Origin of the sequence: Chitinophaga silvatica (assembly GCF_003419895.1) — a bacterium.
Lineage (GTDB): Bacteria > Bacteroidota > Bacteroidia > Chitinophagales > Chitinophagaceae > Chitinophaga > Chitinophaga silvatica.
Genome location: NZ_QPMM01000008.1, coordinates 115,344 through 169,703 on the forward strand (window position 1 = coordinate 115,344; position 54,360 = coordinate 169,703).

A 54,360-nucleotide genomic window follows, 5' to 3' on the forward strand; every position below is an offset into this window, starting at 1 on the left:
CCCCCTGAAAACTTGCGGCTGGCAGGTTGTTGAAGCATTAAGGCAGCATCAGCCAATGGACAATTCTGCTGCACGAAGGAAAGTTGAGCTACTTTTCGAACAGGTTAAACTTCCAGATCCTCCATCTATTTTCAAAAGATATCCACATGAATTATCGGGTGGCCAAAAGCAAAGGGTAATGATTGCGATGGCAATTGCCTGTAATCCGAGCCTTTTAATAGCAGATGAACCAACTACCGCCCTGGATGTAACTGTTCAGAAAACAGTACTGAATCTCCTGAAGGAGTTACAGCAGCAAATGGATATGAGCGTGATGTTTATAACCCACGATTTAGGCGTAGTAGCGGAAATAGCGGATAAAGTGGTGGTAATGTATAAGGGAGATATTGTGGAAGCAGGAACAGCTCGGGAAGTATTGTTAAATCCCAGGCATCCTTATACTAAAGGCCTGCTGGCGTGCAGGCCACCGGTAGACAGGCGGTTATTCCGTCTTCCGGTTACTGCCGATTTTATGGAGATCGACCAGCAGAACAGAATACTCGAAAAAAAGAACAAGATCAATGATTTAGTTGATACCTTAACAATACCCCTTTCTACCCTCGAGAATCGGCGGCAACAATTGATTGATACCCCACCAATTTTACAGGTAGAAGGACTGCAAACCTGGTTTCCGGTGGAGAAATCATTTACCGGTAAGGTAAAAAGATGGATGAAAGCGGTAGATGGAGTGAGTTTTAATATTGCTGCAGGAGAAACAATGGGATTAGTTGGCGAGTCGGGATGTGGAAAAACTACCTTAGGCCGCTCAATCTTGCGACTTGTAGAACCAACGGGGGGAAGTATTGTTTATAAAGGACAAGATATTCGAAGCCTTTCGGCAATAGGAATGCGACATTTGAGAAAGGATATGCAGCTGATATTTCAGGACCCATATGCATCATTGAACCCAAGGCAGGTGGTAGGAGCGGCTATTCTTGAGCCCATGCAGGTACACGGGCTTTATGGGAACGAAAAGTCTCAGAAGGAGAGGGTAGAGATGCTTTTGGAGAAAGTAAGTTTACCAACGTCGTTTTACCAACGTTATCCGCATGAATTATCGGGAGGGCAGCGTCAAAGGATTGTAATAGCCAGGGCTTTGGCAGTTTCTCCTTCCTTTATAGTGTGTGATGAGTCGGTTGCTGCATTGGATGTGAGTGTACAGGCACAGGTATTAAACCTGCTGATTGGATTGAGGGAGGAATTTGGGTTTACCTGTATTTTTATTTCTCATGATTTATCGGTTGTTAGGTTTATTAGTGACAGGATGATGGTAATGCAAAAGGGGAAGATTGTGGAACAGGGGTGGGCAGATGACGTTTATAATCACCCCAGAGAGACATACACACAACAGTTGATTTCGGCTATTCCTACAATTTTTTAATTTATAAATTATTGATTAATAATATTTTTATATCATATTTTGATGGTATGAATATTAATTGGTAATTTTGCACACTCTAAAAATTTCTTATTCATACCGTAATATGAAACTATCACAGTTCAAATTCGATCTTCCTTTAAATCTGATCGCGCAGCACCCTTCTAAGACAAGAGATGAATCACGCTTAATGGTGGTAAATCGCACTACTGGAAAAATTGAACACAAAGTATTTAAAGATATCCTGGGTTATTTCAACGACAAGGATGTAATGATTGTGAACAATACCAAAGTATTTCCAGCAAGGTTGTATGGCCGCAAGGAGAAAACAGGAGCAAAAATTGAAGTATTCCTGCTGCGTGAGCTTAACAAGCAAAACCGCCTGTGGGATGTAATTGTTGACCCAGCCCGTAAAATCCGCGTGGGTAACAAATTATACTTTGGAGATGATGAAACACTTGTAGCTGAAGTTATCGATAATACTACCTCCAGAGGTCGTACTATCCGTTTCCTTTTTGAAGGAAATGATGATGAGTTCAAACAAGTATTGGATCAACTGGGAGAAACTCCTTTGCCAAAGTATATCAAGCGTAAGCCTGAAGAAGAGGATAAGGAGCGTTATCAGACTGTTTACGCAAAGTATGAAGGAGCAGTTGCTGCACCTACAGCAGGTTTACACTTTAGCCGGGAGCTGATCAAAAGATTAGAAATCAAGGGTGTAAGATTTGCCGAAGTTACTTTGCATACTGGTTTGGGTACATTCCGTCCTATTGAAGTGGAAGATCTGAGCAAACATAAAATGGATGCTGAGTATTTCCACATCGAGGAACACGCTGTTAAGATTGTAAATAAGGCGAAAGAAGAAAACCGCCGTATTTGCGCTATCGGTACTACTTCTGTAAGAGCAGTTGAATCTTCTGTTACAGCACAGAATCATTTAAAGGCAGCTGAAGGATGGACTAATATGTTCATTCACCCGCCATATGATTTTGCTATTCCTAATTCACTGGTAACTAACTTCCACTTGCCAAAAACAAGCTTGCTGATTATGACTTGCGCTTTTGCTGGTTATGATCTGATCATGGAAGCATACCAACAAGCTATCAAAGAAAAATATCGCTTCTTCAGCTATGGCGATGCTATGCTGATTATCTGATAAGAATTAGTTAGTTGTTTGAATACGGATTTGAGGGCTGAAATTTCTACCCGCAAATCCGTATTTTTTTTAAAAATATGGAATACAGAAAAGTAGCCATTATTGTTGCTGGCGGATCTGGTACCCGCATGCAGAGTACAGTTCCTAAACAATTTTTAGAACTCGCCGGCAAGCCTGTTTTATTGCATACTATTAATGCATTTGCAGCGGCATACCACGACATGGAGATAGTTTTGGTAGTACCTACTGCCCACTTTACCTATGTAAATACACTCCTGAAAGATTTTCCTTCCTTATCCAAAATAACTATAGTTGGCGGAGGAGAAACTCGTTTTCACTCAGTAAAGAATGGCTTACAGCATGCACAGAATGCAGTAGTATTTGTTCATGATGGAGTAAGACCGCTGGTTTCCGTTTCGTTGATCCGTCGCTGTTATGAAGCTACTCTCCTGCATGGTAGCGCTATTCCTGTGATTGATATGAAAGACAGCCTTCGGGAAGTTGCTGGCGATACCAATAAGGCAGTAGACAGAGATAAGTATAAGATTATACAAACCCCTCAAACCTTTTTATCCGACCTTCTGATACAAGCATTCGAACTTCCCTACGATCCATTATTCACAGATGAAGCCACAGTAGTAGAACGACTGGGTAATCCGGTTCATTTGGTACAGGGCGAGGAGTCTAATATCAAAATAACCAAGCCGCTGGACCTTACAATTGCAGCAGCTTTGTTGCAGGAACAATAAGGTTTTGATGCATCCGTTTTAAATTAGCCGTTTCCGTTCAAAAATATATTGTAAACCCGATTGAATTGATTTTGCTGTATAGGTTAGTGATATGAAAAGATCACTGTTACATTATATAGCTGGTTTAATTGAATCATTCAGATAAATTACTAATGATATTGTAAGCCTGCCTGAACTGCTTTAGCTGTATCGGCAAATGGAACCAGTGCATATGCTCTTCTGCCGGTAAGTGTATCGCAGTTGTTGGAATTGAGGATGGTATGTGAAATGGTATCTCCGGAAATTCCGGCTGTTTCAAATTGTATTTTGTTTGCGACCAGCCAGTAGCGGATAGTTGAAGAGGTAGTGGTATCTGCCTTACCCCAGGGATTATCACATAATTTTTCCTGACGGAACATATAGGCAGCAGTGGAAGGAGGATCTTTAAAACATGACGATAAAAAAATAACCGTTGCAAGCACTAAAAAACAATATTTCATAGAATGAATTTTTGTTTTAAACGAACTGACAACGGTTTATGTTACAACGCTTCCTATTTATTGGCAGCGGTTTCCAGTAATCCTTTATTGATTTTGGCCAGAATCTGATGTGCTACATCCATTGCCTGTAAACCATCAATTGCATTAACTGCAACAGGTTTATTCAGGAGGATACTATCACGGAAAAGTTCAAGTTCCATTCTGATGGCATTAGACTGTTTGATTTCCGGATTGGCAATTGCAATTGTCTTTTTACCACTATTGGTATCAATATCCAGCGAAAACAATCCTTCGTCTGCTTCCGTTTTAAGTTTAATAATTTCAGTCTTTTTATCGAGGAAATCGATGCCTATGTATGCGTCTTTCTGGAATAAACGCATCTTACGCATTTTCTTAAGAGAGATACGACTTGAAGTTAAATTAGCTACACAGCCATTATGGAATTCGATCCGTACATTGGCAATATCCGGGGTATCGCTCATAACAGCTACACCACTGGCCGAAATTCGGTTTACAGTAGATTTTACAATGCTCAGCACAATATCAATATCATGGATCATCAGATCCAGGATAACGCTTACATCTGTGCCTCGTGGATTGAACTCTGCTAACCTGTGTACTTCTATGAACATTGGTTTCAAATCATACCCTTGTAGCGCTAAATAAGCAGGATTGAAACGCTCTACGTGACCTACCTGGAATTTGATATTTGCTTCATCCACTAGTTTCACCAGTGTTTTAGCTTCATCCATAGTATTGGTCATTGGCTTCTCTACGAAAATATGCTTGCCATTTCTGATGGCCAGTTCGCAGAGTTTAAAGTGTTGAGTGGTAGGAGCTACTATATCAACCGCATCTACCACCTGAATCAGCTCTTCCGGAGAGTTATATCTTGGAATATTATATTGAGCAATACTGGCAGCATTGGCTTCGCCTGGATCAAAGAAGCCAACTACTTCAACATCTTTCATAGTAGCCAGCTGGGAGAGGTGTATCTTACCTAAATGTCCTACGCCGAAGAGTCCTATTTTGAGCATACGTATTTGAATAATTATCTGCGAAAGTAAATAGAAATACGGATTTTAGGATTACGTATTTAAGTATTTGTTCATTCAAGTATTTGCATAATCTCCTATCTTATAAAATTATAACATACCTTCTTCAGCAAGACTTAAATAGCCAGTTTCTCCTACAATTATGTGATCTATTAATAGAATATCGAATATTTGCCCCATTTCTTTCATCCGACGTGTTACCAGGATATCGGACTGGCTGGGTTTCAGGTTGCCTGAAGGATGGTTATGGCAAAGTAGAATTTTTGTTGCATTATTGATGATAGCCTCTTTAAAAATTAGTCTTCCATCTACAACTGTACTGCTTATACCTCCATTACTGACTCTTTTATGAGCCAGAACTTTGTTGGCATGATTTAGAAACAGAACATAAAAGATTTCATAGGGGTAATCTGCAAGGATAGGCTTTAAAAACAATGCGGCAGCTGCCCCGCTGCTGATCACAGTTTTCTTGTGGATATATCCTGCCTGCCTCCTTCTGGCCAATTCCATGGCGGCTAATATAGTTATAGCTTTGGCTTCTCCAATTCCTCTAAGCGAGCTTAACTGGCTGGCACTGATTTTTCCCAATTCAGAGAGGTTATTATGAGCGAGCTGAAGAATTTCTTTGGCCAAATCTAAGGCTGTTTTTTGCTTATGGCCGGTTTGAATTAAAATTGCTAATAATTCGGCATCACTTAGCGATGATGCGCCAATATTGATTAATTTTTCTCTTGGCTTATCATCTTCTGCCCAGGAGGAAATGGGCAAATGAGAGGTTGGGTATACGTTAACAAACATGGCAATCTATTTAACCAAATTTATTAAATTTATTATGAATTGTGTACAGCCTCCGCTGAATTTTTCTCTCATTAACATTTATATAACATAATGATTATAAGTATTATATAGATGTGGTTTATATATTATATTTTTTTAGTTATAAAAAAATCAGGCTGGTACACCCAAAAATCATAGTTTTGCAACCTCTTTTCCACTAGTATCTAGTATGCAACCTTCAGTAAAAATTTTTACAGGCAACAGTAATCCGGCACTAGCCGAAAAAATTGCCAAAAAGTACGGTAAAGGGCTTCAGGGAGGCCTTGGTAAAGTTAAAATCCAAAAATTCAGTGACGGTGAGATCCAACCAGTTTTCCTGGAAAGTATCCGTGGTGATTATGTTTTCCTGATCCAGGGAACCAGTGCACCTTCTGACAATTTATTGGAGTTGCTTCTGATGATTGATGCTGCTAAAAGGGCTTCAGCCGGTTATATTACCGCGGTAATTCCTTATTTCGGCTATGCTCGTCAGGATAGAAAAGACAAGCCTCGTGTGGCCATTGGATCTAAGCTGGTAGCAAATCTGCTGACCTCGGCAGGTGCTAACAGGGTAATTACAATGGATTTACACGCCCCTCAGATTCAGGGCTTCTTCGATATCCCGGTAGATCACCTGGATAGCTCAGCTATTTTTATTCCTTATATAGAGAATTTAAAGCTGGAAAATCTTACCTTTGCATCCCCCGACGTTGGAAGTACAAACCGGGTAAGGGAAGTGGCTTCCTACTTCAATGCCGAAATGGTAATCTGCGATAAGCACCGTAAACGTGCCAATGAAATTGCATCCATGGTGGTAATTGGAGATGTAAAGGACAGGGATATTGTGCTCATTGACGATATATGCGATACTGCCGGTACTTTATCAAAAGCAGCAAATCTTTTGAAAGAAAAAGGCGCCAGAAGTGTCAGAGCTTTTTGTACGCACCCCGTTTTCAGCGGTAATGCCTACGAAAATATCAATAACTCAGTTTTAGAAGAAATCGTGGTTTGTGATACCATTCCACTGAAGCCTGGAGCTCCTTCTAAAATTAAAGTGATTACTGTAGCCGAATTATTCGCAGTAGCCATTCGCAATATGCACGAGAATAAGTCTATCACGAATCTGTTTATTCACAGCCATCGCAGACAAGACTAAAGAACGTATTTTTTTAATCAATATAAATTGTCTAAACAATGAAAACAATAACCATCGAAGGACAACTCAGGAGCGAATTCGGTAAAAAAGCCACCCGCCAGCTTCGTTCTGAGGAACAAGTGCCTTGCGTTATTTACGGGGGTGCAGAAACTGTAAATTTTTCAGCTCCTGCTAAAGCATTCAAATCCCTGGTTTACACTGCCGATTTCCAAATCGCTGAAATTAAACTGGGTAACAAAACTTACAGAGGCGTATTGAAAGACCTGCAATTCGACGTAGTAACAGATGAGCTGTCTCACGTTGATTTCATGGAACTGGTAGAGGACAAAACAGTTAACGTTACTTTGCCAATTAAACTGGTTGGTCAATCCGTTGGTGTTAAAGCTGGTGGTAAACTGGTTAGCAAACTGAAAGCTTTGAAAGTGAAAGCTTTACCTAAAGACCTGGTTGAGAATATCGAAGTAAACATCGAAAACCTGGAACTGAACAGTAACATCCGCGTTGAAGACGTGAAGATCGCTGGTATCGAAATCACCAACTCTCCACGTATTCCTATCGCTTCTGTTGTAATGACTCGTCAATTACGTCAGGAAGAAGCTACCGCTGAAAAAGACGCTAAAAAGAAATAATTTTTAGAAATATTTTTCCAGAAAGCCTCTCTATTTTTAGAGAGGCTTTTTAATTTTGATACATCGCGTTACAATGCGCTATTATTGCATTTTTATATAATCAGATAACATGAAATACCTGATAGCCGGCCTGGGAAATATCGGAGAAGAATATAAGCATACAAGACACAATATCGGATTTGATGTAGTAGATGCTTTTGCTGCCAGGCATAATGCAGTGTTTCAGAACGATAGACTGGCCGATGTAGCTGAGTGCAAATGGAAAGGCAAAACGTTTATAATTATTAAGCCTACCACTTTCATGAACTTAAGTGGCAGAGCAATCAAATATTGGATGGATAAAGAAAAGATCACAATAGAAAACCTATTGGTGATCCTGGACGATCTGGCTTTACCCCTCGATGTGCTGCGTTTAAGACCCGGAGGTAGCGATGCTGGTCATAATGGCCTGAAAAGTATTCAGGAATCTCTTGGCAGCAATCAATATCCCCGCCTGAGATTCGGCGTTGGAAATCAATATCCGAAAGGCCGGCAGGTAGACTTTGTACTCGGAAAATGGAAAAATACTGAAGAACCTGTGGTTCAGGAAAAAATTGAAAAAAGTGCAGATATCATAGAAAGTTTCGCTACTATTGGAATCGCCAGAACCATGAATGAATACAACAAACTTACTTTTCCCGGTAAATAAGGAGCTATTACTTTTTCAACTTTAAAATAACACTTTATGAAAATTATTTGTGTAGGAAGGAACTATGCCGATCATGCCAAAGAATTGAAGAACGAGGTACCTACCGAACCTGTATTATTCATGAAACCCAAAAATGCCCTTCTGCAAAATGGTCATCCATTTTTTTATCCTGAATTCACCAATAATTTGCACTATGAGTGCGAATTGGTGTTGAAAGTGAGCAAAAATGGTAAACATATCCAGGAGAAATTCGCCGATAAATATTACGATCAGATCTCTGTAGGAATAGATTTTACAGCGCGCGATCTTCAGGATAAACAAAAAGCCAAAGGCCTCCCCTGGGAAATTGCGAAAGCATTCGATAACTCTGCAGTCGTAGGCAAATTCATTCCTATCACTCCGGAAATGGATAAAAACGATATCAATTTTTGTCTCTATAAAAACAAAGCCATCGCTCAGGCAGGAAATACCAAAGATCTCCTGTTCTCATTCGATTTTCTGGTTTCCTATATCTCAAGATTCTTTACCCTGAACATAGGCGACCTCATCTTTACCGGTACTCCCGCCGGTGTAGGCCCTGCCGAAATAAATGATAGCTTTGAAGCCTTTATCGAAGACGACAGCCTGCTCGAATTCAGCGTAAAATAAATGTAATTCAATAGCAGCGAAGAGATTCGCTGCTATTGAATTAAGGAATATTATTATAGATAGTATCCAGAATTCTTGTTAACTCTTCATAATCTTTTTCCGAAAGGTGTTTCCAGCCCACCTTACGCATATCATATACCACCGCTTTCACATCTTTATACTTTTCCACACCCTCAGGTGTTAATTGTAAATAAACCTTCCTGCGGTCCAGGGAATCCACTTCTCTTCTTACCAGCCCCTTCTTTACCAATAATTCAATAATCCGGGAAATAGTAGTGATATCTTTTGAGGTATTACGGGCAAGCTCGTTATGGGTAGTTTTTTTATGCTTGTATAAATTCTCAATAAGTAGCCATTGATCCACTGTAATGTCCTTCTGTTGGGCATCGAAGGTCTTTTGCCAATAGTTGCGAAGTTTTTTTAGCGTAGCATCCAACTTAAAAAAAGAGGGATTACTGACGAAAGTATCAGTCATATTAATTAATTTGCATTAGCAACTGTTGCTATGGCAACTATTGTTTTTAATCACCATCATCACCAAAACAGTCTTATTGTGTTTAAAGATAACACAAGCGTTTCAACTTTAAAAACGCTATCCACCAATCCTGTAGGAGATAGTAAGGAGTTGGCAGATTTACTAACAGCCTGGAAACTGATGTGTGAGGCAGGACATATGGCTGCAACCTACGAAGCCAACCGCACTATTTGCCGGTATGTACACTCTACCTCCCGGGGGCATGAAGCTATTCAGATAGCTACAGGCCTTCAATTAAAACCCTGGGATTACGTTTCTCCCTACTATCGCGACGATGCCATGCTTCTCGCAATGGGCTTTACCCCTTACGAGCTAATGCTGCAGCTTCTCGCAAAAGCAGATGATCCGTTTTCGGGTGGAAGATCCTATTACTGCCATCCAAACAATCAAAGACCGGATCGGCCACAAATTCCACATCAAAGCAGTGCTACAGGTATGCAGGTGATTCCTGCTACCGGAATGGCTCAGGGGCTCCAATATCTGGAAAACACGAAATCTCCTCACCTTAAAACAGGCCCTAACGGAGAACTACCTGTTGTTGTTTGTGTTTTGGGAGATGCCAGCGTTACGGAAGGAGAAGTAAGTGAAGCCTTACAGTTTGCAGTGCTTAAGCATTTACCAATTATTTATCTGGTTGAAGATAATAACTGGGGAATTTCTGCTACTGCAGAAGAAGTACGGGCGATGGACGCATATGAATATGCCGCAGGCTTTAAAGGGCTCGAACGAATGAGAGTAGATGGCAGCGATTTCACGGCCAGCTATGCTGCCATGGAAACAGCTATCGGTTATGTGAGGCAGGAAAGAAAACCAATTCTGGTGCAGGCAAATGTTCCGCTACTGGGCCACCATACTTCTGGTGTGCGTAAAGAATGGTATAGAACAGAAGACGACTTAAACAAACATATAGCAGAAGACCCCTTACCAAAATTAAGATCTCTGCTCATGAAACATGGTATTGCTGATGCAATACTTGAAGAACTGGATATCATCGCAGCAAATGATGTACTCCATGCCTTCGAACATGCTGTTGAAGCACCCGATCCAACTCGTGAATCTTTTATGGATCATGTTTTTGCACCTACTACAATAACTGAAGAAAGAGGAGAACGTACTCCGGCCGGAAAACAGAAAGTGGTAATGGTAGATGCCGCATTACATGCTGTAGAAGATATCTTACAGAATTATCCTGAAGCTATATTTTTCGGCCAGGATGTTGGTCGTCGTTTAGGCGGTGTTTTCAGGGAAGCAGCAACGCTGGGAGAGAAGTTTGGAGATCACAGGGTATATAATACTGCTATACAGGAAGCCTATATCATTGGTGCTACCACCGGCTTATCGGCGGTAGGAGTAAAGCCAATTGTAGAAATTCAGTTTGCGGATTACATCTACCCGGGCTTTAACCAGCTGGTTACGGAAGTAGCTAAATCCTGCTATCTCAGTAATGGTAAATTTCCTGTTCAGGCATTGATCAGAGTTCCTATAGGTGCGTATGGAGGAGGTGGTCCGTATCACTCTGGTAGTATAGAATCTACTTTATTAAGCATAAAAGGAATCAAAGTCGTATATCCTTCAAATGCTGCAGATATGAAAGGGTTGATGAAAGCGGCATTCCTTGATCCTAACCCGGTAATTATGCTGGAACATAAAGGACTTTACTGGAGCAAGGTGCCTGGCACTTTAGAGGCTATGACAATAGAACCAGGTGCCGATTACATACTACCATTAGGAAAAGGAACTATTGTACAATCCGCACATCCCCGCGATATTAAACAGGGTAATACTATGTGCATTATTACCTATGGAATGGGTGTGTATTGGGCCAAAGCTGCCGCAAAGGCATTTCCTGGTCAGATAACCGTGGTAGATTTACGAACCCTTTATCCGCTGGATGAAGAACTTATATACAGTCAGGTGAAGTTACATGGTAAATGTTTGGTGCTTACTGAAGAACAGTTGAATTCATCTTTCATACAATCCCTGGCGGGTAAAATTCAGGGTGAGTGTTTCAGGTATCTCGATGCACCTGTTGCAATGATTGGGGCGGCCGATTTACCGGCGGTGCCACTGAATACAGGGTTGGAGGCGGAGATGCTTCCAAGCGCAGAGAAGGTAATTAAAGCAGTGAAAGAGCTATTGGAGTATTAAAATAAAACACGGATAGAATTGTAGTGCTGCACTTAGCTTAATCAATAATTCCTCTATAAGTTACCTTAATAAAAATGGGCTGTCTCGATATCGAGACAGCCCATTTTTAATTATTATTTGTTCTTATCACTCAAAACCTGGGTTTTGTTTCAGGTTTGGATTAATACTTAATTGTCTGAATGGAATAGCAAACAACTTGTATTTATCAGCAGTTGGTTTGTGATCCCACCAGGTAGCAGTGGTGAATTTTCCGAAACGGATCATGTCTTCACGACGTTTTCCTTCGAAGATAAATTCACGACCTCTTTCTGCTAACAACTCATCCATAGTCAGGGTAGTAGTTGTATATGCTTCTGTAGTCCAATCTGCAGCTTTGAAAGCACGTTTTTTGCAGGTATTGATCAGATCTACTGCTTCCTGAGTAGCCATTTTACCGTTCTTTCTCATTAAAGCTTCAGCTTTATTGTAGTAGATTTCAGTTAAACGATACAACATGAAGTCATTACCCCAGTAATTAGGGTCATCGGTTTTACCAGGAAGATATTTAGCGAATCTTGCACCGCTGTTTTCTTCACCGCGGGTCATTCCACCTTCTCCGGTTTCACCTTCAGAGTTACGACGGATTTCTTTTACAAAAACCAGTGGTTTATCACTGTATTCTTCAGTACCTAATACAAGGCTATCAGCTTCAGAAGTGCGTAAAGCCGGATCTTTCTTCATAGATCCGATCAGCATCCACTGTTGTTTACGAAGGTCTTTATCTTTAAACGCGTCGAAAGCTGTTGGAATTACAACGATACCGTTGTTACCATCGCGATCTGCGTTATAGATCTGACGTTGACGATAGTGCCAGAAATCTCCGTTCCATCCAAAGCGGAAGTTTCCACTACGGAAATCGTATGCGATTTGGAACAGACCTTCAGGGGAATTACTGTTAGTATTGGCAAATGCATTGGTAATATTTGGTTCAAGAGCAGGAATGCTACCAGCAAGAGAACCACCGTCACCAGCAATGATTTTATTACAGTAAGTAATACAATCATCCCAACGAGGGGTACCAGTCCACTCTTCAGCATTGAGGTATAGTTCTACCAGCATTGCATATGCACCTGCTTTGGTAACACGACCTACCAGTTGCGGAGATAATGGTTGTAATTGTTCAGCATTATCTCTGATTTCCTTTTCGATGAACTCGAATACTTCTTTACGAGGCTTTGTAGCAGGAGACTCAGGAACACCTACTTGAGTAACAACCGGAATATTACCGTAAAGATCCATCAGTTTCAGATAATGCCAGGCGCGAAGAACTTTGGTTTCTGCGATAATGCTTGTTTTATCTGCTTCGGTCATCCCGATTTTGGTAAAATCCAATGATGATAAATCTCTGATGGTTGCATTACAGAATCCCATACCCCAGAACATCAGGTTCCATGGGTTCCATACGTTATCATCGTTTGCGATCCATTGGTGATTGTGTAAGCGGATCCAGTTACCACCGTCATAACCGTGACGGCCTTTTTGTGGCCATGCCAACTGATCTGCAGAGAGTTCAGATACTCTCCAGTAACCAAGCTGGCCGGTAGGAGCAGCCCATGCATTTGCGTGAGTGAATGGGCGTAAAACTGCCGACATTACCTCTTCTCTGTTACGATAGAAATTGTCTACAGTGATTTCACTATATGGTTTTTCGTCGAGCTTCGTACATGCACCTAAACCAAGTGCCATGAAGGCTGCGCCGAGAATTATATTACTTTTTTTCATTTTTTAAGTTTTTGCTGCTTTTAGAATCCGATGTTCAGACCGATGGTGTAAGAACGGGTACGTGGATAAAATCCTCTTGAGTCGATACCGGAATCAAGAGCAGTATCTTGCAGTTCTGGGTCTAAGCCACTGTATTTGGTAATAGTAGCGATATTACGTCCGGCTGCGTATAAACGAAGGTTACGGATGTATTTTGTTTTCAGTTGGAAGTTGTAACCTAAAGTAAGGTTATCCAATTTTACAAAATCGCCTTTCTCCAGGTAGTAGTCAGAGTATGCAGGATTATCATTAAGCTTAGCATTTTTACCAAGTACATAATCCAGCATGTTGTTAGGAGCCCATTTTTTGTTACCGAAGTACATATCCTGCAGATTCAGGATTTGGAATCCGAATTTACCACGGAAGAATACTGTCAGATCCCAGTTTTTGTAGCGGAAAGTATTGCTCCAGGAAGCCATGTATTTAGGAATACCAGTACCAATAACTGCTTTGTCGTCTTCATTTACTTCACTAGCCAATGCTTTAGAACCATCTTTTTTGTACAGTAACCATTGTCCGGCATCATTGAATCCTGCAAAGCGATATCCATAGAAGGAACCGAGTGGACCACCTTCAACTACGCGGATAGCCTGACCGAGGTTTCCTGGGGAAGGAAGATCTCCGAAGTATTGAGGAGAAGTTTTGTAAACCTCGTTAGAGAAGGAAACAACTTTATTTTTTTGGAAGTTGAATGTAACATCACTGTTCCAGGTAAAGTCTTTAAGTTTCACAGGAACGGTATTCAATACTACTTCAACACCACTGTTGGCAAGTACACCTACGTTGGTATACATAGTAGACACGATATTGGCAGGAACTTGAGAACTGTATGCATAGAGCAAATCATTGGTTCTACGGTTATAAACATCTAAAGCACCACCAATTCTGTTATTCAGGATAGACCAATCCAGACCGATGTTCAACTCTTTCTTGGTTTCCCATTTCAGGTTTGGATTAGGGTTCTTGTTAGGGCCGTATGTTTGAATCCATTTACCATTTTGCAAATATGCACCACCAGTACCCATTGTAATTAATGCCTTATAGTTAGGGATACCCTGGTTACCAGTAACACCATAACCTGCACGTAATTTCAGGTTATTGAAGATATTGATATCCTGCATAAATGCTTCTTTGGAAATAACCCAACCAGCAGATATTGCCGGGAAATTACCCCATTTGTTGTTGACACCAAAGCGGCTGGAACCTTCGTGACGAAGAATAGCCTGTAACATATATTTCTGTTGGTAGTTATAGTTGATTCTACCAAAGAATGCAATCAGGGTATTATCTTCTTTACGGCTATTCATAGACGGACGAGGAAGTTTTGGATCATTAATTGCATTTCCTGCATTAATGTTCCAATCTTCAAAGGCATCGGTCAGGAAGCCGTTGTTGTTCATATCATAAGTTTCCCAGGTAGAGTATTGGTAGCTGTAACCACCCATTATGTTGAAGGTATGGTCAGAAACTCTTTTGGTATAGTCAACGGTTGACTCAAAAGTTCTGTCTTTACCAGTATAATTTGCTTTACGGGCATAACCACCACCCTGGTAATCCTGGATTGAAGAACGGGAGATTTTGCTGCGATATTCACGATCATTATAGTCGTCGCTTACAATCGCACCAAATGCAGAGATTTTCAAATCCTTGATTGGTTCCAACGTTAAACGAAGGTCACCGGAATTGGTTTTTTGATCTCTGGTATTTTGTTCCTGCATTAAGCGTGCTAATGGATTATAGTTATTGAAACCATTTGTTTCAATGAATTTACCATTGGCATCATATAGAGGAGCAGTAGGGTTGCGTTGAACAGCCTGTTCGAAATCACCACCTCTACCACCATTCATATTGGCTTTATTCAGGTTGGTAGCAAGGTTTAATTGTAAAGACAGTTTACCTTGTAAACCAGTTTGGTTGATGTTGATTCTTCCACCATATTGCTGACGACCATTTTGCAGTGCAATACCGTTTGCATCGTTGTAATAGACAGAAGCACGGTAGTTAGTAGTGGCAGTACCACCAGAAGCAGCAAAGTTGTGATAATGGCTAAGGTTATTCTTATCCAATAACAGATCATACATATTTACGTTTGCACCCTGGTTATTATTCTCGCCAGCTATTTTTAAATAATCAGCGGCGCTAAGAATACCTGGTTTTTTAGCAACAGCTTCGCGTTGCAGATAGGTAGAGTAGTTAAACTCCGGCTCGCCTGCTTTACCTTTTTTGGTAGTGATCAGGATTACACCATTGTTACCTCTGGTACCGTAGATTGCAGCAGCAGAACCATCTTTCAATACGTCGAAAGAGGCGATGTCATCTTGTTGCAGAAGATCTAAATTTCCTCCGGGAATACCATCGATAACGATTAATGGCTGCATATCACCGTCCATAGAAGTTAAACCTCTGATCTGGATAGAAGCGCTACTGTTTGGATTATTACCATTAGGACGGGTAACAACCAAACCAGCTACTTTACCCTGAACCAGGTCCATTGGTGAACGCGCACCACCCTGGTTAAAGCTTTCAGCTTTAACAGTAGCAACTGCAGTGGTTACCTCATTTCTTTTCTGAGTACCATAACCAATTACCACAATGTCCTGTAAAGATTTTACAGAAGGTTTAAGTACAATGTTGCCAGCTGCATTGGCAGGAACTTCTTTAGAGTCGAAGCCAATGAAACTAAATACCAGAACAGCATTTTCAGGGGCAGTCAGGCTGAAACTACCATCAGGTTTAGTTATGGTACCTGTAGAAGTATTTTTTACTTGAACAGATACACCAGGGATAGGTGTTTTGGTCTCTGCATCCGTTACCTTACCGGATACTTGTTTGCCTTGCGAAAAGGCAAAATGCGAGAGGAGCATCAGAACCATGCTGGCAAAACAGGTCTGCGCCCAAAACGTGGATCGTTTGTGCATATTCATTAATTGAAGTTGGTTAATAAAAGTTTGATGCCTTTTACTGAATGTTAAGAAAATCGATTTAGCATTAGTGATAAAGGCGGTCTGGACTTAGAGTGTTTTTGTTTTTAGTTTAAAGTTTTGATTTAGAAATACGTGAAAAAATAGTCTTACAGTACTTTATTCCATATTATGGATATATACTAAAGCAGCATACGTGAATTATAGTAATTTCAAAATTTAATATAATAACAAGCAATATCGATTTAGCTGAGTAGCAAAAAAATAGAATACCCTTATTTCATTGCTGAATAATCTCTAAAAGTCGACTGACAAAGTTTTACTTTCCTTCTCATAAGTCAATTCTAAATAGCTATTTTCTAATATTATATCGATAAATTAAAAAATCGATTTAGCAACTAAGCCTAAAAAAAAGATTCCTAAAAATCCCTTTCCAAAAAAAATAACAAGCGTTTAATATTCGGTTCCTGTCATTAAAAATTAAAAGTAGTATTTATTTGCTGTAAAAGAAATCATTTTTAACAATTTTTTTATAGAAGCCATTCAAATGTATCCGACTACCTCATAAAAATGAATCACCAGGTGGGAAAAATAGGTGCTGAAGAAATATTCCTAAAACAAAAAATCCGAAACCTAAGGCTTCGGATTTTTTGTTCTTGTAGCGAGGAGCGGATTCGAACCACTGACCTTCGGGTTATGAGCCCGACGAGCTACCTCTGCTCTACCTCGCAATGTGGTTGCAAATGTAGGCAATTAATTAACACTACAAAATTTAATAATTATTTTTTCTTGGGAAAAGCCTTGATCTACAGCCGGTTTGCAAATGGTGGGGTTTGTTAAATCCTCTGTGGTATTGTGTTTGAAGCTGGTGGTGTGAACGAAAAAAATCTATCAACTTTTTTTTAACTACAATCAAAAACTTCGTTTAGTCCGTTCGTATATAATTAATTATTGATGACTAAATTAATTTATGTACAATTTCCGGGCTGTGTTTTTTACAGCCCGGAAGATCTAATTTTAGATATCTGAATAATCTGTCGGTTGTAAAAAGAAGATCTCAGACTTTGAAACGTTATGGGCATATTCTTCTTTAGCTACCAAAGATTTCCATTGCGAATCATCTCCAAATGCTTTCCAATGTGCATCTCTTTCTGCCTTATTATTAAATGTGGTCATATACATTAAATTAGGCATCCGGCTACCCGCAACCACTGATCCATAAAATACCGCATTAAATCCTAAACGTTTAAAAATACCTATTTCATCACCTGCATTAAACATTCTAACTTTGTTGATATGGTATTTCTCAGAAGAGCTTTCGTAACTACGTAATTCGTAAATTCTTTCTTGCCTGGGCGACTCCAATTTAGGAATATCCATACCTGGCATGCCGGGAAAAGCTTGCAACAAAATAGATTCTACACGGGCATACATCGGGTTATTCCATGCTGCATCTATAAAAGTTTTACCACTTTCCAGAAAGGATTTATCCTGGAAAAGCCTGTTATCAAGGCTGGCCAGTTGTTCTAAATTGCTGAAAGGGATCAGTACATACAACTTTAAATCTGCTGTATCTGCTGTTACTGGTTTGAAAACACCAACCTGCTTAATACCCGAACGGTGCAATGCAGGTACATAGGAACTTTGAAGAAATTGCTCAAGGCTCTGCAACTGCTGATCATTTTTTAAATGATATACCTTAATCTGATAAAACAAGCGATCCTTTGCCGATAAAGAAAATGTGCATAGAAGGAATGCCAATAATAATGTGGAATATCTCATAAGAATTAAATTACATTGGCGAAAAATAATCTAAATAAGCCACGATTTATAGTTTTAAAATTTGAAGAATGATGGAACCGGTAATATTAATAGAAACCTCTAACCATAGCAGAACACTTACTGCTGTTGTGGAGCAGGACGACAGAGTAGCTTATTTCTACCTATTTCCTTCCGAATTACTTACAACCAAATATTCTCCACGCCCTTGCTGGCTAAGAAACCTTAAGCCTGCACCGGAAAAAAGAGACACCGCAGCTATGAAGGAAGGCCTGGCCCCTATGCTGGAAGCCAGATATTGTAATCATCCCACCGGTAAACCTGCCCTGGAAGCAAATCGACTTTCCATTGTCTGGACACCAGAAGGTGATGGTGCCGCTGTACTATATGATAATGAAATACTCGGAGTTATTCCGGGCTGGACTCTATACAGCGACGAACAAAATGTTGCCTATGCAGCTGATTGTATTGGTGCCGGAGAAGATGATCAATTAATGCCTCTCGGTGCCAGAGGCAAAAATGCTATGTATCAGAAAGTTGATGAAGCTATCGCTTTCCAGGAAGAGTGGGCTACCGAAACCAGCCAGGCCTGGGGAAAATTGCAGGAAGAGTATCTCAAAAACTATGAGTCTGTCTTCGGCCCACTCCGGAAATATTATGCGATCGACGGCGGCCAATGGCCACCTATGGGGCTTGGCAGATTTGAAAAAGACGGAATTGTTTACTTTCTGAGCCTGGGTATTGGAATCAGACCAATGCCCTGGATAGAACTATTATATAATGATAGAGCGACAGGTTTCAGGCGAATGGAGTTGGCATGGGCTATTAAGAAAGATGACTTTTCAGAAACTGAAATTATGGAAATGGCAGGTCTTATTTCAAGCGTGGCCGACAGACCCTGGAAATTAATAACCTGGCTGGGAGTTGGTCATACAATTCTATCACAGGAATTGCCCAAACCATTTGAAAGCGTGATCGTTACGAAGGCAGATAGTCAAATAACTGTACCAATGCCCGAACTATACGGAGATCAGGTAAATTTATTCTGGCTTCTCCCAATCACCGAACTGGAAAGGACATATGCTCATCACTTACCGGATGCCGGACATTTATTAATTACTAAACTGGCTGAAAACGGTATTCATTATATTACTACCAGGCGGGCAGAACTACCATTTGATTGATTCAGAAAAAAAAGTTTAAAAATTTTGTAACGAAATAGAAAGTGCGGCTACTAACCCTATAAATAAAAATTCAATGCCATGAAAAATAAACTCAGTATTGTAGCCGCACTTGTTTTAGTATTATTTGTTAGCCTTGGGGTTTTTGCTCAATCCTCTACGCCAAAAGCTTTGCTATGGAAAATTAGTGGTAATGGTCTAAAAAAGCCTTCATATTTATACGGCACCATTCACGTGCTTTGTAATGATGATTTCTTTATTCCTGAAAACCTGAAAAAAGTTTTAAATCAAACTGATAAACTTGTACTTGAAGCTAATATTGCAGATCCACAGTTAAATGAAAAAATTTTAAAAATAATTTTAACAAATACCCCCCTAAGTCAACAACTTTCACCTGCTGATTATAAGGAGATGGATTCTATTCTCCTGGCAACCTGTAAGGTTCCGCTAAAAACTTTTGAAAATGTACAACCGGTAGTAATTCTGTCTTTGCTTGCCCAACAGTCTTTAAATTGCCCTACTCCTGATAATTACGAAAAAAAGCTGATCGATTTAGTTACTCTGCAAAATAAAAACATAGACTGGCTGGAGGAACTGGAAGATCAGATGAATTATCTGATTAAATCCTATACCCTTGAACAAATCGTTGCCCAAATAAAATCCACAAAAGACCTGAAAGAAGGAATGAAAGACCTGGTAAGATTATACAAACAGCAGGATATTAATGGGTTATATAATGCATTAACTACACCCGACCTAATGGATGCCAATACTATTCATTGGATGCTGGAAGTGCGTAATACAAACTGGGTAAACAAAATGCCTGGTATGATGAAAGAAAAGAGTTGTGTGTTTGCAGTGGGCAGTGGACACCTGGCCGGAGAAATTGGACTTATTCAACAATTAAAGAAGAAAGGATATACCGTAACCCCTGTACTAAATTAAATACTGGCATCTTGAATAGCACAGAAAATGAATTTCTTGCCTTGATAGAATCTAACAAAGGAATCATTCGAAAAGTATCCCGAACGTATATGGATACACGTGATGATCAGGCAGATCTGGAACAGGAAATTATCTATCAACTGTGGAAGTCTTATGATTCATTTCAGCACCAAAGTAGCTTCTCTACCTGGATGTATCGTGTAGCATTAAATACTGCATTAGTATTTTATAAGAAGGAGAAGAAAAAGCTGACAGTTGATAGGGAAATACCTACAGATATTATTTCTGAAGAAAATACTTCAGCGGTGAAAGACCTTCAGTTATCACACTTCTATAAGGCAATTCAGAAATTGGAAAGGATTGAGAAAGCTTTGGTGTTACTTCATTTAGAGAATTATTCGCATAAAGAGATAGGGGAGAATCTGGGAATATCAGAAGGAAATGCAAGAATAAAACTCAGTAGAGCCAAAGAGAAGCTTAAAACACTTATTAAACAACAAGGTTATGAATTTTGATGATATAAAAGATGCATGGAATAATGATCAGGAGAATGAAAATATTAAAATTCCTGCAAAGTTAGATCAGCTTAAATCGGCTCAATTACCAGTAGAGCGATTAAGGAAGGGAATGAAATCTGAGTTTTGGGTACAGTGTTTAGTTTTAGTGATTGTCGGATTTACACCTAAATTCTTTTATCTGCAACCACAAATGATCCTTCCTTTCTATGCATTGTATTCATGCAGCCTGGTTGTTTCTATCTATTATTTTTTCAAGTTGTATGTTTTTTATAAACGTATAGGATCTCTAAGTCTAACTTCTAAGGATAATTTATATGAATTATACTATGAGGCCAGGTTGAGCATCGAAGTGTATAAATCCTTTACATATATGCTTGTCCCGTTTTTTATGGTAATGGCTGTATTGCTTTTTGCAAGTGTGAAAGTGGATGGTTTATATCAGAGGTTTCTGGACAATGAAACGCTTATGCTAATGGCGGCCTTTAGTTTTGCGAATGTAATAGCTTTAATAATCCTGATGACTGAAATTTGGATAAAGTATGGTTATGGAAAATATATTAAGCAGATAAAAGCAGTGCTGGATGAATTTAAAGAGTAAATTATTTATTTGATAAATAAAACGGTTGAGAGGATCGACCGTTTTATTTTATTTGATATAATACTATATTCGCGCTGTTTTTAATTGTACCTATCCTTTACCTATGTACGAAATTGTTGTATCAGACTTGTTGCCCAATATATCATCTATCGTGGCGGCCGGTCATTATTCGACCACCCCAACGTCGCCTTTTGTAATAATTGCCACAGTTCTCTCTTTAAATCAGATCAGGAAAGATTAGAAAAAAGCTTACACAATCAACTTTTCAATTAAACCAGTACACTATGAACTTTAAAAATGCGATGCTGGCAGCTGCATTGATTTTATCTGGCTGCGCTACCGGCTCAAAGAATGTGAGCAATGATAACTCTTCACCATTAACTGGTACCTGGAGATTAGTAGAAAGCACTACCAAGTCGGGGGCCCGGACTCGTAAAACCTATCCAGTTGCAGGTCAGGAGGCTATCAGGATTTATAATGGTAGTCATTATTCATTTTTCCGCCATAATACTCCGGATAGTTATGAGATGGCTTTCGCTTCAGGAGCGGGAACCTATACACTGAAAGGAGAAGATTTTCAGGAGCATCTGATTTATTGCGATGTACGTCGTTGGGAAGATCAGATACTAAATTATAAGGTTACTTTCATAGGTGATACAATGAAAATGTTTTCACCGAAATTTTCGACTGAAGATGTTTTCGTTAGGATGACGAAATAAAGATTTTTGTTGAAATACCCATTTTTTTAGCCCCAAAAATTTGTTTGATTAGATCCCTTTTTAGGAAACCAATTGGTTACGTTTTTTGATTTTCTTACTCCCCCTTTTTCAGGGTTAAATCCTTTGCAGTATTGAGTTTTGGTGTTTTGTAAAAAGGCGTGATTAACAAAGTATTAACCAATCTTCATGCTTTTAGATCTTAATTTTAATCCAGATTACAAAGGATAGCTTACTTAAAAAGCCGAATAAAGCCACCATCAGTTAAACTAGTCGTAATAGGAATAAGTACTGAAATCAACAATTAAAAAGAAAAGAAAATTTTCTTAACCGTAGTTCGATAAGAATATTTTTTCTAAACCACTCTCCTAAAAAGGAAATGAGAATGCAAGAAAACATCCAGGACTCTATCCTCTTGAAATTATTAAAAGAGGGTAATTCAGAGGCCTTTACAACCGTGTACAAGAAATATCGCCGACTACTTATGGCAACAGCTGTAGATATGCTGAAAGATAGGGATAAAGCGCAAGATCTGTTACAGGAATTTTTCATGGATTTTTGGCAAAAGAAATTATTCCTGAAAATTGATGCGCGTTACCAAAATAGGGATGGAGATACAATTATGAAGAACTATCTGTTTATGTGCATCCGTAACAGATGTTTAAATGTGATAGCAAGACAAAAAACTTTCTGCAGCGATATCCCTGACGAAGGATTTGAGCCAAAAGACCAGTTGGAAAGTAAAGAGATCTATTTCTACGTAAATAGAGCCCTTACGGTAAAGGTTCCCCCAAAATCATCAAAAGCCTTCCGGCTGAGACATTATGATCAGAAAAGCCATAAGGAAATAGCCGCAGAAATGAACATCAGTATCCAAACCGTAAAAAATCAGATAGGTACCGCAGTTAAAATTTTACGTGGTCATTTTAGTCCAGCCTTCCTGTAATCTATTCATCTCCGATTTCGTTTCATAAATAGTGATAGATCCCATAATTTGAATGTTGATACGTCAACAGCGGCCATTGCATGCCCCGGAAACATCGCTCCTAAAGCGTATGCAATGGCTTCAGATTATGTGTAGGCTTCATTCTTACAAAGAATGGGGTAGTGTATGTATTGCATTTTACGAGGATAATTAGTAGCTTGAAAATGCTTTTGCATTTTTTAAGACTATGGAGTTATTACCTGAAAACGAATTAATCTGGTCGCCCGTTGTTGCCAATAATAGGATGAACCGCAAACGCATAGCTAGTGGTGTAAATAGCTATGAGAAAGAATTAAAATTCAACCCCGAAGCCTTTCTCAATAACCAACTTGCTAATAATAATATTGTTAAATGGCTCGACTTATGTTGTGGCGAAGGAAATGCTCTGCTTCAGTATGCCAATACACTGGCTGCACAGAAGATGCAACAACATTTCGAACTCAAAGGAATTGATCTGGTAGATCAATTTCAACCTATTCCCCCAACAATCAAGTGTGTGAAATTCGAAGTAATGCCCCTTGTCCAATGGACTAGCTCCGAACAATACAACTTAATCACCTGTGTTCATGGAATACATTATGTCGGCGATAAACTTAAAGTATTGGGAACTGCTCTTAAATCCCTTGCCAACAAAGGAATTCTCCTAATGAATATTGATCTGAAAAGCATTAAAGTACATAACGATCCGGATAATCTATTCCTGAAGCAATGCCTTTCAGAACAGCAAATAGATTATAATTCACGAAGGAAGATACTTTATTGTGAAGGCCCAAGAGACCTGGTTTTAAACCTTACCTACCTGGGAGCCAATGATAAAGCAGGCCCCAATTATACAGGGCAGGAAGCGGTTGATTCTTACTATGTAAGTGGTTAAGTAGATTCCAACCTTAACATCTTATTGTTTGCCCCAGAATTCCCTAATATATGGGGTGACAAAAAAAGCATCATTAATATCCTCATTATCCCAACAACAATAATAAAACATAGTGTATTCGTGTAATTGGAAATCCTCCTTAAGCAATACCATTACTCTTGGCCAGATATTTTTTATCCATTTTAAATCAACACCCGAATTACTTGTTTCCAACATCATTATCATCAATAAAAAACGAATATCCTCACTGTTGGTAGTAGCATATTTAGTGAAGTATTTTTCAATATCGTCAATTGTAGGAACTATATATTCCCAGTCCTGCCTGTTGATATCAAACGGATATTCAAATTCAGCTGCTAATTCCTGAATTGCATCACCAGTAGGGAATCTCCACTTTGGAACACGGGTAATTAATGTTGTAGTGTTACAACTACAACACCACCAGTATATTTTATCATCATCCTCTAACCTGCTTTCAGTTTTTATATTACAAATAACACATACTCTTTCAAATGATTCATCTTCTCGCGCAGAATAGCCACACTCACATCCCCAGGTAGTAGGAGTTGTGCGATCTTCATCATGAGTCCATGTAAACGAGTCCTTGTTGCAGGCTGGACAAATTTGAGTTGCCATTTTTTTCTCCGAAAATATTCTAATTATTTTAATCCTGTTCAAACGATTCGGTACTTTGGGAACAAGAAAAATATAGCTATGGCAACTGATGGAGTGAAAATAATTGATGGCGACCTTGCACATGATACCTATAATAAAATCATGGACTTATATGATGGAGGAACCGACATTGAAACCATTAAAAATGAATTACCATTCGAGAAAGATGATGACGGATTCTATCACGAAATATTTGTAACTGCCTATGCTCTGGCTTTTTGGGAAATTGGAGCATTAACAGAAGAAATACTGAATGAAGTAAAACGTGTTATTGCATTAGGAGAAGGAGTGAAAGTATGGACCGAAGAATGTGATGCAAAAGAAGGTAAAAAACGCCAACAGGTGCTGGACAGGTTCTTAAAAAAGATTTCTCAACCAAATCTCAAAATCAGAAAACGGAAGAAGTATGCACTTGTCAGGAGCTTCTATTTCCAGCCAGACGATGTACTTACATTCAAACTAAGTGATAATAATTACTATGTAGTTATCCGCACAAGGATAACTCAATATAGGGGAGAGTGTACCTACGATTTAGCTACTGTAACTTTGCAAAGCGATAAAAAACCAACCATTGAAGAAATCAATAATAGCCATATCATTGGAAGAACAGTTCCAACTTCATTTGACGAGGCTACAATTATTGAAATGCAACCCGATGCACCAATAATTTGGGAGTATGTTGGACGAAAACGTTCCAAGTTTGGAATTGCTTACTGGGTAGTTGAGCATAAAAACATGCGTACTATAAAAGAGAATCTTGAGGTTATTGGAAAAATTAAAATAAGAGAAAGCCTGAAGGATTATAGTAGTATTGGTGGCCTTACCACCTTTGCAGATTTTGATGTACGCTACAAAGATATTGGAATTAGCCATTCGCGTCATTTAGGCAGTAAGTTTCCACTAAGTTTACTCTGTGAGTAATTGCAATTTTCGAAAATAAGTTGTCACTTTACGCAGACTCCAATTATACATTAGAATATGAACAAGCAAATCACCCTATTAATACCTGAAAAAACTGATATAGAATTTGATAAAGTTGTTGAAGCCTGGCTTCATAGAAACGGGCAGATAAAGCGATTGGGGAAATACTGGATCAAAGATGAGGCATTATCCAATCAACCTATTGCCATTTATGGTAATCAGACCTTTTCATTAGTTTTAGCTCTGATTTATAATGTTGATTTGCTTTCCCCTGATGATACCCTAATCGCCAGATTAGATCATAAATGGAGAAAACGAAAGATAGAACTTAAGGAAATCAGCCAGGTAAAACCTACTGACTTTCCGGTATTTATTAAACCGGTTATTCCAAAACTCTTTCTGGCAGGTGTTTTTCAGACATTCAACGATTTCGATAAGGTAATCAGTGGTTTGCAAAATCATGAAATGATTTTAATGTCTGAAATTATTGATCCTATTCTTGCTGAAGTAAGATGTTTTGTGAGGAATGGAGAAATAATGGATCTGGCATTGTATGAAGGAGACGCAGACTTAATAGAAGCCAGAAATTTCCTTTCTGATTTTATTACAAATACAAAACACGATTTACCTAAAGTAGTGGTAATAGATCTCGCATATAACGAATTGAATGGTTGGTTTGTGCTGGAATTTAATGCTTGCTGGGGAGCAGGTTTAAATAATTGTAACGCTGAAAAAGTGATTGATTGTATAGTTGAAGCAACTGAGGAAACTCCGGAACGATAATTTATTAGCCCCCAACTTACTAGTTGAGGGCTATCTTGATGGAAAATTAACCTAATGCCCCCACATTCCTTCCACTTCTTCTAATGTTCTACCTTTTGTTTCAGGTACCATTTTATACACTGTAATAAAAGCAAGAAAGCAACATACAGCAAAAAAGAAGAAGGTGACAGCAGCACCGGCACGTCCTAATAATATTGGTGTTAGTTGTCCTACAATCGTGTCCGACAACCACATGGCCATAATACTTACCGCCATTGCTCTTCCTCTGATTTGAGTAGGGAAAATTTCGGCTGCTATCACAAATTTTAATGGACCGAGCGAAAACGCAAAACATGCCAGGAAAAGAATAATTGAAATTACTAAAGCAATATTATTGGTTGCTCCGGTATAAAAACATATCCCTGTAAAGAGCAGGCTAATTGTAGCGCCAATAGAACCTGCAATATAGAGCGGACGGCGCCCCATCGTATCCACTTTCCATATAGCTATCAGCGTGAAAATGAAATTAGCTAAACCAAAAATCACCTGATTAAGGAATGCATTGGAAATATTGATTCCTGCATCATTCAGGATACGAGGTCCATAATAGATAACAGCATTGATGCCGCTGAACTGTGAGAATACCGGAAGTAATATCCCTATCAGTAAAGGTTTGCGCATGGCAGGTGAGAGTAACTCCTTATAGAAATTTACTGTAGAAGAAGTGGTAGGTGTTACTGCATAGCCGGCGTCTATAGTTGTTCCCGTTATTCTTTCAAGTATTGCACTGCCTTCTCCTATTCTATTATTTTGAATAAGCCAGCGCGGACTTTCAGGAACAAAAAAGAGACCAATGAAGAACAGGAGAGATGGAATTGTGCCTATTCCAATCATTCCTCGCCAGACCTCTTTCACAAAGAGTTGTTGCAGGAATGACGATTGTATTGTGCTACTATTACCTAATGCATGTTGTAGTAAAAGATAATTGGTAAAATAGGCAATGAGAATACCGGCAGTAATAGCCAATTGATAGAAAGTTACCAGCCGGCCACGAATATTTGCAGGCGCTATTTCAGAAATATACAATGGGGCTACAATAGAGGCAACGCCCACTCCAACTCCTCCGAATATACGTGCTGCTACCAATACTGTAAAGTCGGGCGATAGCGCCGAACCTACAGCCGATAACAGGAATAAAATAGCAGCAACCATCAGCATCCTCTTACGACCTAGTCTGTCGCTCAACCCTCCGGAGAATGCCACACCAACCATACAGCCAATTAAAGCGGAGGAGACAAACCAACCCTGTGCAGAATCGGATAACTGGAATTGGTCTGTTACAAACGGTAATGCACCGGAAATAACAGCCATATCAAAGCCAAAGAGGAGGCCACCAAGGGTGGCTATGAACGTTATAAGCAGCAAAGAGGAAGTAGCGCGGTTCATACTTGTGATTTGTTTTCTTTCAGTTGATAATAGGTTAAAAGGCCATTAGCAGCATTCCTCTTTCACAAATGATCTGACAACTTTCACATCTGCTCCGTTACTTATAAGTGTATATGAGCCAGCGGCGGCTGGTACTACGAAAGTTTCAGCATAATGTACGGTTTGTTCTAATCCGTTAGTGAGTACTTTAATAGATGTTCCTTCCACCAGGCTTAAAATATGACATTGACCGGCAGTGTCCAAATCTATGCGGGTATTGAATTCCAGACGTTCAATATTATAAAAATGTTGAGGGTGGGTTGGCAGATTTACTATTTTCCAATCACTTCCTTCCCTGATGGTTTCAGGTTTAGAAATTAATGTTTCTTTTACTACTTCTCCTTTTCTTTCAAAATTCAGGTTCGCAAAAGCTCTGTCGATATTCAATGTACGTGGTTTTCCGCTGAGATCTGCCCTCAGCCAGTCATACATCTTGAAGGTAAAAATATATGGTGTAGCACTGATCTCTAATACCAGGTTATTTTCACCTGAGCTATGCACTGTACCATTTGGGATCAGGAAGAGGTCATGTTTCCTTGCCGGAAAAACCTGTACATATTTTTCAATATCTACGGGTTCGTGATTATTGAAACTATTTCGTAGTACCTGTTCAAATTCAGGAGCATTGATATTTTCCTGGAAGCCGAGATATACACCAGCACCAGGTTTGGTATCGAGGATATAATAAGTTTCATCCTGTGTGAAATCTTCGCCGAAATGTTCTTTGGTGTAGGCTACAGTTGGGTGGCATTGTACAGAAAGGTTACCACCATTGAAGGTATCCAGAAAATCGAATCGAATTGGAAAGGCATCTCCAAATCTCTCAGCAGCTTTGCCCAGCAAGGCTTTATTGTTGAGCATCAGCATGGTATCGAACGATACTTCCATCAATACTCCTTCCGACTCAAGCAGAATACCGTTTTCCGGAGAGATCAGTTCAAAAGACCAGGCATAGTTAACCACCTCTTTATTTAATAAAGAGATCCGTTCTTTCATCCATTGCCCACCCCATACACCTGGTTCGAACCAGGGCCGGGCTCTGAACATATGTTCAGACATTTTGGAAATAGTGTCACGAAGCGTAGTACCGGTACACCAGCTGATGGTATCTATTCGTTGTTCATCGATAATTACATCGATTTTAGGGAGTAATTGTTTTTTATGTCGATTCAGTACTGGCCAGTCTACGAAATAGAACTGCTTGTATTGCTGTTTCGGATCATTGTTAGGGGTAGGTTGACCAAGATTGCGAACTTTTCCTGCTCTTGAGCGGAACTGGATTTCATTCTTTGGAACATCTATATATATAACGGGGGCTTTCCAACCGGCTAAGGAGGCGCCGCAGCCGTAAATGATATTCAGTTTTCCCGGAATTGGCTGGAGCTCTTGTAGTTTATCTGCGGAGAAAAAATCCCGGAATTCACCTGTAAAGCGTTTTCCGAATAAGGGGTCATCGTTTCCGATGCTGGATGAAATCAGGTGGTTTATTTCAGAAGCAGGTAACAGAGCATCAGCTACAGATATATAATTAGCTGTAGTGAGTTGTGATTGCAGGTTTTGTATAAATGTTTCCCATAATACTCCTCCATAGCCATCGATAATTAAATTGGATGACTGTTGAGTGATCCATTTAGCTAAAGATTCGAAACCGGTAAAGATAGTACCGGTGGCGGAAAAGCTTGGGTAGATATCGTATCCCGTAGTATTCTTTGTGTCTTTCGTCAGTGGGATTAGAAACTGTTCTGTTGCCCTCGACGCTGTCATCTGCTGTTCTTGAGTGGGTGATAACATGTTTGTGATTTTGTTTTATGTATTAATGTACAAACATATTGTATGTATCTAAGAAAAGCAAGTCTTGTTTTTTGAAGGATAATTATAAGCCCTTTCAAAATCAGGGTGTTCGCTTGCTCTCAACCGTATACACAAAGCTTTCGGCTTTGTAGTATCCAAGATTATATTCTATAGGCCGTTCTGCCTGATCAAAAACAAATCTTTTCCTGAATAGAATAGGGCTGTCGACCTCTATTTCCAGCTTGTTGGCAATAAACCTATCGGCTGTCCGGGCGCTGATCTCCTCTTTGGATAGAGTAGCTACCACATAGTGTTCCTGTTCCAGCATTTCGTAAAGCGGGCGCTTAAAATCATCATCACTGGTCAGGCCAATTCTGGGGTGAAAGTAGGATACAAAGTATACAAATGGTTCCTGCGGATTACCCCGCAGGCGCTCCAGCTTCATCACTTTTTTATCTGGCTTAATATCGAAGAAATTGGCGACCTGCTCATCCGGAAATACCCAACTGACATGCAATTCATAGTTTTTAATGGTAACGCCCCGGGCCTCCATTTCCTGTGTAAAGCTTAGCCAGTTCATTGATTTGGAGCTCATTTTCTGATGGGCCACCTTGGTGCCCAGTCTCTTTTTTCTAACCAACAGCTCTTCATACACCAGTTTATTAATAGCCTGGCGTAGCGTGGTTCTTGAAATAGCCAGTATCCTGGAGAGTTCCATCTCATTGGGTAACAACTTTCCTGCCTGGTACTCAGGTTGTTTAATCAGCTCCCGTAAAAGGTTTTCTACCTGTATGTGTAAGGGTATCGTGCTCTGATGATCAATTGTTAGATTCATATATGTAGTTACATAGAAAGGTACTGCAAGTTACTAAATAGCAGTGATTCTTACCGATTTTTTGATTTGTTGACGAATTTCAAAGGAGCAGAAATGGCTGATGTTGGTAAAAAGAACATAATGTATGGTTATAAATAAATATTCATAATTATTTATTTATCAATATAATTAAAGAAAAGTTAAATTTTTCTTATCAAAAAAGTTTGTCATTAAACATTTAATATGTACTTATGTATGTACAAAAACCAAATCGCTTTAATAATTTGTCTGCACTGTTATGAAAAAATGCATCCCAACCTTCCTGCATCAGAAATATCTTTACTGCTGCCTCCTGATCCTGCTTACAGGGAATGCTTCCTTTTGCCAAACAGTATTCACAGTAACAGGTAAAGTGCTCGACACTAAAGGACAAGCCATGCCAGGCGTAACCGTAAAGGTGAAACATCGACCAATCGGAACTATTACTTTGTCGACCGGTGAGTATTCTATTAAACTGGAGAAAAATACAGATACCCTGGTCTTCTCCTTTCTGGGATACCAACCGCAGGAAATTCCGGTAAATGAGCGACACAATATTATTGTAACGCTTCAAGACAATAGAAACGACCTCAATGATGTCGTAATTGTCGCCTACGGTCAACAAAAGAAACAAAGCATGGTCAGTTCCATCACGACTATCAATCCAAAAGAGATTAAAGGTCCTACCAGCAACCTGACTACCATGCTCGCCGGCCGGATATCCGGACTGATATCCTACCAACGAAGCGGAGAACCCGGAGCTGATAATGCTTCCTTCTTTATCCGAGGCATCACCTCATTTGGCTCCGGAAAACTAGACCCCCTCATCTTAATCGATGGTATGGAGTCTACTTCCACTGAACTGGCCCGGCTACAGCCCGACGATATCTCCGGCTTCTCTGTATTGAAAGATGCTGCCGCCGCATCTCTTTACGGCGCAAGAGGTGCCAATGGTGTAATTCTGGTTACTACCAAATCAGGGAAATCAGGTTCCACAAAAATGAATGTACGCCTCGAAAATTCGTTCTCTTCAAACACCCGTAACATCGAACTGGCTGATAATATCTCCTATATGTTACTGTCAAACGAAGCAGCAATCACCCGAAACAGATTAGCTCCTTTGCCTTACAGTCAAAACAAAATTGATCATACCAAAGCCGGCGATAATCCTTACCTCTACCCAAATAATAACTGGCTCGAAACTTTGATTAAAAAAAGCACCAGCAACCAACGTGCAAATATTAATCTCTCCGGTGGTGGTGAAAAAGCCCAATATTATGTTGGTGCTACAATGAACCAGGACAATGGTATTCTGAAAACACAAAGCGGTAATAACTTCAATAGTAATATCAAATTGAGAAGTTATGAGGTTCGCTCTAACGTGAACCTGAAACTTACTTCTACCACCGAAGCTATTATCAGAACTACCGGAAATTTTGATGACTATAACGGCCCTATTGGTGGTGGCGGTGCAATCTTTATTAGCGCATTGAATGCCAATCCCGTATTATTCCCTGCAATATTTCCGGCAAGTGATATGCCTAAAGTAAATCATCCTTTGTTTGGAAATGCCTCCCGGGGCGCCAGCGGAGAAGTATACAACAATCCCTATGCTTCAATGGTATCAGGTTTCCAGCAATATAATACCTCAACATTAAATGTACAGCTGGAGCTTAAGCAAGATCTGAATTTCATTACGCCAGGCCTTTCCGCCAGGGCCATGGCGTATACAAAACGCTATTCCTACTTTAACCTGAGCCGACAGTATAATCCGTTCTTTTATTCTGCCAATCCAACTGTTAAAGATCCGGAAGCATACACCCTCTCACTGCTGAATGAAAAAACTGCTACTGAATATCTAAGTTACTGGCCTGGTGATAAGATCGTAAATACCACTACCTATATGGAAGCTGCACTGAATTACAATCGTACATTCAATAAAGTGCATAACATCGGGGGCTTATTGATCGGTATTCGTCGAAATTACCTGAACGGAAATGCCAGAGATCTCCAATTATCGCTTCCTTTCCGTAACCAGGGCATATCTGGAAGATTCACTTATGGATATGATAACCGCTACCTCTTTGAAGGAAACTTTGGATATAATGGGTCTGAGCGTTTTGCAAAAAATAATCGCTATGGCTTTTTCCCGTCTATCGGTGTTGCATGGAATGCCGGTAATGAAAAATTCTTTGAAGACTTCAATAGAATTGTTACAAAACTGAAATTCCGTGCTACTTATGGCCTCGTAGGTAACGACCAGATAGGAGATGCAAATGATCGCTTTTTCTATATGTCAAACGTTAACCTGAATGATGGTGATTACGGTGCATATTTCGGTGAAAACTATGGCTATAGCAGACCTGGGGTTTCTATTTCCCGCTATCCAAATAATGAAATTACCTGGGAGAAATCCAGAAAAACAAATGTGGGTATGGATTTAGGCTTGTGGAGCGTAATGAATATTACTATCGATGCTTACAAAGAACGTCGCAGCGGTATTCTGATGCCACGATCATATATTCCATCCACTATGGGTCTTGCTGTGCCTATCAGCTCCAATGTTGGCGTAGCGGAAGGAAAAGGCATCGACGTAGCATTGGATTATAACAAGAACTTCGGAAAAACCTGGTTGCAGGTGCGCGGAACATTTACCTACGCAGCTAGTAAACTATTGGTAAACGAAGAGCCAGAATACCCGGCCAATATGATGTATCTCTCACGAGTTGGACATTCACTGGGTCAGGTATACGGACTTATTGCTGAAAGATTATTTATTGATGAAGAAGATGTAAAGAATTCACCACGTCAGGGTTTCGGAGAAGTTATGGGTGGTGATATCAAATACCGAGATTTAAATGGTGATGGACAAATCACTAAACTGGATATGATCAATGCTCTGGGATATCCCGTAACTCCTGAGATAATCTATGGATTCGGATTCTCCTTCGGGTATAAGAATTTTGATATCAGTACTTTCTTCCAGGGGTCTGCAAGATCTTCCTTCTTCATAAATCCTAAAGCTATTTCTCCTTTTGTTATTGATGGCGGTAATCAACATGGCTTGCTCAATGCTATTGCTCAGGACCACTGGTCTGAAGACAATCGTAACCTATATGCCTTCTGGCCAAGATTAGGTCTTACACAAAGCGACAATAACAATCAACCTTCCAATTGGTGGCTACGCAATGGCGCATTCCTCCGGATGAAGAGTGCGGAAATCGGTTATAACATCGGCAATAAAGGCCTGAAGAGATATCGTATTTCTGGCTTGAGAGTATATGCTAACGGTACTAATTTATTCCTTATCAGCGCATTTAAACTTTGGGACCCTGAACAAGGTGGTAACGCATTAGGTTACCCTGTTCAACGTGTGTTTAATGTAGGTGTCAACGTTCAGATATAGTGTCAGCCAAAATCTATTACTATGCAATCATTATATACTTCTTTAAAATCAATGAAATGTATGCGCAACGGGCATATTGTGTGGCTGCTGGGAGCTGTATTAGCGCTTCTGACCTCCTGTAAAAAAGGTTATCTCGATATTGTACCTGATAATGTGCCCACACTGGACCATGCTTTTGCAAACCGTTTGGAAGCAGAAAAATATTTATTTACCTGTTACTCCTATCTGCCGAGTGAAGGAGATCCCGACAGAAATCCGGCCTTCAGCGCTGGTGATGAGGCCTGGACATATTGGCCTATGAAAGAAGACTTTTTTTATCTCGATCCGTATAACATTGCCCGTGGTAACCAGAATAGCGCGAATCCTCTATTGAATTATTGGGATGGCTTTGATGGAAAATCGCTCTGGCAAGGTATCAGAACCTGTAATATTTTCCTTGAAAATCTGGACAAAGTAATAGACCTGCAGCCCTATGAAAAAGACAGATGGATTGCGGAAGCTAAATTTCTGAAAGCCTACTTCCACTGGTATTTATTCAGAATGTATGGCCCGATTCCGATTGTGGATAAAAATCTTCCTATTACTGCTACGCCGGAGGAAGTAAGAGTATTTCGCCAGCCGGTAGATTCTGTGGTGAATTACATTTCTGCCCTTTTAGATGAAGCTGCTGCAGGTGAAAATTCTGGTTTACCATTAAGGATTGCCAGTGCAACTTCTGAGCTGGGGCGAATTACTAAGGTTGCTGCATTAGCTATAAAAGCCAGAGTGCTGGTTACAGCTGCAAGCCCATTGTTCAACGGAAACAATGATTTTGCCGGAATGAAAAACAAAAATGGTCAATTGCTTTTCAATTCCAAATATGATGCTACCAAATGGGAGAGAGCAAAGGATGCCTGTAAAAAAGCGATTGATCTCGCACATGCTGCCGGCTTGAAACTATATACCTTCAATCCTTCAATCATTGAAGTAGATCATGCTACCCAGGTAGAAATGAATATTCGTAACTCCGTTTGCGAAAAATGGAACAGTGAACTTATATGGGGGCTAACTACAGATGCTGCTCCTACCTACTGGCTGCAAACATTTGCCTGTCCGCAATTAGATCCCAATGCCTTTAACATTAACCTAAAAGGAAAGCTGGCACCGCCAATGAAAATTGCTGAAATGTTTTATACCAAGCATGGCGTACCTATTGATGAAGATAAAAATTGGGATTATGCCAACCGGTTCAAATTGCGCAATGTTACCGCTTTGGATACAGGAATGCAGGAAGGGTACAAAACAGTAGGACTACATTTCGAAAGAGAGCCACGTTTCTATGCCGATATTGCTTTTGATGGATCTACATGGTTCATGAAAAACGGCGACTATAATATTCAAAGTAAACTTGAACAATATTCAGGTAAAAAGCAAAGCCGCTTATTTTCTATCACCGGCTATTTCACTAAAAAAATCGTAAGCTGGAATCTCGTATTTACTAAAACCTCATTACAAACAGAATCATATCCATGGCCTGTTATGAGGTTGTCTGATCTTTATCTCCTGTATGCTGAAGCATTAAATGAAAGTAACAGCTCCGGAGAAGCATTGACTTATCTCAATCAAATCCGCGAACGGGCAGGGCTAGAGTCTGTACAAACTTCATGGTCAACCTATTCTAAAAATCCAACTAAATATACTAACGTAATTGGGCTACGGGATATTATCAGACAGGAACGTTGTATAGAATTGGCATTTGAGGGTAGTCGCTTCTGGGATTTGCGCAGATGGAAAACCGCAACACAAGTGCTGAACACCCCAATTTATGGATGGGATATTCTACAATCGACATATGAAAATTATAACCGCAGGGTATTTGTTTACAACATGCAGTTTGTAGGACCTCGCGATTATTTCTGGCCAATCAAAGAAGATAATCTTCAAATCAATCCTAACCTGGTACAAAATCCTGGTTGGTAATGGCTAATCATTTTGTCAAAATATTTACACATGCGTAAAAGCACTGTTATGCACAAACGAAAATTATTTAACTACATATTGATATTGCTGCTGATCATTGTTTCCTGTAAAAGAGAAACACCCAGACCTATGATACTGGACAAAACACCTCCGGGAGCGCTTAGCAATGTAAAAGTTACCAACCTGAATGGCGCTGCCAGAATCAGTTATAGTCTGCCGGGAGATACAGATCTGCTGTATGTAAAAGCCTTGTATCAAACCACGAAAGGTGAAAAACGTGAAACTAAAGTAAGTAGATATACCAGCAATTTATTGGTGGAAGGATTTGGTGATACGAGTACCTACAAGGTTTCATTATATGTGGTAGATAAAAGTGAAAACGTTTCCCCGGTGGTTGAAGTAACCGTACACCCGCTTGAACCTATTATTTGGATAGTTAGACGAACAATTTCAGTAGTTCCTGATTTTGGTGGTGTAAATGTGAAATTTACTAATTCCGGAGAAAATGACCTGGCGTTGGTCGTGCTGGCCAACGATTCGCTTGGCCAGTTCTCTCCTGTGACCACTCAGTATACCAACCTGAAAGAGGGAGATTTCTCTACCAGAAATATGAAGGACGTAGAAACTCAATTTGGCGTATATGTCCGCGACCGTTGGGGAAATATCTCTGATACTTTGCTGATTAAACTTACACCTTATTTTGAAGAGCTGCTCGATCGCAGGAAAATGAAAGGAGTGGTTTTACCAACCGATGCCGAATTGGGTTATGGTGGTGATATAGCCGGACTTTTTGATGGAAGTACTTCCAACGGGTTTTACCACTCAGGAGATGCAGCCAAAATGCCTCAATGGTTTACCTACGACATGGGTGTAACAGCAAAACTGAGTCGACTTGTATGGTTTATGCGACCAGGATTCTATTACACACTACATAATCCCAAAAAAGTGCAGATATGGGGTTCTAATAAGCCTAATCCCAACGGATCTTTTGATGATAGCTGGGTATTATTGGCCGAAACTACACAAACAAAACCATCCGGATTACCGGAAGGCCAGCTCTCACAAGCTGATATAGATGCAGCAGAGGCCGGCTGGACCGTCACCTTCCCATTAAATACACCTAAAGTGCGCTATATCCGGTTTAAAACATTCAGTAACTGGTCTAATGGTACTTATGTGAATTTCTATGAAATCATGATGTGGGGAGATACAAAATAAAATCATCTATCAACCAAGTAATTATCATTATGCAGAATATTAAACTTTCCAATTTTTTATGGATACTGGCTATCACTGGCTTTATAGTATCCTGTACCAAAACGAGAGGAGATGCCTACAGGAAATATCTGGAAGGAGGTGAAATAACTTATCCTGGAAGAGTTGATACAGTGATTGCTCACTCGGGCCTCAACAGGATTATGTTGTCTGTTGTACTGGGAAATGATCCATTGGTAACGCGGTTAAGAGTTTTCTGGAATAATAACAGCGATTCTTTGGAATTCCCGGTAAAACGGACTTCGGGGAGTGATACTATAGAAGTTTTAATACCAGAATTGAGTGAAGGTGATTATAATTTCATATTTTATACCTACGATAAGTCAGATAACCGATCAGTGATTGTGAATGCAACTGGAACAGCCATTGGTCAGAATTATATCAGTACACTTACCAACAGAACATTACAATCTGTTACCCAATCAAAAGACGGTAAGATAGTACTCAATTGGGGCGCCGCAGCGGCTGGAGAACAAGGAATTGATTTGAGTTATACCGGGTCTGATGGCACTGAGCGAAAAATAACTGTGGCGGATACAATTTTAAAAACAGAATTAACGGATTATAAGGGTAATTCATCATTCAACTACATCTCAAAATATAAACCCGATTCCAATGCTTATGAATTCTTTTATCCAAAGGAAGGTATTAATACATCGACTTTACCTGCCTTTGAAAGAGAATTACCTAAAGCCGGTTTCAACGTACTTGAGTTGCCTACTGATGTAAAGGATGGTGGTTATGGTTGGCTGATCAGTTATTTATGGGATGATAATTATAATCCACCTGGTTTTGCTACCCAGTCTGTCATTCCTTGCTGGTTTACAATTGATGGAGGCCAGTCTGTAACTCTTAGTCGTTTTAAAGTATGGCAGGCGAATGACCGGTTATATGCAAAAGAAAGCGTAAAAACTTTTGAGTTATATGGTAGCAATCAACCTGCTGCAGATGGCAGCTGGAATAGTTGGACGAAAATAGGCTCCTATGAATCTATTAAACCATCGGGTTTGCCTGTTGGACAAAATTCTAACGATGATATAACTTATGCTAAGGCAGGAGAGGAGTTTAGTGTTCCAAACGGAACGGCGCCTTTTAGGTACTATCGCTTTAAGTTATTGTCTAACTGGGGTAATAGCGGTTTTATGACTATGGAAGAAATTACATTTTATACACACGACAAGTAAGAGACTGATGAAAAGACTATTTATACTACCATGCCTCATTTTGGCCATGGCAGCAAGCGCACAGCAAGGGGAACTGAAGTTGTTATCCTATCCTGGCAGGGTAGAAACTGCTGGGATCAGTAAAAATGCATTGGCGAAACAAATACTTGCCGACAACCGTCTGGATACCGTACAGGCCTGGGCGTTAAAAGTATTGACAGGCTTTAATGCAGGTACAGGTTATGGTGAAATCTGGATCAGAGACTTCAATACTTTTATTAAAGGATCTTTGAAAGTCCGCAGTAGTCAAGATGTTAAAGATGCTTTATTGCTTTTCTTCAAGTTACAAGGTGCCGATGGAAATATTCCTGATGGAGCTATTAATGAAAAGCAAGCCAATATTGGTTATAATTATGCGAAAACTGATTTGGCCCCAGGATGGGCAAGCCACAAAAATACAGTGGAAACAGATCAGGAATCATCACTCATTCAGGCCGTAAAACAATATATCGATGTAACTGGCGATAAAAGCATCCTTCAGGAAAAAGTAGGGGATCAAACCGTGTTGCAAAGAATGGATGCCGCTTTACGTTTTGTGCTTACAGAACGTTGGGCTAAAGAATATGGTCTCGTAAAAGGTGCTACCACTATCGATTGGGGAGATGTACAACCGGAAAATGGCTGGGGAGTTGCACTAAATGAGAAAACCAAATGGTCAATAGATATCTATGATAATGCTATGTTCCTGTTGGCTATCAATAATTTCCTGGCAATTAAGCCAGCATCTTATACCTCAAAAGACAACTGGAAAAATATAGCTGCATCTCTCAAAAAGAATATCCGTAAATATCTGTGGGATGCTGAAGCTGGCAAATATATTCCGCACATTTACCTGAATGGTAGTCCGTTCCCACCGGATTTCAACGAGCGCCAGATACTTTATACAGGAGGTACTGCATGTGCTATCCTTGCCGGATTACATGATCAGAAAGAAATCAAACAAATCAATCAGCAGTTTCTCAATGCAGCCGAGAAAGAAACTTTTGCTACAATTGGGATGACAGTATATCCACCATATCCGGTAGAAGTATTCCCTAACATGCCAGCATATTTCTATCAAAATGCGGGGGATTGGACATGGTTCGGTGGCCGTATGATCACTGCATTGGCAAACAATGGATTACAACTGGAGGCTTATGCTGAAATGAGTCCGATGATCGATCGGGTAATCAGTAATAAAGGCTTCTACGAATGGTACGACGTTCGTAATGGTAAAGCATCTGGGTCAGGCGATTTCAGAGGAGAAGCCGGGGTATTGTATGATGCAATCAATAACCTTAGAGCCTGGGCAAGAAAAGTGAAGTAGGCTTCAGGTTACCACAAAAGAGCATATAGTGTGCATATTCAGCTATATGAAGTTGGAGATGCCGGCCCATGGCAATAGGCCGGCATCATTTATTTTACCATTCCCCTTCTTTCAACCATTTAATCTGTTCTTCTGTATCAGGAACTTTTAATCCTCTTTTCCTACTGATGTAATCAAAAACATCTTCTACTTTATAGTCATTCATCAACAATAAACTTCCGGCGATGATGGAAGATCTCCCAATGCCCATACGGCAATGAATGGCAATAGTTGCTCCCTCACAGAAGTTGGCCGACAATCGCTTAATGAACTCCTTTGGATGTATGGGTATACTTCTGTCTTTAATTGGAAAATGAAGGAAGGTAATTGCATGTTTAGAGCAATATGCTTCTTCATGAGAAAGTTCCAATTCTCTTATTTCTTCTTTTTCCAGCAAAGATACCAGATGTGTTACTTTTTGTTTTTTTAGATGGATGATTTCTTCTTCCAGCCAATCGCTACCACGAGGACGGGGCATGATGCCTATTCGGGCACCGTTGTTGGCATTATGTAGCCAATAGATTTTAGTGGGCATTGTAATTAAATTATGAGAAAAATGGTGGTCAAATGATATCAAAATAGTTTCATGGAAAGTTGGCTTTTAATGATTTCTATAAAAAATGCGAAAGTCTGTATATTACTTTCCATGAGTACTTCAATTGAATTATTAGAAGCCTATAAGAAAGGCGAACGTTATTTCAGGGATTTAGATTTTGAAGAAGAAGAGGATTTTTCCGGGATCGACTTTTCAAATAGTGTATTTGAAAAGTGCTTTCTGCATAGTACAAATTTCAGCGGATGCAATTTGTCTAATACTCAGTTTCTGAGCTGCAACCTCAAATGTATTGATTTAAGGGAAGCAAACCTTTCAAATGCTTTAATTAAAAACTGTTCTGTAGAATGTTCAATGTTCAAAGATGCCATTACTACCAATTTTCAATTCGAAGAAAACTGGTGTTATAGCGCAACGGTATCACAGAAAGATTTTAATACATTTTTTATTAATGAAGGATAACATACAATAATATTAGCCAGTCTGATGGAATCTTTAACAAAATTGAAGGGTATTAAGCCTGTTCCAATTTTATTAATCACGTTTATCGGTGTTATTGCATTACGCATAGCCTATCTACCAGTTTTTCATGATGCTCTCTTTTTTACCTGGTTATACTATTTTCCATTTTTTTGTCTGTGTGTTTTAACCATTATTTATTTCTTACTAAATATTAAACAATTTCTAAGAACCAAAAAGATATTTACACTCCTATCTGTTATCATTGGTGCGATTAGTATTATATTAATAATCCTTCAGCATAAAAAGCGAGAAAATTGGAATAATGCACCCTCTATTTTCACCGCAACTACAAACAAAATTGGAAACGATGGTGGATTGGTTCTCCAATTTAAAAACAATGGGATTTTGAAAGCAACAAAAATGGATCATTGGGCTGTAACTTACTATTGGGGAACATATCGTCTCAAAAATGATACTGTTGATTTAGATATTCCCTTGGATTTTGATTTAGGGAGGAAGGCGGTATTGGGAGAGAAGTCCTTGAGGTTTTTAGAAGATACGATCGTAATTGAAGTGCAGAGATTTTATCAATAATTAGTTTTTGTTATCGAGTGGGATTAAAATGAAAATTGTTAATGAGGAGATAAGAAGTGACCGATAACCTTTTAGCGTAAAGTGTTTGCTGTTTTGCTTGTACCAGGAAAAGGAAAGATATTTAACTAATTTGTGTAGGTAGCCGTTTCTGAGAATTTGTCTCATTATTTTCTGTTCCAAACTTCTTTCCATTTTTTAAACTCCGTAGGACGGATATAATAACGGGCAAAATTGCCCTCATGCAATGATAGAAGTTCTGTATCAACGGTTTCGACAAACTTCTGATGATCTTCAGTAGGAAGTTTCAATGATTTGGCTTGGATTATGATTATGGCTTCGTCTGGTGTCATAGCATTGGATACTATTTCGGCGATGAGAGTGCGGATTTGTTCACGATATTTTAAGCGGAAAGGATCTGGTTCGATCAATGTCTGGCGTATTGCGGCGTAGCGCAAGGCGGAACGCTCATAAGCCCATATGAAAACGTCTTTAAGTAATTCGACGCGATTAAGTTCGTAGACTCCAAGTACTCCTTTAACATATATATCTTGCGGTACATCAACAAAAGCTAATGGTGCGAGATTATGCTTATTCAATGAAATATTCGCGGCAAGGCGTGACGTACGCTTGTTAACATCATCAAAAGGCTGCAGATATGGTAGTTGCACCATAATAAAGAATGCTTGTTCAAAAGGGTCTGTTATTTTCATTGCTTTTTCGAGCATTACTTCAAACATTTCACCGATCTGCTGCGGTATCCCCAAAGGTGTAAATACAGAATTGCCGACCCCTACCGCGAAGGTGCGCCCCAGGATCACCAAGTAAGTTGTTAGACAATAAAGCATGTAAGTTGGTGATGGTGTAGCGATTGAAACCGATGTCATCTACGGATCGCACCATAAATTCGATGGCATCCTTGTGATTTAAGATCATTTGCGCATCCATCGCAGATTTATTATCGGCAGCTTTCCCCTGTGAAATAAGTTGCTGTGTGTCGAGCAAGCTATAAGTATTTCCTTCGAGACGGCTTGAGTTCCAGGAAAGATCAATCAATAACCTTTGCAGGATTTCTTTTGCATAGGTGCCTGCGGGCTGATCTAACTTTGCAGTTTTTCCTAATTCCGCCAACTTGTGTTTATCTTCTGATGTCAGATAACTATCGATATTAGGACGATACATAAGCAGGAAATCATAATTATATCCCACCGGATGGCGAACAGCGAGAGGTCGTGAAACAGCTGTCAGTATTTCTTGTCCTTCTTCCGATATGGGGATTATATTGTCATCTTCCTGTTTTTCTTTTACTTCCGCGGGCTGGGTTGGTACTTTCGCCAGGCTATAGACCATAGCTCGTGTTCTGCCAGATGTTGTAACAATTCCTTGTTCTACGAGCTTATCCAATCGTCTTAACAACGTGCGTCGCCCTAAGTCTAAACCTGTCTCTTTTTCGATAATCTCAATAGATACTCCATCCTTGAATTTTCCAAGGACTTTACGGATCACTTCGATTTCCTGATCGATGGTTTCTGGATTAGTTTTCATTACGACATAAACGTATTATAATTATAAGGGCATTTAAGCGGATATACCAATTTTGTATGTCTTAATGTTAATGATTGCGTCATTAAAATGTGATCTTGTGTCTTAAAGATGGGTTTTAAGACATATTTATAAAGCTTTAGATTGCTCTCAATACGGACTAGCTGCTGCAATTGTAATATTCTATTTTTAGTTCCTATCAATTGGAGAAATTTTTAATATTTAACCTTTAATATTATCAATAGGGCAGAAAAGCTAAAAATACATAGGATTAAGGCCGTATTGGCAGAAAAGGATTTAATGCACAAGGATTTGGCGGCAATGGTTGGAAAAACGCCTAGCGCTATTACCAGGATATGTAATAATGATTTTCAGCCAACGCTAAAGCTGTTAAGGGAAATTGCTATTGTATTGGATGTGTGTATTTGTGAATTGCTAATTGATCCGAGGAAAGAAAAATAGACAGTCATTTATTAGCTTCTTTTACTATTATAGCCTCAGAATTGTTTTCAAATTTTATGTGATTAAAAAATTGAGATTGGTATAGGGTTATCGAATATTGGCAAGAGGTGGGTTGCTTAATTGTGCTATCAGGTCTTCTGATAGTTTTTGTGTTTCCTCAAAAGTAGAAGGCTTTGTTAGTGTAAGTGGACTAACAAGAATATGTTTTCCTCGTATTGCTTTTGTTTTATTATAATATGCTTGCCGTTGATTCTGAGGTATTCCATTCATGTTCAACCAATTAGTCAAAAAATTAAGGTTTGCTAGGTCTACGTTTGGCCAGTTTTCCCAGTCTATTAAAGGGTAGTCATATGTGTTCAGAAGTGCAAGAATAAATACTCCACAGTTTACGAATTTTTCCGGGCCAGTTTTTCCTGTATATGATCCATCTACAAAAGAAAATTTACCACCGTCGTATGACACACCAATTCTTTCGAATTCAAATCCATTAATTCTATTTTGATTAATCAATTCACATAGTGCGGAGATGCTAGCTACGAGATATGACGGAAAGTCTGATATTGTACAGAACAAATATTGTTCAAAATGGGGATCTTCTACATTGTCAATTGGAATATTGTTACCATTCAGAAAATGAACGATTTTTTTCTCTCCTTCTGAATTCCAATACAGGCCGACATGAACAGCATCCGCACCTAAATATTTACCACATATAGCTATGCCCTCATTGACATAATTGGTTAAAAACTCTTCTCTATTTGGTAGCAATGGTGATACTTTTAAATATATTGTTCAACTACTTTATTATAGGTTTGATTTAACCTTTGATAAGGGGCCTCTATGCCTGGATACCCACGGGTTATAATTAAAGCACTTTTTAATAGCGAAGGATGTAAATCTGATAACGCGGAATCACATAGAATTCTGCTAATTACATCTGTGTTATTTTGTGCAATACAATCTTGGAAAAAAAGAAACACAAACTTATTCTTGTCTTTGAGAGAATCATTTTGATTAAACAAATATTCAAAAAAAACTCGAACAGCATCAATATTGCGGGTTCCTGTATCTTCAAAAGGGGTAGTAGAAATGAAGGTGCTGCCAGTTGTTGCCGTAAATTGATTGTTATACATGGGGATCTAATATTTTCTTTAAAAATTCGTAAATGTCCTTAGCGGTATCTCTATTAATATACACGCCTAATTCAATTTCTCTTATAATTCCTAATTTGGAATCTTTACTAGGTTCACCCGGACTCAAGGTGTTTCCATTTATTGTATGTGTAGTACTTTTGGGGATAGTATTGCGCGTCGAATAGAAGCTGAGAGATATCATGTTAGTTGGTGTAACACCACCAATTAACCCATCGCAATATATGGTTCTATAAAGCGGATTTTTTTCATAATGTACCTGAATCTGAGGAGGTTTAACCGTATCTTCCATTCGTATATTAGTTTACGGAAAATTATTATGTGTAAAGGGATATAAGGGCTTCAATATAACACAAAATATAATTTTTTCCTTATTTGGTCAAAACTTTTCTGTGTTGAGGAAAAGGATTGACCAATTTTAGCAAGTGGTTAAGTAGCCTTATTTCTTCAATAGTAGAAGCTACTAATATGCCATCGAATTATTATTATTCCTTTAAAATTGAACTTCAAGAATTAGACCTTTTTTCTTTTAGCGTAAACTCTATGCACAAGTTTTGTTTTTTCTTTAATCCAAAAGTTTGCAATTTGAGCTTTAAAAAATGATAAACAAAATCTAACGAAAAACTTATCGCATTATATTTACGATAAGGCTAAACTATATTTTTTGACCGCCAAACCGACCACCATCCCCAAACTAAAAAGCCGCAAACCTTTTATAGTAAAAGATTTGCGGCTTTTCTTCGTAGCGAGATCGGGAGTTGAACCCGAGACCTTTGGGTTATGAATCCAACGCTCTAACCACCTGAGCTACCTCGCCAATTATGACCGTTTTTTGTTTGTTGTTCCAAAACGGGAGTGCAAAGATAACGGCTTATAAATGAAAATTCAAAATGTATTATCCGTTTTTTTATAAATTTTTTTATCCTTCCGTAGAAGTGCCCGGTTTATCTAGCCTTGTCAGCAGCGTTTCCTCCACCGATCGGATATGCAAATCCCGCTGTGGATAAGGGATTTCGATGCCGGCCTTGTTCAATGCATTATAAATAAAGGTAAGGGCAATACTCTGCTGCGTTCCGGCGGTATCCAGATCTGCCACCCAGAAATAAACCCTGAAGTTTATAGAGTTATCCCCAAATTCATATAACTGAACCAGAGGAGCTGGTATGGCTAATACATCTTTTTGGTGTGGAAAAGCTGATTGTATTATATCCATTACCTGTTTTACATCCGACCCATATGCTACTCCAATAGTAAAAGTTATGCGTCGGTTTCTGTTTGTACGTGTCCAGTTGATCAACTGTTGGGAAATCAGATCACCGTTGGGTACTATCACTTCCGATCCGTCATATAAACTGATTTTACTGGAGCGGATTCCTACTTCTTTTACAACTCCTGAACGTTGCCCTAGCTCTATCACATCGCCAACTTCTATAGGCTTTTCAAAAGCCAGTATAATACCCGATACCAGGTTGTTTACAATATTTTGTAAGCCAAATCCAATACCAACACCCAATGCACCTATTACGATAGTAAGCTTATCCATCGGTATGCCTGATGCTGCAAAAGCCAGTAAAATTCCTCCCGCGAGCACTGCAAGTCGAAGTAATAGCAGTGCTGATCCTAAACGGGTTTTCTTATTGTTGTTCTGGCCACTACCGCCAAACATATAAGCAATAAGCTGCGAAGCGATGGTGGCTATCCATATAACCACAATAAAAATTATAATACTGCTAAGTGTAAAATCGGAACTTCCTACTTTATGCCTGGCCTGCAGGAAGCCAACAATCTGTTCATAAATCAGATCATACAAAAATAAATTTCGGGATACAATGATCAGCCACCCGATAAAAGCCAGAATGCTCAGAACATTTTTTAATTTTCGCTGCACATCCTGAAAATCCATAAAAGAAATAAAACTGTTGGAATCTTTGTTTGCTTCTACCTGTAAAAAAACAGCCTCCATAATTATTTGTACCAGCACATATAAACTCACTGCCATCAACATATTAACAATAGCACTCGATCCCATTATTTTAGCTGTACCCACCCGTGAAAGTATTACTAATATTAAGGAAAAAGCGCTTGTAGCCACAAACAACTGAATCACCGGCCGGGTAAGTTTAGGTTGACTAATAGCAGTCTTATGTGATTCATGTAAAATATTGTACCCAAGCAAAATTGAGCAGGTAGCTGCAATTAGTAAAGTCCATTGTTCAGTATAAGTAACTTCGATCAGCAGATTTACTATACAATAGAATAGTAATAAACCAAGTGCCAGTAACCATGATCTGTACATCGGGTCGTGCAGGTGTCTTTTGAAAATATATGTTAATGCTATAACATTAATAGCCCAGGTAATTTCAGTAAATAAAATCGGATAACGTATGGATAACACGGCCGAAAGCGTTGTTATAAGCACTAAGGAACTGGCTATCGGAAAATTATATACGTATCTCGAATGTTGTAAAATTGTTTCTGCTTCCTGACTCTGATGCTTAGCCTTTATACGTTTGATGTTATTGAAGATCCACCAGAGGAACAGTATGGCAATCAATATCCAAATGAAAAATACCGGCCATTGAAATCCAAAAAATATCACTAATACCTTCGTGTTTTTTTGAATAGAATTCTTCAATACGGGAAAGAATTCCAGCGGATTAATACTATCGCGGTGCGGTCGCCACAGGTATCTATAGTCTTTTACAAACATATGTGTGGCAAATTGATTCAGACGATAATCCATATCCTCATACAAATTGGAGGTCTCAATATATCTGTTGGCTACTTTGTTTTGAAGTAAGCCCATTCTAATAAGGTTTATGCTATTGGCACTGTCTACTCCTCTGAATTTCAAAACCATATTGGTAACCTGACCCAGATAAAACGAGTACAGTTCATCTTCTGCGGGGATATTGCGCATGGCTGTATCCCGGCGTAGAGAATGTAAGGTGTCGTTTATTATTACAAGTTTGCTGTAATAGGAAAAGAGGGTCGACTGCCAGGAGTCGAGTCTTCTGCGCAGTTGTTCCAACATTACTTTGTTGGTATAAATATCATTGATATTCGGAGTACGCCCCAGGCTTGCGATATTACGCCTGATGAGGGCAAGGGAAGTATCTGCAAGGGGTAATCCGGCACTGATAGCTGATGTGTCAAATCCTCTTCGGAGTGTACTCATAAGTTCATTCATCAGCAAAGTATAATTCTCTATACGGTTGATGAGAATAGCAACAGCAGTATCTGATTTTCTAACCTTGTTGGTGTCTTTTGCCAGTGCGGCTATATTTTTACTGATAGTGGCACTATCAACGGCAAGCAAATGCAGGGTGTCGGGCTTTTTAGAGCTACGCCGCTGTGCAATGGCCTGAAAACTGAGGCTTACAGTCATTAGCAGTAATAATAGATAAACTACTTTGATCATGCTATCAATATGGTTTTCGGTGACCCATAACGGGAACTCCTATTGGAGCAACATTTTTTCCGCCTAAATGTTGTTGGATTTAAAACTTTTAAGCCTTTTGTCCGTTAACTTTTCGGATACTTTATGTTACTTTTCATTATTCTGATCAATGATATTTATTTATGAACAGAGAAATGCTTGTTGCCTCATTAAGAAGAGATCTGCAGCCCTGGGATGTAATCGTAATAGGAGGGGGGGCTACCGGTTTAGGCGCTGCTCTGGAATCTGTAACCCGTGGATATAGAACCTTATTGCTGGAGCAGGTAGATTTTGCAAAATCTACATCCAGTAAAAGCACAAAATTGGTACATGGTGGGGTACGTTATCTGGCACAGGGAGATGTTTCATTGGTAAGAGAAGCCAGTGTGGAAAGAGGATTGCTCTCTGCGAATGCTCCCCATTTGGTACGTAATCTCGCTTTTGTAATACCTACTTTCAGCTGGTGGGATAACCTGAAATATACTATAGGGCTTAAATTGTACGACTGGCTGGCTGGCAGATTAAGCCTGGGCAAATCTGTTCATATTTCTAAAGCGGAAGCAATCAGGCGATTATCCACTCTGCAGGAAAATAAATTGTCTGGCGGTGTTTTATATCATGATGGGCAGTTTGATGATAGTCGTTTGGCCATCAATCTGGCACAAACTATCTCTGATAAGGGTGGTACTGCCCTTAATTATATGAGAGTTGTTAAGTTGAGTAAAGATGAGGAAGGGAATGTTAATGGTGTAACTGTAAGGGATACTTTAAATGGGAGGGAAGACGATATTCATCTGAATACCAGGGCCATTATTAATGCAACTGGTGTTTTTGCGGATGATATTCTGGAAATGGATAATCCGGCCGCCCCAAAATCGATCGCTGCCAGTCAGGGTGTGCATTTGGTGGTCGATCGGGAGTTTTTACCCGGTACTGATGCATTAATGATCCCTCAAACCAGCGATGGGAGAGTGCTTTTCATGGTTCCCTGGCATGATAAAGTGGTAGTGGGCACCACAGATACGCCTGTAAACCATATAAGCCTGGAACCTCATCCTATGGAAAAGGAAATACGCTTCATCCTGGATACGGCCGCACAATATCTGGCAAAGCCACCAAAGCGGGAAGATGTCAGGAGTTTATGGGCCGGTTTAAGGCCCCTCGCTGCGGCAAAAGCAGAAGGTCATAAAACCAAAGAAATATCCCGAAGCCATAAAATCATTGTTTCAAGCTCTAATCTTATCACGATTATAGGAGGGAAATGGACAACTTACAGACGTATGGCCGCTGATGTTATTCATAAAATGGAGGAGGTACTACGTTGGAAAGAAACAGCTTCGGTAACTGAGCATATGAGGATTCATGGAGCCATGGATGCCAATTGGCAGGATCCGTGGTATTTCTATGGTACCGATGAAGCGCACATACGGAACCTTATTGCCAAAAATCCTGAAATGAATGATGAGTTGAGCAAAAAATACAATATTGTAAAAGCACAGGTGGTATGGGCTGTCAGAGAGGAAATGGCAAGAAATATCGAGGATTTTCTGGCAAGAAGAGTCAGACTCTTATTTTTAGATGCTAAGGAAGCATTGAGAATAGCCCCTGCAGTTGCAAGGATTATGGCGGAAGAATTACATAAAGACGAACATTGGGTTGCAACCCAGATCAGCTCTTTTGCGGATGAAGCAAAAGCATATCTGCTGGATGAGGATAAATCGGATGCAGTGAAATACACTACATCCGAATAGTACTTACATCCATTTAAATTTTTCAGCAGGAGATTTTATTCTTCTGCCTGCAGGCAATGGCTCGCTGGTATACCCCAGATATACAAAACCTAAAAAAAGATCATCTTCTCCTAACCCAAAATATTCGTGCATTGCAGGATGGTAAGTCATACCTCCTGAGCCCCAGTAAGAAGCAATGCCCCGGGCTGTGGCTCCAAGAAGAATATTTTCTACTGCACAGGAAACGGCTGCTAATTCTTCCTGGGCAGGAATTTTAGGGTTATTACCTCTTTTCATGCATACGGCAATAACATGCGAAGCCAGATCTCCCTGGTGTTTCAGCTTATCATAATTACCATTGATGTACTTATCGGCCGGCGTATTATCCTTGTACATCTGTGCATGGTCATTACAGAATTCTTTCACTTTATCATCACTAAAAACAACAAAATACCAGGGTTCTGTATAACCATGAGTTGGTGCCCAATCTGCCAGTTGAAGTAAGGATTCAACGGTTGTATTATCAATTTTCTGACCGTTCATGCTGGTAGGCTTCACGGTTCTGCGGGAAATGATTACCTGATCTATTGCTGTGTTATCCATTACGCTTCTATTTTACCAGTTTCTAATCTTTGTTTCATTTCAGCTGATAACCTGGCGATTTTATGTTGATTGTAATCGAAACATAACATCCCTGTTTTGGCTTCAGCTATAACAATTGTTTGTTCGTTTCTCAACGCCGTGATTTTATAGAAAAAGTCGAAACCAAATCCACTGAAATCACCTGCTGCTACTGCCACATCAAATTTATCGCCATGAAATGCTTCACCTTTATAAGCGATGGCAACATCCGACATGATAAATCCTTCACCGGTAGTTGTATCTAATTCTTTATATCCAATGCTGGCAAGGAATTGTATGCGTACTTCGTGCAGAATGCTAAGTATAGCATCGTTGCCTACATGACCTCCATAATTTACATCCTGAATTCGAACGGGTATTTGTGTTGAAAATGGAAAGGTGGCAGGTAAGTCTATTTTAATTCTTGCCATGCTATTTTGATTCGTTTATTGACTGAAGGAAGGAGACAAAGGAATGAAATGCTTTGGCTCTATGACTGTATTTATTTTTTTCAGTTAGATCCATTTCTGCGAAAGCACGGGTTTCTCCTTCAGGGATAAAGATAGGATCATATCCAAATCCTTTCTGACCGGATGAGGTTTCTGTAATATGTCCGTTGCATACGCCTTCAAATTGATATTCCTTGTCATCCAGGATCAGAGAAATAACAGTACGGAATTTAGCCTTTCTGTTACTGATGCCTTTCATTTCATGAAGCACTTTGGCGATATTATCAGCAGCTTCTTTTTGTTCACCTGCATAGCGGGCTGAAAGTACGCCAGGGGCACCATTGAGGGCTTCGATTTCCAGACCGGTATCTTCTGCGAAGCAGTTTTCACCGGTCATACGATGAATGGTAGATGATTTTTCCGTAGCATTAGCTTCCAGGGTATCATGAGGTTCGGGAATATCTATATCGATTCCGGCTTCCTGCATGGTTATAATTTCAAACTGGTTGCCAAGCAATGATCTGAATTCCTTTACTTTATTTTGATTATTGGTAGCGAAAATTAATTTCATAATACGTTTATCAAATTCCTAATAATTGTTTTAATCCATTCCATAACCGGGCTTTCAGTGCTTTATCTGTTCCGATTACGGACAAATGATCCGAAAATAGCAGTGGAGTACTCTGTACAGTGATCAGTTGATAAGTTGGGATGTCATTTAATCCAATTTCTTCAGGTTGAATACCAAAAAATACCCCTTGCTTAATGTTTATGGCTTTTTGCCAGTCGGAAATGGTAAGGCCGGGGTAATGCGTAATATTGATTAATGACACATCCTGCATACTTAGTTTACAGGCATTTAATATATTTGTGAGCAGGTTAAATAAATCTTCATTTAAATATGCCTCGTTTTCATTTTGTATGAAGATGGCTATGTTTTTTTGATTTTCACCTAAATATTTGATTGGTGGCAGTACTTTTTCCGCTGCGGCAATAATGCTCCTTTCGCCTGGAATGATAGGCTGGGTAAAGATCTTAGCCAAATAGTACGGATCTAGTTTTATTTGCTCCAATGACATATTTATTATTATTTAATTTAATATAAACGGGTTCCTCTGCGGAAAAATCTGTTTATTTGCAGTTAGCCGTTCCAAAGGAACGCAATCGCCGCGTTAATTATGTAAAAGTATTGAGATAAAATTGATTAACCATGATGGTAGATAAATCAACAGTTAAGGACGAAGCGCTGAAGAAGATAAAAGTTACCAAAGCAACACAAAGCAGGTTGAACGAAGTAGACTTTAATAATCTGGCGTTCGGAAAGATATACGCTGACCACATGCTGGTAGCTGATTATGATGGTAAGGAATGGACCAACGCTGAAATAGTGCCTTTCCAGAATTTATCTGTTAGTCCAACTAATGCTGCCTGGCATTATGGACAAGCTATTTTCGAAGGAATTAAGGCTTATAAAGATCCTCAGGATCATCCAATGATCTTCAGACCTTACGACAACTACAGAAGATTTAATAAATCGGCTGAAAGAATGGGAATGCCTGATGTTCCTGAATGGTTGTTTGTTGGAGGTTTGGATATGCTGATTGATTTAGATCGCAGCTGGATCCCAACCACTACCGGTAGTTCATTATACCTGCGTCCGTTTATGATTGCAGCAGATGAGTACATCGGTGTACGTCCATCTGAGACTTATAAATTCATGATTATCAACTCACCTTCAGGTCCTTACTTCAATAAGCCTATCAAATTGTTAGTGCAGGATAAATTTGTAAGAGCATTTCCTGGAGGAGTTGGTTTTGCTAAAGCAGCTGGTAACTATGGTGGTACTATGTATCCAACTATGGTAGCTAAAAATAAAGGGTACGATCAGATTTTGTGGGTAGATGGTTACGAACATAAGTATCTGCAGGAATGCGGAACTATGAACGTATTCGTAATCATAGGTAATTCAGCTATTACTCCGGATCTGAGCCAGGGTACTATTCTTGAAGGTGTTACCCGTTCAAGTGTAATCGATGTTTTATCTGATATGGGCCTGAAAATCGAAGAAAGACCTATTTCTATAGATGAAATTATCGAAGCATACAAAGACGGTTCACTGAAAGAGATCTTCGGTACAGGAACTGCAGCCAGCGTTGCTTACGTAGAAGAATTAGACTATCAGGACGTTAATATCCGCCTCGATTCTTCTAAATATGCAGTAGGAGCAGAGGTAATTGCCCGTTTGGATGCTATCAGAACAGGTAAGGCTGCTGATCCTCGCAATTGGAATTATCAGATTGATAAACAATAGTCTATATACTATTATATATATAGAAAAGCAAGGCCGATAAAATGACCTTGCTTTTTTTATTGTTGTTTGTAACGGAAATCATACCTTTGCAATCCGGATTTTTGGTCGTTCTGCTATGTCGCCAATTTCTACGCCCCGTTAGTAGTGATAAAACGATCGGCTTCTTCCGGCAAAAATATTTTACGAAACAATTTTGTTATTCACACATATAGTTTTACCTTTGCCGTCCCAAAATCTCTTTATGGGAATTTGGATGTCATTGTAAACCGACATAAAAAAACTAGGTAAAGAATGCCTACTATACAACAATTAGTAAGAAAAGGAAGAGAAATTATCCGGGCTAAGTCTAAGTCCAGGGCATTAGATAGCTGCCCTCAGCGCCGTGGCGTTTGTACTCGTGTATACACTACCACGCCTAAGAAACCAAACTCCGCTCTGCGTAAAGTAGCGAAGGTTCGTTTAACCAATAAAGTTGAGGTGATTGCCTATATCCCTGGTGAAGGTCACAACCTACAGGAGCACTCTATCGTACTGATCCGTGGTGGTAGGGTAAAAGACTTACCAGGTGTTCGTTATCACATCGTTCGCGGTTCTTTGGATACTGCCGGTGTGAAAGACAGAAAGCAAAGCCGTTCCAAATATGGTACTAAAAAGGAAAAGGCTAAGAAATAATTAATTAAATAGACGTAATTTTTTCAATAAATGAGAAAGCAAGCTGCAAAAAAATTACCTCTGGCTCCAGATCCAAGGTTTAATGACAAGCTGGTTACCCGCTTTGTTAATAACGTAATGGAACAAGGAAAAAAGAGCGTTGCCTTTAAAATATTCTACGATGCTGTGGATAAAGTAAGCCAAATGACCGGCGAAAACGGTTACGAGGTTTGGAAAAAAGCATTATCTAACGTAACTCCTGGTGTTGAAGTTAGAAGCCGCCGTATCGGTGGTGCTACCTTCCAGATTCCAACTGAGGTTCGTCCCGATAGGAAAGTTTCTCTGAGCATCAAATGGTTAGTTCGTTACGCTGGTGACAGAAACGGAAAGAGCATGGCAGATAAGCTGGCAAATGAAATCGTTGCAGCAAGCAAAGGTGAAGGTGCGGCTTTCAAGAAAAAAGAAGATACTCACCGTATGGCTGAAGCTAACAAAGCTTTCTCCCACTTCAGAGTTTAGTATTAGCCCTCCGGGCAAACTTAATATATTTGGCGAACAGTTCCGTTGTCGGAGCTGTTCGCCTTTTTATGCTCACTGCAGTAATTATTCATCTGCGAAATCCAGGTTATCCCTAACTGATGAACTACTTTTTTATGTTCATTATCTAATCCTTTATTCCTATCACCTCCCAATAAAAAACCGGTCATCATTGATACCTGGCTCTTATTTACCTGACAATTAACATTCACCAACCTATCAGCTCCCAATAAAAACCAGATATCATTGATACCTGGCTCTTATTTACCTGACAATTAACATTCACCAACCTATCAGCTCCCAATAAAAACCAGATATCATTGATACCTGGCTCTTATTTACCTGACAATTAACATTCACCAACCTATCAGCT

The 54,360-nt window shown here is 39.5% G+C and carries 51 protein-coding genes and 2 tRNA genes (1 of these 53 cut by a window edge); 29 read left to right on the forward strand and 24 right to left on the reverse strand.

Annotation, left to right across the window (positions count from 1 at the left end):
• The 3 genes from DVR12_RS15995 to DVR12_RS16005 form a co-directional block, all read left to right on the forward strand.
• Window positions 1-1,420, forward strand: partial view of an ABC transporter ATP-binding protein gene (locus DVR12_RS15995; protein WP_116976811.1) — the 3' portion only. The gene continues 329 nt to the left of window position 1, outside the view; the window shows 1,420 of its 1,749 coding nt (coding positions 330-1,749); the start codon falls outside the window, past its left edge; it ends in the stop codon at window positions 1,418-1,420.
• A gap of 103 nt (window positions 1,421-1,523) precedes the next feature.
• The gene (queA, locus tag DVR12_RS16000) at window positions 1,524-2,573 is read left to right on the forward strand and encodes a tRNA preQ1(34) S-adenosylmethionine ribosyltransferase-isomerase QueA (protein WP_116976812.1); all 1,050 of its coding nucleotides are present in this window, start codon (window positions 1,524-1,526) and stop codon (window positions 2,571-2,573) included.
• 77 nt (window positions 2,574-2,650) lie between these two features.
• On the forward strand, window positions 2,651-3,322 hold the full coding sequence (locus DVR12_RS16005; protein WP_116976813.1) for a 2-C-methyl-D-erythritol 4-phosphate cytidylyltransferase: 672 nt from the start codon (window positions 2,651-2,653) through the stop codon (window positions 3,320-3,322).
• Window positions 3,323-3,471: 149 nt separating this feature from the next.
• Here DVR12_RS16005 and DVR12_RS16010 read toward each other — a convergent pair whose 3' ends face one another.
• The 3 genes from DVR12_RS16010 to radC form a co-directional block, all read right to left on the reverse strand.
• A complete protein-coding gene (locus DVR12_RS16010; RefSeq protein ID WP_116976814.1) occupies window positions 3,472-3,801 on the reverse strand; it encodes a hypothetical protein in 330 nt (109 codons plus the stop codon).
• A 53-nt stretch (window positions 3,802-3,854) separates the two neighbouring features.
• Window positions 3,855-4,838, reverse strand: a complete 984-nt coding sequence (locus DVR12_RS16015; RefSeq protein ID WP_116976815.1) for a Gfo/Idh/MocA family protein — start codon at window positions 4,836-4,838, stop codon at window positions 3,855-3,857.
• Between the two features lie 108 nt (window positions 4,839-4,946).
• The gene (gene radC, locus DVR12_RS16020) at window positions 4,947-5,654 is read right to left on the reverse strand and encodes a RadC family protein (RefSeq protein WP_116976816.1); all 708 of its coding nucleotides are present in this window, start codon (window positions 5,652-5,654) and stop codon (window positions 4,947-4,949) included.
• 208 nt (window positions 5,655-5,862) lie between these two features.
• Between radC and DVR12_RS16025 the strand changes: the two genes are divergently transcribed.
• The 4 genes from DVR12_RS16025 to DVR12_RS16040 all read left to right on the forward strand — a co-directional run bounded on the left by DVR12_RS16025 (window position 5,863) and on the right by DVR12_RS16040 (window position 8,793).
• Complete coding sequence (locus DVR12_RS16025; protein WP_116976817.1) at window positions 5,863-6,828, forward strand: ribose-phosphate pyrophosphokinase; 966 nt, start codon at window positions 5,863-5,865, stop codon at window positions 6,826-6,828.
• A gap of 38 nt (window positions 6,829-6,866) precedes the next feature.
• Window positions 6,867-7,457, forward strand: a complete 591-nt coding sequence (locus tag DVR12_RS16030) for a 50S ribosomal protein L25 (protein ID WP_116976818.1) — start codon at window positions 6,867-6,869, stop codon at window positions 7,455-7,457.
• A gap of 109 nt (window positions 7,458-7,566) precedes the next feature.
• Window positions 7,567-8,145, forward strand: coding sequence for an aminoacyl-tRNA hydrolase (pth, locus tag DVR12_RS16035; protein WP_116976819.1), 579 nt, complete (start codon window positions 7,567-7,569; stop codon window positions 8,143-8,145).
• 36 nt (window positions 8,146-8,181) lie between these two features.
• Complete coding sequence (locus tag DVR12_RS16040; RefSeq protein ID WP_116976820.1) at window positions 8,182-8,793, forward strand: fumarylacetoacetate hydrolase family protein; 612 nt, start codon at window positions 8,182-8,184, stop codon at window positions 8,791-8,793.
• 40 nt (window positions 8,794-8,833) lie between these two features.
• Here the strand turns inward: DVR12_RS16040 and DVR12_RS16045 are convergent, their stop codons facing one another.
• The gene (locus DVR12_RS16045; RefSeq protein ID WP_116976821.1) at window positions 8,834-9,268 is read right to left on the reverse strand and encodes a MarR family winged helix-turn-helix transcriptional regulator; all 435 of its coding nucleotides are present in this window, start codon (window positions 9,266-9,268) and stop codon (window positions 8,834-8,836) included.
• A 30-nt stretch (window positions 9,269-9,298) separates the two neighbouring features.
• On the opposite strand from DVR12_RS16045, the gene DVR12_RS16050 reads away from it, so the two are divergent.
• The gene (locus DVR12_RS16050; protein ID WP_116976822.1) at window positions 9,299-11,476 is read left to right on the forward strand and encodes an alpha-ketoacid dehydrogenase subunit alpha/beta; all 2,178 of its coding nucleotides are present in this window, start codon (window positions 9,299-9,301) and stop codon (window positions 11,474-11,476) included.
• A gap of 126 nt (window positions 11,477-11,602) precedes the next feature.
• On the opposite strand, the gene DVR12_RS16055 is transcribed toward DVR12_RS16050, so the two are convergent.
• The 4 genes from DVR12_RS16055 to DVR12_RS16070 all read right to left on the reverse strand — a co-directional run bounded on the left by DVR12_RS16055 (window position 11,603) and on the right by DVR12_RS16070 (window position 17,979).
• On the reverse strand, window positions 11,603-13,237 hold the full coding sequence (locus DVR12_RS16055; RefSeq protein ID WP_116976823.1) for a RagB/SusD family nutrient uptake outer membrane protein: 1,635 nt from the start codon (window positions 13,235-13,237) through the stop codon (window positions 11,603-11,605).
• Window positions 13,238-13,257: 20 nt separating this feature from the next.
• The gene (locus DVR12_RS16060) at window positions 13,258-16,194 is read right to left on the reverse strand and encodes a SusC/RagA family TonB-linked outer membrane protein (protein WP_233522409.1); all 2,937 of its coding nucleotides are present in this window, start codon (window positions 16,192-16,194) and stop codon (window positions 13,258-13,260) included.
• 662 nt (window positions 16,195-16,856) lie between these two features.
• Window positions 16,857-16,928: transfer RNA gene (locus DVR12_RS16065), tRNA-Met, on the reverse strand.
• Between the two features lie 286 nt (window positions 16,929-17,214).
• Complete coding sequence (locus DVR12_RS16070) at window positions 17,215-17,979, reverse strand: NIPSNAP family protein (RefSeq protein ID WP_116976825.1); 765 nt, start codon at window positions 17,977-17,979, stop codon at window positions 17,215-17,217.
• Window positions 17,980-18,047: 68 nt separating this feature from the next.
• On the opposite strand from DVR12_RS16070, the gene DVR12_RS16075 reads away from it, so the two are divergent.
• From DVR12_RS16075 to DVR12_RS16105, 7 genes are all read left to right on the forward strand, one after another.
• Window positions 18,048-19,160, forward strand: coding sequence for a suppressor of fused domain protein (locus DVR12_RS16075; RefSeq protein WP_116976826.1), 1,113 nt, complete (start codon window positions 18,048-18,050; stop codon window positions 19,158-19,160).
• A 78-nt stretch (window positions 19,161-19,238) separates the two neighbouring features.
• Complete coding sequence (locus DVR12_RS16080; protein ID WP_116976827.1) at window positions 19,239-20,102, forward strand: TraB/GumN family protein; 864 nt, start codon at window positions 19,239-19,241, stop codon at window positions 20,100-20,102.
• A gap of 11 nt (window positions 20,103-20,113) precedes the next feature.
• Window positions 20,114-20,617, forward strand: coding sequence for an RNA polymerase sigma factor (locus DVR12_RS16085; protein ID WP_116976828.1), 504 nt, complete (start codon window positions 20,114-20,116; stop codon window positions 20,615-20,617).
• Window positions 20,607-21,218, forward strand: a complete 612-nt coding sequence (locus tag DVR12_RS16090) for a hypothetical protein (RefSeq protein WP_116976829.1) — start codon at window positions 20,607-20,609, stop codon at window positions 21,216-21,218. Before DVR12_RS16085 ends, DVR12_RS16090 begins: the two co-directional genes overlap by 11 nt.
• A gap of 284 nt (window positions 21,219-21,502) precedes the next feature.
• Entirely contained in the window at window positions 21,503-21,937 is a 435-nt protein-coding gene (locus tag DVR12_RS16095; protein WP_116976830.1) for a hypothetical protein, read from the forward strand.
• Window positions 21,938-22,319: 382 nt separating this feature from the next.
• On the forward strand, window positions 22,320-22,880 hold the full coding sequence (locus tag DVR12_RS16100) for an RNA polymerase sigma factor (RefSeq protein ID WP_158563288.1): 561 nt from the start codon (window positions 22,320-22,322) through the stop codon (window positions 22,878-22,880).
• Between the two features lie 226 nt (window positions 22,881-23,106).
• The gene (locus DVR12_RS16105; protein ID WP_116976832.1) at window positions 23,107-23,793 is read left to right on the forward strand and encodes a methyltransferase domain-containing protein; all 687 of its coding nucleotides are present in this window, start codon (window positions 23,107-23,109) and stop codon (window positions 23,791-23,793) included.
• Window positions 23,794-23,814: 21 nt separating this feature from the next.
• On the opposite strand, the gene DVR12_RS16110 is transcribed toward DVR12_RS16105, so the two are convergent.
• Window positions 23,815-24,429, reverse strand: a complete 615-nt coding sequence (locus DVR12_RS16110) for a hypothetical protein (protein WP_116976833.1) — start codon at window positions 24,427-24,429, stop codon at window positions 23,815-23,817.
• A 78-nt stretch (window positions 24,430-24,507) separates the two neighbouring features.
• Here DVR12_RS16110 and DVR12_RS16115 point away from each other — a divergent pair, with 78 nt between their 5' ends.
• Together DVR12_RS16115 and DVR12_RS16120 are read left to right on the forward strand one after the other, a co-directional pair.
• Window positions 24,508-25,389 (forward strand): hypothetical protein, encoded by an 882-nt coding sequence (locus tag DVR12_RS16115; RefSeq protein WP_116976834.1) that lies wholly within the window; start codon window positions 24,508-24,510, stop codon window positions 25,387-25,389.
• 57 nt (window positions 25,390-25,446) lie between these two features.
• Window positions 25,447-26,172 carry an ATP-grasp domain-containing protein gene (locus DVR12_RS16120; RefSeq protein WP_116976835.1) on the forward strand — a complete coding sequence of 242 codons (726 nt, stop codon included), beginning with the start codon at window positions 25,447-25,449 and terminating at the stop codon, window positions 26,170-26,172.
• A gap of 51 nt (window positions 26,173-26,223) precedes the next feature.
• On the opposite strand, the gene DVR12_RS16125 is transcribed toward DVR12_RS16120, so the two are convergent.
• From DVR12_RS16125 to DVR12_RS16135, 3 genes are all read right to left on the reverse strand, one after another.
• A complete protein-coding gene (locus DVR12_RS16125; protein ID WP_116976836.1) occupies window positions 26,224-27,597 on the reverse strand; it encodes a sugar porter family MFS transporter in 1,374 nt (457 codons plus the stop codon).
• A 45-nt stretch (window positions 27,598-27,642) separates the two neighbouring features.
• Window positions 27,643-29,427: a class I mannose-6-phosphate isomerase gene (locus tag DVR12_RS16130; protein WP_199417125.1), complete on the reverse strand. Its 1,785-nt coding sequence runs from the start codon at window positions 29,425-29,427 to the stop codon at window positions 27,643-27,645.
• 100 nt (window positions 29,428-29,527) lie between these two features.
• A complete protein-coding gene (locus DVR12_RS16135; RefSeq protein WP_116976837.1) occupies window positions 29,528-30,262 on the reverse strand; it encodes a GntR family transcriptional regulator in 735 nt (244 codons plus the stop codon).
• Window positions 30,263-30,539: 277 nt separating this feature from the next.
• Between DVR12_RS16135 and DVR12_RS16140 the strand changes: the two genes are divergently transcribed.
• Genes DVR12_RS16140 through DVR12_RS16160 form a run of 5 tightly spaced genes read left to right on the forward strand, consistent with a single transcriptional unit; the run spans window position 30,540 to window position 39,449 of the window.
• A complete protein-coding gene (locus DVR12_RS16140) occupies window positions 30,540-33,686 on the forward strand; it encodes a SusC/RagA family TonB-linked outer membrane protein (protein WP_116976838.1) in 3,147 nt (1,048 codons plus the stop codon).
• Window positions 33,687-33,707: 21 nt separating this feature from the next.
• Window positions 33,708-35,645, forward strand: a complete 1,938-nt coding sequence (locus DVR12_RS16145) for a RagB/SusD family nutrient uptake outer membrane protein (RefSeq protein ID WP_233522410.1) — start codon at window positions 33,708-33,710, stop codon at window positions 35,643-35,645.
• Between the two features lie 48 nt (window positions 35,646-35,693).
• The gene (locus DVR12_RS16150) at window positions 35,694-36,863 is read left to right on the forward strand and encodes a DUF5000 domain-containing lipoprotein (RefSeq protein ID WP_158563289.1); all 1,170 of its coding nucleotides are present in this window, start codon (window positions 35,694-35,696) and stop codon (window positions 36,861-36,863) included.
• A 29-nt stretch (window positions 36,864-36,892) separates the two neighbouring features.
• Complete coding sequence (locus DVR12_RS16155; protein WP_116976841.1) at window positions 36,893-38,104, forward strand: DUF4998 domain-containing protein; 1,212 nt, start codon at window positions 36,893-36,895, stop codon at window positions 38,102-38,104.
• Window positions 38,105-38,111: 7 nt separating this feature from the next.
• Window positions 38,112-39,449: a glucosidase family protein gene (locus DVR12_RS16160; protein WP_233522411.1), complete on the forward strand. Its 1,338-nt coding sequence runs from the start codon at window positions 38,112-38,114 to the stop codon at window positions 39,447-39,449.
• A 94-nt stretch (window positions 39,450-39,543) separates the two neighbouring features.
• Here DVR12_RS16160 and DVR12_RS16165 read toward each other — a convergent pair whose 3' ends face one another.
• Window positions 39,544-40,023: a protein-tyrosine phosphatase family protein gene (locus DVR12_RS16165; protein WP_116976843.1), complete on the reverse strand. Its 480-nt coding sequence runs from the start codon at window positions 40,021-40,023 to the stop codon at window positions 39,544-39,546.
• A gap of 51 nt (window positions 40,024-40,074) precedes the next feature.
• Here DVR12_RS16165 and DVR12_RS16170 point away from each other — a divergent pair, with 51 nt between their 5' ends.
• Both DVR12_RS16170 and DVR12_RS16175 read left to right on the forward strand, forming a co-directional pair.
• A complete protein-coding gene (locus tag DVR12_RS16170) occupies window positions 40,075-40,503 on the forward strand; it encodes a pentapeptide repeat-containing protein (protein WP_116976844.1) in 429 nt (142 codons plus the stop codon).
• A gap of 24 nt (window positions 40,504-40,527) precedes the next feature.
• Window positions 40,528-41,097 (forward strand): hypothetical protein, encoded by a 570-nt coding sequence (locus tag DVR12_RS16175; protein ID WP_116976845.1) that lies wholly within the window; start codon window positions 40,528-40,530, stop codon window positions 41,095-41,097.
• 164 nt (window positions 41,098-41,261) lie between these two features.
• Here the strand turns inward: DVR12_RS16175 and DVR12_RS27810 are convergent, their stop codons facing one another.
• Window positions 41,262-41,822 carry a Fic family protein gene (locus DVR12_RS27810; protein ID WP_199417126.1) on the reverse strand — a complete coding sequence of 187 codons (561 nt, stop codon included), beginning with the start codon at window positions 41,820-41,822 and terminating at the stop codon, window positions 41,262-41,264.
• 13 nt (window positions 41,823-41,835) lie between these two features.
• Entirely contained in the window at window positions 41,836-42,639 is an 804-nt protein-coding gene (locus DVR12_RS27815) for a Fic family protein (protein ID WP_199417127.1), read from the reverse strand.
• A 267-nt stretch (window positions 42,640-42,906) separates the two neighbouring features.
• On the opposite strand from DVR12_RS27815, the gene DVR12_RS28140 reads away from it, so the two are divergent.
• Complete coding sequence (locus tag DVR12_RS28140) at window positions 42,907-43,098, forward strand: helix-turn-helix transcriptional regulator (RefSeq protein WP_394337596.1); 192 nt, start codon at window positions 42,907-42,909, stop codon at window positions 43,096-43,098.
• Window positions 43,099-43,185: 87 nt separating this feature from the next.
• Here the strand turns inward: DVR12_RS28140 and DVR12_RS16190 are convergent, their stop codons facing one another.
• The 5 genes from DVR12_RS16190 to DVR12_RS16210 form a co-directional block, all read right to left on the reverse strand.
• Window positions 43,186-43,866, reverse strand: a complete 681-nt coding sequence (locus DVR12_RS16190) for a hypothetical protein (protein ID WP_116976847.1) — start codon at window positions 43,864-43,866, stop codon at window positions 43,186-43,188.
• An 11-nt stretch (window positions 43,867-43,877) separates the two neighbouring features.
• The gene (locus tag DVR12_RS16195; RefSeq protein ID WP_116976848.1) at window positions 43,878-44,231 is read right to left on the reverse strand and encodes a hypothetical protein; all 354 of its coding nucleotides are present in this window, start codon (window positions 44,229-44,231) and stop codon (window positions 43,878-43,880) included.
• Window positions 44,224-44,541, reverse strand: a complete 318-nt coding sequence (locus tag DVR12_RS16200) for a hypothetical protein (protein ID WP_116976849.1) — start codon at window positions 44,539-44,541, stop codon at window positions 44,224-44,226. The genes DVR12_RS16195 and DVR12_RS16200 overlap by 8 nt, the downstream gene beginning before the upstream one ends.
• 451 nt (window positions 44,542-44,992) lie before the next feature.
• Window positions 44,993-45,066 (reverse strand) — tRNA-Met (locus DVR12_RS16205).
• Between the two features lie 102 nt (window positions 45,067-45,168).
• The gene (locus DVR12_RS16210) at window positions 45,169-47,670 is read right to left on the reverse strand and encodes a mechanosensitive ion channel family protein (RefSeq protein ID WP_116976850.1); all 2,502 of its coding nucleotides are present in this window, start codon (window positions 47,668-47,670) and stop codon (window positions 45,169-45,171) included.
• 161 nt (window positions 47,671-47,831) lie between these two features.
• Between DVR12_RS16210 and DVR12_RS16215 the strand changes: the two genes are divergently transcribed.
• Complete coding sequence (locus DVR12_RS16215; RefSeq protein WP_116976851.1) at window positions 47,832-49,439, forward strand: glycerol-3-phosphate dehydrogenase/oxidase; 1,608 nt, start codon at window positions 47,832-47,834, stop codon at window positions 49,437-49,439.
• A gap of 3 nt (window positions 49,440-49,442) precedes the next feature.
• Here DVR12_RS16215 and DVR12_RS16220 read toward each other — a convergent pair whose 3' ends face one another.
• From DVR12_RS16220 to DVR12_RS16235, 4 genes are read right to left on the reverse strand one after another with little or no spacing between them, the layout of a single operon-like run.
• Window positions 49,443-50,021: a nitroreductase family protein gene (locus DVR12_RS16220; protein ID WP_116976852.1), complete on the reverse strand. Its 579-nt coding sequence runs from the start codon at window positions 50,019-50,021 to the stop codon at window positions 49,443-49,445.
• Window positions 50,021-50,470 carry an acyl-CoA thioesterase gene (locus DVR12_RS16225; RefSeq protein ID WP_116976853.1) on the reverse strand — a complete coding sequence of 150 codons (450 nt, stop codon included), beginning with the start codon at window positions 50,468-50,470 and terminating at the stop codon, window positions 50,021-50,023. Before DVR12_RS16225 ends, DVR12_RS16220 begins: the two co-directional genes overlap by 1 nt.
• A gap of 1 nt (window position 50,471) precedes the next feature.
• A complete protein-coding gene (gene rdgB / locus DVR12_RS16230) occupies window positions 50,472-51,059 on the reverse strand; it encodes an RdgB/HAM1 family non-canonical purine NTP pyrophosphatase (RefSeq protein ID WP_116976854.1) in 588 nt (195 codons plus the stop codon).
• Between the two features lie 10 nt (window positions 51,060-51,069).
• Window positions 51,070-51,567 (reverse strand): hypothetical protein, encoded by a 498-nt coding sequence (locus DVR12_RS16235; protein ID WP_116976855.1) that lies wholly within the window; start codon window positions 51,565-51,567, stop codon window positions 51,070-51,072.
• 131 nt (window positions 51,568-51,698) lie between these two features.
• On the opposite strand from DVR12_RS16235, the gene DVR12_RS16240 reads away from it, so the two are divergent.
• The 3 genes from DVR12_RS16240 (at window position 51,699) to rpsG (ending at window position 53,969) form a co-directional block, all read left to right on the forward strand.
• The gene (locus DVR12_RS16240) at window positions 51,699-52,799 is read left to right on the forward strand and encodes a branched-chain amino acid aminotransferase (protein ID WP_233522412.1); all 1,101 of its coding nucleotides are present in this window, start codon (window positions 51,699-51,701) and stop codon (window positions 52,797-52,799) included.
• Between the two features lie 291 nt (window positions 52,800-53,090).
• Window positions 53,091-53,471, forward strand: a complete 381-nt coding sequence (gene rpsL / locus DVR12_RS16245) for a 30S ribosomal protein S12 (RefSeq protein WP_012789278.1) — start codon at window positions 53,091-53,093, stop codon at window positions 53,469-53,471.
• Between the two features lie 30 nt (window positions 53,472-53,501).
• On the forward strand, window positions 53,502-53,969 hold the full coding sequence (gene rpsG, locus DVR12_RS16250; protein ID WP_116976856.1) for a 30S ribosomal protein S7: 468 nt from the start codon (window positions 53,502-53,504) through the stop codon (window positions 53,967-53,969).
• The last annotated feature ends 391 nt before the right edge of the window (window positions 53,970-54,360 follow it).

Bases quoted from the DNA above. Each gene is read 5' to 3' on its own strand.
- queA (WP_116976812.1), top strand. From the start codon at position 1,524: ATGAAACTATCACAGTTCAAATTCGATCTTCCTTTAAATCTGATCGCG.
- DVR12_RS16005 (WP_116976813.1), top strand. From the start codon at position 2,651: ATGGAATACAGAAAAGTAGCCATTATTGTTGCTGGCGGATCTGGTACC.
- DVR12_RS16010 (WP_116976814.1), bottom strand. From the start codon at position 3,801: ATGAAATATTGTTTTTTAGTGCTTGCAACGGTTATTTTTTTATCGTCA.
- DVR12_RS16015 (WP_116976815.1), bottom strand. From the start codon at position 4,838: ATGCTCAAAATAGGACTCTTCGGCGTAGGACATTTAGGTAAGATACAC.
- radC (WP_116976816.1), bottom strand. From the start codon at position 5,654: ATGTTTGTTAACGTATACCCAACCTCTCATTTGCCCATTTCCTCCTGG.
- DVR12_RS16025 (WP_116976817.1), top strand. From the start codon at position 5,863: ATGCAACCTTCAGTAAAAATTTTTACAGGCAACAGTAATCCGGCACTA.
- DVR12_RS16030 (WP_116976818.1), top strand. From the start codon at position 6,867: ATGAAAACAATAACCATCGAAGGACAACTCAGGAGCGAATTCGGTAAA.
- pth (WP_116976819.1), top strand. From the start codon at position 7,567: ATGAAATACCTGATAGCCGGCCTGGGAAATATCGGAGAAGAATATAAG.
- DVR12_RS16040 (WP_116976820.1), top strand. From the start codon at position 8,182: ATGAAAATTATTTGTGTAGGAAGGAACTATGCCGATCATGCCAAAGAA.
- DVR12_RS16045 (WP_116976821.1), bottom strand. From the start codon at position 9,268: ATGACTGATACTTTCGTCAGTAATCCCTCTTTTTTTAAGTTGGATGCT.
- DVR12_RS16050 (WP_116976822.1), top strand. From the start codon at position 9,299: ATGGCAACTATTGTTTTTAATCACCATCATCACCAAAACAGTCTTATT.
- DVR12_RS16055 (WP_116976823.1), bottom strand. From the start codon at position 13,237: ATGAAAAAAAGTAATATAATTCTCGGCGCAGCCTTCATGGCACTTGGT.
- DVR12_RS16060 (WP_233522409.1), bottom strand. From the start codon at position 16,194: ATGCACAAACGATCCACGTTTTGGGCGCAGACCTGTTTTGCCAGCATG.
- DVR12_RS16070 (WP_116976825.1), bottom strand. From the start codon at position 17,979: ATGAGATATTCCACATTATTATTGGCATTCCTTCTATGCACATTTTCT.
- DVR12_RS16075 (WP_116976826.1), top strand. From the start codon at position 18,048: ATGATGGAACCGGTAATATTAATAGAAACCTCTAACCATAGCAGAACA.
- DVR12_RS16080 (WP_116976827.1), top strand. From the start codon at position 19,239: ATGAAAAATAAACTCAGTATTGTAGCCGCACTTGTTTTAGTATTATTT.
- DVR12_RS16090 (WP_116976829.1), top strand. From the start codon at position 20,607: ATGAATTTTGATGATATAAAAGATGCATGGAATAATGATCAGGAGAAT.
- DVR12_RS16095 (WP_116976830.1), top strand. From the start codon at position 21,503: ATGAACTTTAAAAATGCGATGCTGGCAGCTGCATTGATTTTATCTGGC.
- DVR12_RS16100 (WP_158563288.1), top strand. From the start codon at position 22,320: ATGCAAGAAAACATCCAGGACTCTATCCTCTTGAAATTATTAAAAGAG.
- DVR12_RS16105 (WP_116976832.1), top strand. From the start codon at position 23,107: ATGGAGTTATTACCTGAAAACGAATTAATCTGGTCGCCCGTTGTTGCC.
- DVR12_RS16110 (WP_116976833.1), bottom strand. From the start codon at position 24,429: ATGGCAACTCAAATTTGTCCAGCCTGCAACAAGGACTCGTTTACATGG.
- DVR12_RS16115 (WP_116976834.1), top strand. From the start codon at position 24,508: ATGGCAACTGATGGAGTGAAAATAATTGATGGCGACCTTGCACATGAT.
- DVR12_RS16120 (WP_116976835.1), top strand. From the start codon at position 25,447: ATGAACAAGCAAATCACCCTATTAATACCTGAAAAAACTGATATAGAA.
- DVR12_RS16125 (WP_116976836.1), bottom strand. From the start codon at position 27,597: ATGAACCGCGCTACTTCCTCTTTGCTGCTTATAACGTTCATAGCCACC.
- DVR12_RS16130 (WP_199417125.1), bottom strand. From the start codon at position 29,427: ATGTTATCACCCACTCAAGAACAGCAGATGACAGCGTCGAGGGCAACA.
- DVR12_RS16135 (WP_116976837.1), bottom strand. From the start codon at position 30,262: ATGAATCTAACAATTGATCATCAGAGCACGATACCCTTACACATACAG.
- DVR12_RS16140 (WP_116976838.1), top strand. From the start codon at position 30,540: ATGAAAAAATGCATCCCAACCTTCCTGCATCAGAAATATCTTTACTGC.
- DVR12_RS16145 (WP_233522410.1), top strand. From the start codon at position 33,708: ATGCAATCATTATATACTTCTTTAAAATCAATGAAATGTATGCGCAAC.
- DVR12_RS16150 (WP_158563289.1), top strand. From the start codon at position 35,694: ATGCACAAACGAAAATTATTTAACTACATATTGATATTGCTGCTGATC.
- DVR12_RS16155 (WP_116976841.1), top strand. From the start codon at position 36,893: ATGCAGAATATTAAACTTTCCAATTTTTTATGGATACTGGCTATCACT.
- DVR12_RS16160 (WP_233522411.1), top strand. From the start codon at position 38,112: ATGAAAAGACTATTTATACTACCATGCCTCATTTTGGCCATGGCAGCA.
- DVR12_RS16165 (WP_116976843.1), bottom strand. From the start codon at position 40,023: ATGCCCACTAAAATCTATTGGCTACATAATGCCAACAACGGTGCCCGA.
- DVR12_RS16170 (WP_116976844.1), top strand. From the start codon at position 40,075: ATGGAAAGTTGGCTTTTAATGATTTCTATAAAAAATGCGAAAGTCTGT.
- DVR12_RS16175 (WP_116976845.1), top strand. From the start codon at position 40,528: ATGGAATCTTTAACAAAATTGAAGGGTATTAAGCCTGTTCCAATTTTA.
- DVR12_RS27810 (WP_199417126.1), bottom strand. From the start codon at position 41,822: ATGCTCGAAAAAGCAATGAAAATAACAGACCCTTTTGAACAAGCATTC.
- DVR12_RS27815 (WP_199417127.1), bottom strand. From the start codon at position 42,639: ATGAAAACTAATCCAGAAACCATCGATCAGGAAATCGAAGTGATCCGT.
- DVR12_RS16195 (WP_116976848.1), bottom strand. From the start codon at position 44,231: ATGTATAACAATCAATTTACGGCAACAACTGGCAGCACCTTCATTTCT.
- DVR12_RS16200 (WP_116976849.1), bottom strand. From the start codon at position 44,541: ATGGAAGATACGGTTAAACCTCCTCAGATTCAGGTACATTATGAAAAA.
- DVR12_RS16210 (WP_116976850.1), bottom strand. From the start codon at position 47,670: ATGATCAAAGTAGTTTATCTATTATTACTGCTAATGACTGTAAGCCTC.
- DVR12_RS16215 (WP_116976851.1), top strand. From the start codon at position 47,832: ATGAACAGAGAAATGCTTGTTGCCTCATTAAGAAGAGATCTGCAGCCC.
- DVR12_RS16220 (WP_116976852.1), bottom strand. From the start codon at position 50,021: ATGGATAACACAGCAATAGATCAGGTAATCATTTCCCGCAGAACCGTG.
- DVR12_RS16225 (WP_116976853.1), bottom strand. From the start codon at position 50,470: ATGGCAAGAATTAAAATAGACTTACCTGCCACCTTTCCATTTTCAACA.
- rdgB (WP_116976854.1), bottom strand. From the start codon at position 51,059: ATGAAATTAATTTTCGCTACCAATAATCAAAATAAAGTAAAGGAATTC.
- DVR12_RS16235 (WP_116976855.1), bottom strand. From the start codon at position 51,567: ATGTCATTGGAGCAAATAAAACTAGATCCGTACTATTTGGCTAAGATC.
- DVR12_RS16240 (WP_233522412.1), top strand. From the start codon at position 51,699: ATGATGGTAGATAAATCAACAGTTAAGGACGAAGCGCTGAAGAAGATA.
- rpsL (WP_012789278.1), top strand. From the start codon at position 53,091: ATGCCTACTATACAACAATTAGTAAGAAAAGGAAGAGAAATTATCCGG.
- rpsG (WP_116976856.1), top strand. From the start codon at position 53,502: ATGAGAAAGCAAGCTGCAAAAAAATTACCTCTGGCTCCAGATCCAAGG.